This window comes from Mucilaginibacter sp. McL0603 (assembly GCF_049992945.1).
GTDB lineage: Bacteria > Bacteroidota > Bacteroidia > Sphingobacteriales > Sphingobacteriaceae > Mucilaginibacter.
In genome coordinates, this window is sequence record NZ_CP188251.1 from 3,629,111 (window position 1) to 3,686,781 (window position 57,671).

Here is a 57,671-nt window from a genome sequence, read left to right on the forward strand (position 1 = left end):
CTGCAAAATACACTTCGCCACATGATGGGTGAAGATTTGATCACTCATCTTGGCTTAGATTATTACCAGGATTTGGTTGAATCGTTATAATGCTTTTTCATAAACTGATTTCCACCAGCCTTGGCATAGGCTATATTGGTAAAGGAGCAGGCACGGTTGCAGCCGTTGCCTGCTCTATTTGTTGGTACCTAGCCTGGCAAAACGGTTATCAGCTAGTCCCCTCTCTTATAGCTACTGCAGTAATCACACTACTTGGTATATGGTCGTCTGGAGTTGTTTCAACAATATGGGGTAAGGATCCAGCCCGGGTGGTAATTGATGAAGTCTCCGGTATGTGTATCAGCCTGCTTTTTGTGCCAGTATCCATAAAATACGTTGTATGTGCACTTATCCTGTTCCGCTTTTTTGATATTGTAAAGCCTCTTTATATCCGGAAACTGGAAAAATTCCCCGGCGGTTGGGGAATTATGCTTGATGACGTTCTGGCCGGTTTATATGCTAATATATTGCTACAAATTATCTTGTGGTTTAAACTTTTTTAAGCCAGAACAAAATAAAGATATTTATTAATCGTTTGATTAATTTTGACTTTTTGACCACAATAGTCTGACTGGAATTTTTCTATTTTTGCGCAGTATAACAAGCTTGTTAAACTTCTGCTATAATTTCAATCGGACAGTAAAAATTCGGGCAGAAAAGGAAGTAATTGTTGGAACTAAAATAATAACACTGTTATTTAAATATTAAAACATTATTACAACAACTAATTGAAATTGTATAACGTAAATTTTTAAAGGAGTTGTATCAATATTACATAGTTACGTTTTACAGCTAATCCGAAAATTTGAGTTTTGTTTGCGTAACCGCATTAGGCACATGAATTTTAAAAATACTTATTTAAAAATATTTATTCTAACACTGTTTCTTATACCGTCATTAATAACACTTGCTCAAGAAACCAAGGTAAGTGGTGTAGTGACGGATACTAAAACCAAACAAACACTTCCTTTTGTAAATATATTTGCAGCCGATAGCTCAGTACATGTAACTGCGGACAATGATGGCAAGTACGTTCTGGAATCTAAAAAACCTTTTAGCCAGATAAAAGTATCTTACGTAGGCTATAAGCCCATTACCCTAAATGTGGTTCCGGGTCAGGAACAGGTTATTAATATACACCTTGTACCGTCAACGCAACAACTTAGCGGGGTTGTTATCAGCTCAGGTAAAAAAACAAGATACCGAAATAAAGATAATCCGGCTGTGGAGTTGATCCGGCAGGTAATAGCGCACAGAGAACAAAATCGACCGGAAAGCTATGATTATGTGCAGAATAAAGAATATGATAAAATGATGTTCTCGCTGCTTAATGTTTCCCCGACTATAGCAGACAAAAAGTTTTTCAAAAAATATAAATTCCTGCTGGAGAATCGTGATAGTACTACTATTCCAGGCAAAAATTTATTACCCATCTATCTCGATGAAAAATTAAGTCAAAATTATTACCGTAAATCACCTGAAAAAAAGAAATCAATTTTATTGGGCGAAAAGAGCGTGAATTTTGGAAGTTATATCGATAATGAGGGTCTTGGACAATACTTTAAACACATGTACTATGAGGTTGATATTTATAAAAACAATATCTTCCTGATGACCAATGAGTTTCTGAGCCCTATATGTAATTCTGCCCCTACTTTTTATAAATTTTTCATCACAGATACCATAGTGGTCAATAATGCGAAAGTTGTTGAGTTAAGCTTTACACCACGCAATACCACCGATATGCTTTTTGAGGGGAAGATATATGTTACACTGGATGGTCATTACGCGGTGCAACATGTGGAGCTTACTGTAAATAAAAATATCAACCTGAATTTTGTAAAATCATTGCATGTTGATCAGGATTTTGAACAAAACCCAGACCAGAGATACCATTTAAGTAAAAGCAATACAATTGTTGATTTTGGGTTTAATAAAAATGGCAAAGGTGGCTTGTTAGGTATACGGACTATTACATACAAAGATTACATTGTAAACAAAGCCTTGCCGGACACTACTTTTGACGGCCCGGCCCAGGTAATAACTGATGATGCTACCAGAAGAAGTAAAGATTTCTGGTCAAAAAATCGCCTGGATACACTTACTACTGCTGAATCAAAGGTATACCATAATATAGATACGCTACAATCCATGCCGTCTTATAAACGTACTATGGATATATTAACGCTTTTACTGGCTGGCTACAAGGGATTTGGCTGGTTTGAGGTTGGTCCTTCAAATACTTTTTACAGCTTTAACCCAGTTGAAGGTTTAAAACTAAGGCTTGGAGGACGGACTACTCCTGAATTAAGTAAACGTTATTACTTTGAAACATATTTAGCGTATGGATTTAAAGACGAAAAGTGGAAAGGCTTTTTAAGCGCTACCTATTCTCTTAATGATAAATCTGTATATAAATTCCCTCAGGACTACATAAGGGTAAGTTACCAGAATGATACTAAGATACCGGGGCTGGCATTGCAATTCGTGGAGGAAGATAATTTTTTACTGTCGTTTAAGCGAGGTGAAAATGACAAATACTTATATAATATTTTTTATAAGGCAGATTATGTTCATGAATATGAGAGCCATTTTTCATATAGTTTAGGATTAAGAAGATGGACACAATCACCTGCCGGTTCATTATCCTTTACTAACGAGGTAAACGGAGAACCTAATAATGTAAACAGCTTAACTACTGCTGAAGTTACTGCCCAGTTAAGATATGCCCCTAATGAGCAATTTTACCAGGGGAAGATTTATCGTACTGATATCCCAAATAAATACCCGATTTTTACTTTGGATTTCACTCAGGGTCTAAAAAATGTATTTGATGGAGAATATAATTATCAAAATCTTCATTTCGAGATCGATAAACGCTTTTATTTTTCACAGTTAGGTTATGCTGATGTTACAGGCGAAGTTGGGCATGTTTTCGGGCAAGTTCCATATCCTTTACTTTCAATACCACGAGCCAACCAAACATACGCTTATGATCTTTACTCATACAACCTGATGAACTTTCTGGAATTTGTTAATGACCACTATGAAAGCATCTTTATCGATCAGCATTTTAATGGTTTTTTCTTCAATAAAGTTCCCTTATTAAAGAAATTAAAATGGCGTGAGACATTTTCATTTAAGGCATTATGGGGTGGGCTTAGTAATGAGAATAATCCATCATTACATCCATCATTATATCAATTACCAACTGATGAAAACGGTAAACCTACTACTTTTGCAATGAGTAAAACCCCTTATATTGAAGGCAGTGTTGGTATTGAAAACATTTTTAAATTTGTAAGGGTTGATTTAGTTAGGCGCTTTGATTATTTAGATCAACCTGAGGTAGCTAAATGGGGTATCCGGGCAAGAGTTCTCTTTACCTTTTAATCAGTATTTATTTAAAGTTATTGCAGCTATGGCACACCAAACATCATTACGTACCAATCTTCAATTAGGAATATACAGAGTTATAGACCCTTTTGTTAAGATACTGATAAAATTAGGCCTCACTCCCAATATAGTCACTTCAATTGGATTTGTGCTGAACGTTGGGGTTGCTGTAATATTCATTATCGGTGCCGAAGAAGGTAACCGTGGCGATCTTACATATGTTGGATGGGCTGGGGCGTTAATTCTTTTCGCCGGTTTATTTGATATGCTCGACGGACAAGTGGCAAGACTTGGAAATATGAAATCAACATTCGGTGCTCTATATGATTCGGTACTTGACCGCTATAGTGAATTGATTATGTTTTTGGGCATTTGCTATTACCTGGTTGCACATCACTATTTTTTAAGTTCGATATTTGCCTTTATTGCGCTGATCGGCTCCATGATGGTTAGTTATGTGCGCGCCCGTGCCGAAGGGCTTGGCGTGGAGCTTAGAGGTGGTTTAATGCAGCGCCCTGAAAGGGTGATTACACTCGGACTATTTGCTATGCTATGCGGCGTTACCTCGTTATATATTGGTGGTAATTACAAATTGTATATACCTGGTATCAGATTCCATATATTCGAAACCATGTCCATATTTACTTTTCCAATAGTAGCACTTGCAATTTTAACTAATGCAACAGCTTTCAGGCGCCTAATGGATGCAAAAAAGGCTCTTGAAAAGAAAGATCAATAACAATACAATACTCAATTTTTAATGCGAATACTTTTTTTACTATTTTTTTCTTTGACAACATTAGCATACGGTGCTGATAAAACTATAGGTTCTGGTGCTGATTTGGTTTATCCTGTTCCCCCTTTAAATAGCCAAAGACTATTTTATTTACAGCGTACTCCCAATGTCAATACTATAGTATATGATCTTAACCTGACTAATGACGGCAAGTTAAATGTTGATGAACCCGTAAAAGCTTACTGGATAAGATATGCTGAAAATGGACAGAAACAGGATTTAAACTATATTCAACGTAAATTTGCATATGGTTTAACTTCTAAAGCGCTTGATAACGGTAATTATGATATCAGATTTGTGTCATACAAAAAATTTCCTCTTACGTTAATGAAGGCAGGAGACGGAAAATATCATATATTCGCATTAATAGCGCAAAAACAGGTTATGCTTAACCGTATCTTTGTAAAAATTGACGGTGGTTCCTTCTGGCTTCCGAATGTTACTTATGTGGAAGTTAAAGGTTCTGATCCGGTAACAGGCAGAGAAATTGTTGAACGTTTTAAACCCTGAAGTGATGAAAAAGAAATATGTTTCAAATTCACAGGAATCTGTGAGAATGTTTAAAAATGACTTGCTAGAAAAATTATCAAAGGTTCATTTTTTAGTTCCGGTATTTATTTTTATGCCGGTTATAGCGTATTGCATTTACAGGACCTTTTTCGTAGTAGAAATGCAGGTTCTTACTTTTATAGGATTATTTATTGCCGCACTATTTGTGTGGTCATTTGTTGAATACATTATGCATCGTTTTGTATTCCACTACGCTCCGCCAGATAAACCATGGGCACAAAGGCTGCATTTTATATTCCACGGCGTTCATCATGATTATCCGAGTGATGCAAAGCGTTTAGTATTACCTCCTTCTGTAAGTATTCCACTGGCAACAGGTTTTTTCTTTTTGTTTAATGCAATTTTGCCTGTTAATTATATATGGGGATTCTTTCCCGGATTTATTTTGGGTTACCTGTTTTATGATGAATCGCATTATGCCATACATCATTTCAACTTTAAGGGCAACATCTGGAAGAAAATAAAACAGCATCATATGCTGCATCACTATCAGGACCCCGATAAAGGATATGGCGTAAGCTCACCATTTTGGGATAAGATATTCCGTTCAGATTTCATCAAAAAATAGCATGGGTAATGATGAGGTTCATGGCAGTACAGTTACTTTCCGTTCTGTAGCTGTTGTTTCAATTATCTCATTTGCTTATTTGCTTTTTTCCGCATTCCTGGTAGACTTTAAGATCGACCAGGTGATATTGGTATTGATCTTTAATTGCGCATTTTACCTATCAGCTATCACCCGCAAATTCATACTTGGGTTTTCCATCTTCATTGTTTACTGGGTTATTTTTGATTACATGAAGGCTTTTCCTAATTATAATTATAACACAGTACACATTGAAGATCTCTATAATTTTGAAAAGCACCTTTTTGGTATCCATATTCAAAATAAATTGCTTACTCCTAATGAATATTGGCGAATAAATGGTTTTACTTTCCTGGATATCATGACCGGCATTTTTTATTTGTGCTGGATACCTGTACCCCTCGCCTTTGCAGCTTATCTATTCTTCAAAAACAGAAGACAGTTTCTGTTATTTTCTATGACGTTTGTTTTGGTGAACTTTATAGGCTTTGTTATATATTATCTTTACCCTGCGGCACCACCCTGGTATGTGCAATATCATGGTTTTGTTTTTCAGCCTTTAAAAACAGGCAATACTGCCGGCTTGGTAAAATTTGATAATTATTTTCACACTGGCATCTTTAAATCAATCTATGCTAAAGGTTCCAATGTATTTGCAGCCATGCCATCGTTGCATTCTTCCTACCCTGTTATCGTTGTATATTATGCGATAAAGAACAGACTCGGCCTGATGAATATATTTTTCTTTACTGTAATGTTTGGAATATGGTTCTCAGCAGTTTATTTGAGCCATCATTATGTGTTAGATGTACTCGCTGGAATAATATGTGCTACCATTGGTATTACTTTATTCAACCTGCTTTTAAAAACCGGGTGGCTTAGTCGGTTTATTAATAACTACGAAGCCCTTGTAAGGTAGAACCTTGAGAAATCCATTGTACTAATTACAGTACTTTGTACCCTATTAGTTACAGTATTACTTGTCAAAAAGCACCTTTACAACATCCTTAAAGCTATAAATTCAGAAATATGCTAATACAGGCATAGGATTTGATAATACTTATTGTCAATCTTATTTGCATGTTTACATTTTTCACAAAAAGACTTCTTTTACTCATTTTTTTCCTGCTATGTTTTCGTGCGTCTTTTGCGATGATAAATAAGATCGATACTTTAGAATTAAAGGAACAGCAAAAAGCCAGAATATCAACAGTAGATAGCCTTAAGCAGGAACTTGATGCAATCGTTGATGATTCTCTTAAAGCTCCCATCTACACACAAATAGCATCCGAATATATAAAATACGATACTGTTCGTAATAAAAAGCAGCGGCATGTTTATCAGAACCTGGCTATAAGTAATACAATGTCTGCTATACATTACTATTCAAAATATGACGATACAACGGGTTTACGTGTAAGTTTTGATATGTTAACTAAAGTATATCATGCCCAGCATAAATACACTCAGGCAAAATGGTTCATTTTACAATCTAATACACTTTCACGGGCAAAGAATGATAATCCAAATATTATCTCCTCATTGATTGAATTATCATCTATCAAGTCTGATATTAAAGACTATAAACTTGCTATCCGCGATCTGAATGAGGCGTTAACGATCTCCACTAAAAATCACTATCCCAAACAGGAATCACAAGTACAGCTACATTATGCTTTGTTATATAATGTAATGAAGGATTACACAAAGGCTACCATCGCCCTAAAAAGGCATAATGCTATTGATGATAGTATAAAAAGAGACGAGGAAGCCAAGATGATGGCAAAACTTAATATGAAAGACTCGTTGCAGTTGATGAAAAAAAAACTTTATATAATAGGCAACAAGAAATCTTACAAAATCAGCTCTTCAAAAAGAATAGCGTCATTATAGTTCTTATTCTGGCGCTTGCCTTAATTACCACCAGTATATTTTTTCTTTACAAGCGCAAACGACGTGATTTTTGGCGATTGAGAGTGAAACATAAGCACCAGATTGATTAGCAATAATTTTATAGCAGGATATACAATAATTTAAACCTAGTGGTTGTTTATATGTCTATTGATTATGAATAGCTTGTTTTTTAGAGGGGTAATAACATTGATTTTTTTGACATGCATCTCTGCTACACCTCATCCTATCAATAATGGCCATTTCAAACAGGAGTTTCTAACCCGTATTAATCAGATACGCCAAAAAGGATGCAATTGTGGTCACACGTTTATGCCTCCTGCCCCTCCTATTACCTGGAACGATCAATTAGAAGATGCAGCACGCGGACATGCATTGGATATGTCTGAACGAAAATACTTTAGTCATACCAGCAAGAATGGCCAGAGTATGTCAGATCGTGTTATTGATGCAGGCTATTATTTTAAAGGCTATAAAAGCTTTACTGTAGGAGAAAATATCGCGCTAGGACAAATGAGTATTGCCGAAGTAATGAATGGCTGGCTACACAGCGAAGGACATTGCCATAACTTAATGAATCCGGCATTTAAGGAAGTTGGTATCGCTGAAATAGATCACTACTGGGTACAGGATTTTGGTGGCAGGGAAGCATTTTCACCAAAAGAACAGGAAATGATAAAAAGTGGCAGGTATAAGTTGATACAAAAGAAGGCTACTTCGGGACACTAATTCATCCATCCCATTAATTTCATAACCCTAACAAACTCGTCCTGAATAGATGCTTCGAGAACAATTTTATTTGAGGTTACGGGATGAATAAATGTTAACGATTGAGCATGCAACAGCATTGTATCCATTTCCCATTTTTCTTTAAACAACTTGTTTTGTTTGTTACAGCCATGCGTCCTGTCGCCAATGATAGGATGAAAAATATGTGCAAAATGTTTTCTTAATTGATGCATTCTTCCGGTAGCCGGTGTGGCTTCAATCAAAGAATATCGCGATGTGGGGTGCTTTCCAAAAGGAACATCTAACTCGGCTCGGTTCAAAGTTTTATAAGTGGTAAACGCATCCTGTAATGTGCCATTTTCCTTTCTTAAGGGATAATCAATATTGCCATTCTCTTCCGTGTGTCCGCGCACAATTGCTAAATAGGTCTTTTTTACTTTATTTTCAGCAAACTGTTTTTGCATTTCTATTTCAGTACTTTTATCAAATGCAAACAGCAATACACCACTTGTTTTTCTATCCAGCCGGTGTACGGGGTTTACCTTCTGCCCTATTTGATCGCGCAATAACTGTAAAGCAAACTCTTCAACATCAGCTGCAATGGCCGACCGATGTACCAGCAAACCATGCGGCTTATTTATAGCGATCAAATACTCATCCCTGAATAAAATGTCCAGCATTTATTGATCCTGCTTTTTTTGAACCGGCTTTTTCTCCATCGGTCCGCGTTTGTAAATGATCAAACCGTTTAAAAAATTGCGTAATAACTGATCACCGCAAGGTTTAAAATTCGGATGCTCTTTATCGCGAAAAATAGCGCCCAATTCTGTTTTAGTCGTATTGAAATTAACCAGGCTACAAATGTGAACAATATCATCATCCCGCAGCTGTAGTGCCACACGCAGCTTTTTCATTATATCGTTATTGCTCATAAGCTTATATTTTATCGTGCAATTTCTATTTTCACTTTTTTGTTTTTGATCTTTTCATTCCTGATAAGATCAACTGCTTTTACTATTTTTTTCTTGTCAACAGCTACATAGGATGAATAGTCTAACACCTCTATCAACCCTAATTCATCCTTATTTAGTTTGCCTTTTTGGAGCAACAGGCCAACAATATCTACTTTATTGACCTTATCCTTTTTACCGGCAGCAATATACAAAGTGGCCCACTTAGTTGGCTTTGGAAGTACCAATTTTTCAGGTAGCTTTTCAATTTCTGGCATCTTGTCCAAAAAATCTGGATGCTGGTCTGGGTTAAGCAATAAATAAGCCGTTCCATCAGCGTGCATGCGAGCGGTACGGCCATTCCGGTGCAAAAAAGCTTCTTTAGTATGAGGCAACTGATAGTGAATAATATATTCTATTTCCGGTATATCCAGCCCACGCGAAGCGAGGTCGGTAGTGACTAGTATCTGACTACTCCCATTCCTGAATTTTATTAAGGCCTTTTCCCTATCAGGTTGCTCCATTCCGCCATGAAAAACATCATGTATCACCCCCTCTTTCAAATAGCAGGTCACTGATACGTTCCACAGCCTCGCGGTGATTACAGAATACCAGTGTCGCTTTATTCCCGATTTTACAGATAAGCGCAAATAAGGCATCCAGCCGGTCTGCAGCCTCTGATACTACCGCCTTAAGTTTTAATCCCGAAGCACTGGTATCTTTTCGCAAAAAATTAAGTTCAGCCGGATTATTTAACCCTGTAAAATCCGGAATCACATCCATTTTTGTGGCCGATGTTAATATCCGCTTTTTTAAACCAGGTAATTGTCCGATAATATAATCCATATCTTCCCGGAAACCAAACTCCAGCGCTTTGTCAAACTCATCAAGCACCAGGGTGTGTATTTTATCCGTTTTAAAAGTTTCTCTTCGCAAATGCCAGGCTATCCGGCCAGGAGTTCCTATTAAAACAGCAGGGGGTTGAGACAAGTTATTCTTTTCCACTTTCGTATCATGTCCGCCATAGCAGCAATTTACTTTAAACCCACTACCTATTGCTCTGAACACCTGTTCAATTTGCAAAGCAAGTTCACGGGACGGAACCAATATAAGTGCTTGTACGCCTTGTGTTTCTTCATTTAAAAGTCTTAACACAGGAAGTAAAAAACCTAACGTTTTGCCTGAGCCTGTTGGCGAAAGCAGTATCATATCCTTTTCCTCAACCACGTTAAGGGACGCATGCTGCATTTCGTTCAGTTCATGGATCTTTAGATTTTCAAGCGCTTTTTTAATCATTAGTTATTTTGTATGCTGCAAAGGTAGTTTTAAAAGTCAGAAGTCTTAAGTTATGAGTTTCAAGTCCCCAATAAGTCTAATTATAAACGATTTTCTCTCATACTGCCGACCTAAATTTCAAGACCTAAAAAAAGCCTACCTTTGCACGCAATTAATACATAAGCTTGTGTGGGCAGATAAATTAAAATTAAATAAACAATTGGTGCGTTCGGTAACCGAAGCCGGATATTTTACTCCTAAAGAGGTACAGTTAAAAACATTAACAAGGATCATCGGTGGCCAGGATATTATAGCTGTTTCACCAGAAGGCAGTGGCAAAACCACTGCATATTTACTTGGCGTATTAATGCGCTTAAAATATGGATTTGAAGAGGCTCCCAGAGCATTAATACTGGTTCCCAATAAAGATAAGGTGTTGGAAGTTATTGCCCAATTTGAGCTATTAAATAAAAATGCGAGCATTCGCGTGGTTGGTTTATACACTGAACCGTCCATACAGCCGCAAATGGACGCTTTAGCAGATGGTGCGGACATCGTAGTAGCTACTCCAGACAGAGCCCGTGCGATCTATTTAAAACTCGGCTTAAATTTGAATAAGATCATCATGTTTATAGTTGATGATGCGGCAGAAATAGTTAAGCAAGGCGCACAATTGCCTGTTGTCGAACTCGCTAATAGCATTATTAAATGCCAGCACCTGGTATTTACCGAAGTAATGCACGGCAAATTACAGCAAATGATAGATCCTTTTATGAATATGCCGGCTTTAATTGAAGTAGAAGAATTAGGCGAAGCTAAAGCAGAAATACATGAACAGGAATTATATCTTGTCCCAAATTTTAAGACCAAGCTAAATTTACTGGCTTTATTATTAAATAATACTGACCCTGATGCCAAAATTGCTGTATTTGTAAGCACGCGTTTAAATGCCGAAAAGGTATACAACCATCTTCGTTTGAGTTTCAAAAATGAGGTTGCCATATTAAGCCCCATGATGTTTGAATCAAAAGGTTTTGCATCAATAAACGAATTTATGGAGCAAGAGGAGGCGAGGATTTTAATCATCGCTAATGAATTAACTGGATCACATGATCTTACAGACATATCATCTCTTATTCATTTTGAAATACCAGAAGACACAGAAAAATTTGTACAGCGAATGATCAGGGATAAAGTTAATACAGAGAAAGTATCCTCTGTAATCCTTGCGACCGATTTGGAACTGATTTTGGTGAAGAAAATTGAACAAACTGTTGGTCAAAAGGTCGAACAAAATAACCTGCCTGATAGCTTGAATATAATTACCGAACAAAAGGATAAAAAGAAAGTTAAATCAGAAAAGGCAGCAAAAAATGATGTTCCTGAACGTGGTGAAGCTTTTCATGAAAAAAAGGCAAGCAATAAAAAGGATTATAATTACAGTGCCGGTACTAAGGCTAAAATGAATAACAAGAAAAAGCACTAAAATATGACTGAACCATTTGACCTTGAAATAAATGGCATTACTTATTCTGTATTCCCTGAAGGAGAAGAAATCTATGCCATCTTTAAAGAGGGTGTGGAATATGTTAAGATCCAAAAAGATACGGAAACACATTGGCTTAAACTGGATCAAGAAACCGAAATGCCACTTTTTGATAATGATGAAGAAGTGAATTTGATAGGCAGGGAAATTGAAAACTACAAAGAGTAATAAAATTGATACATAAATAGCAGTGTAACTATTCGGATTAATTGTTCGAAATGCTTAGTTTTATTATTAATAACCCTAACTAATCATCTCACAATTAAAACTATGACTGCTATAACCCAGGCTGACGATTCCCCGAAGATCCCTACCCGACTTTACTCCTTAGATGCCCTTCGTGGCTTTGACATGTTTTGGATAATGGGCGCCGAGGAAATATTCCACGCCTTAGCCGATGCAACCAAGTGGGGGCCTTTTATTGCCATATCCAACCAATTGACCCACCCCGCATGGAACGGTTTTCATTTATATGATCTTATATTTCCATTATTCCTGTTTATGGCTGGGGTATCAACTCCATTCTCAGTTGGACGCGAGCTGGAGAAAGGTAAGTCCCGGAACCAGTTAGTGCTGCGAGTAATAAAAAGGGCTCTCATTCTTGTCTTGTTAGGTCTTGTTATTAACAATGGTCTGAATATTAAACCAATTCACGAGATACGATTCGCTTCCGTTTTAGGACGTATCGGTATTGCTTATATGTTTGCCAATATCATTTATCTGTATTCAACTGAAAAGTTCCAGATATTCTGGTTCTGGTTTTTTATCATAGGCTATTGGTTACTACTGAAATTCACTTCAGCGCCAGGTTTTCCAGCAGGAGATTTGACTATGCAGGGCAACTTCGCTTCTTATATGGACAGAACCATTTTGCCTGGTAGGCTGTACCTCGGTGTGCATGATCCGGAGGGCTTGTTCTCTACTATCCCTGCTATAAGCACCGGTTTGTTAGGAATTCTTACAGGTATAACCCTAAAAAAGACCACACTTAGCCAGGGAACTAAAGTATTGAGATTGGCGATTGTTGGTGTTATCTTCCTAGTACTGGCTCAGATATGGAACGTGGATTTCCCGATCAATAAAAATCTCTGGACAAGCTCATTCGTACTAAATGTTGGTGGCCTGAGTCTTTTATTAATGGCTTGGTTTTATTACGTGATCGATGTACTTGGTTACCAAAAATGGGCCTTCTTCTTTAAGGTGATCGGCATGAACTCCATTTTGATATATATATCCGGGAAATTCATCAATTGGGAATATACCACCAAGGGATTTTTCAATTGGTTATTATACTTTTTTAACGACCCCTATAAATTAGTTGTTGGCGCTATTTGTTATGTAATGATCAAATGGCTGTTCTTATATTTTATGTACAAAAAGAAAGTATTTTTACGGGTATGATCATTTAAAACAGGTTTATGCAAAGGAGAACTTTCATTCATTTGTCGGCTTATACTGCCATCGCGCTCACTCTGCCTATAATAGATGGATGTGGCTTAAACTCGACTGACAAAATATTGTCACAGCCATTGTTTTTCTCACGTTTGGTTGATTTTAAAACGATCACTGAAACGGGCTTGGCCTATCGTAAATTATTCCCGGTTGAGGATAATCAAGCGGCTCTTAACCAATTGCTTTTGGGAAATAATGCATCAAACGATAAGAAAATGATCCAAAAGCAGTTGGATGAGCAGGTTGAGCAGGATTTTAAAGCTGGGAAAACAGTAACGGCCAAAGGTTGGGTACTATCAGTAACAGAGGCTCGTCAATGTGCCTTATATTCCATTATAAACACCTAATATTATGCATATTGATGCGAGAACCCTGCCCGATCAAACTTTAATAGAAGGAGATATTTGTATTGTAGGTGCCGGTGCGGCAGGCATTAGCATGGCACTGGAGTGGATAAATACACCTTATAAAGTGATATTACTTGAAGGAGGAGGCTTTGAGTATGAATCTCAAATGCAGGACCTGTATAAAGGAAAAACCACAGGGCAACGGTATTATCCGCTGGAGTCGGCAAGGCTGCATTATTTTGGCGGAACAACGGGCCATTGGGCAGGCTTTTGCTCTCCTCTCGATCCTATAGATTTTGAAAAAAGAGATTGGGTACCCCACAGCGGCTGGCCCATCAAACGTGAAGACCTTAATCCGTTTTATGCAAGGGCTCATAAAAACCTGGATCTCGGACCATATGAGTATAATGACACTTACTGGCAGGAAAAAGATCCGACCCTCGATTCACTTCCATTTGACAAAGCTGCAGTATTTAATAAAATGTGGCAGTTTAGTCCACCTTCGCGCTTCGGTACTAAGTATAAGGATACAATAATCAAGGCATCCAATATTCATTTGTATACTTATGCCAATGTAACCAACATTACGTCCAATGAGCATATATCAGCAATAAAAGAAGTTACGGTTAAAAATTTTGCAGGTAAAACGCATACTGTAAGAGCTAAAAACTTTGTGATGGCATGTTGTGCCGTACAAAATGCCCGGATGTTATTAGCATCCAATAAACAATCATCAAAAGGGCTGGGTAATAACAATGACTTGGTTGGCCGTTATTTTATGGAACACCTGGAAATTAAGTCGGCTGAGTTATGGCTTGAACAATCAGAGTTGTTAAAATTATACGCCTGGGAGTTTGGTAAAACCAAAGCCCGGGCAGAATTAGCTATTAGTGCAGAAAAACAACGTGAATTTAAAATACTTAATGGAACCGCATCACTGACACCATTAGACATCGCCAGGAAACAACCAGCTTTTATTGATATCTGGTCGGCAGATACAGCCAAAACGAAAAAGGAAATGGCCAAATTTGATAAAGCCGAGAAAAAAGGCTATTCAGCAAAAGGGCATAGTTCTTATCAGCTTTTCACGCGTATAGAACAAGCCCCTAATCCCGATAGTCGCATTACATTAGATACAGAAACGGATGCATTGGGTGTACCTCGTGCTATGTTGCATTGGGAACTCACTCCTCTTGAAAAAAGAAGTATACGTACTATTTATGAATTAATCGGACAGCAATTAGGCATCGCTTCCAAAGGAAGGGTTCGTTTAATGGAATACCTGCAGGATGAACATGATAATACATGGCCCGAATTTACAGGCGGAGGCTGGCACCATATGGGTACTACACGGATGAGCGATGATCCTAAACAAGGGGTCGTTGATGCCAATTGCAAGGTTCATGGCATCAGCAATTTGTTTATTGCAGGATCAGCTTGCTACCCTACTGCAGGGGCACCAAATCCGACGCTAACTCTTGTTGCACTAACTTTAAGATTATCTGATCATATAAAAAAGATCGTTTAAGCATCTGCAATATCGTACACGACTACCTTTTCCCATAGGTGGCTGCAATTTTTGATAAATTCTAAGTGTACAGGGTGATTTTGATAAGCAGCCTGATCAGCGAGATTGCTAAAAAACATCAGTTCTGATACTGCCCAGCTTTTATCAACCACATCACGTTTCTCAGTATCAGCAACTACGCCTACACGTAGTTCACGTATCATTTCTATTTTCGATAATGTTTTTACACCTGCTACCAATTGGTCGCGGTCTTCTTTTGATCCCGGGTTTTTAAGCCAGAAAAATACATGATGAATTACTGGGTATTTGTTTTCCATAATATTTAATGGCATCGCTGCGGCAGCGGCTGTACCAACTGCCAGTGATGCTGTTGTTGCAATAAATTTTCTCCTGTTTGATGTATTCATAGCGGAAGTAATGAGGTCTTAAAATTAATGAAAACTGATATCAATTAATTAACAATTTGATCACAATATCTGTTTGTACGATAAATGTAACCTATTCTTTAAAAATTTGTAATTTTAAGCCATCTTATCAACACGCATTGGCAACAATAAATAATCAATAAAAGGTATATGAATACCATTCACAATACAAACATCGGAACAAAACAAAAAGCACTTGCCATTAACCTCGATCCAAAAATTTATGGCTCGTTCGCCGAAATTGGTGCTGGTCAGGATGTAGCTGCCAATTTCTTTAAGGCAGGTGCTTCATCTGGTACTATTGCCAAAACCATGTCGGCTTATGATATGGTTGTTTCTGATGCTATCTATGGCGCTCTTAAGGTTCGTCGATATGTAAGCGAACCCCGATTGATGGCAATGCTCGATCATGAGTATAGCCTGTTGATCGAACGTCTGGCTGTACAACGCGGTGATACAACAACTTTCTTTGCTTTTTCCGATACAGTCTCTGCTCTCAATTATCATAAAACCAACGAAGCACATGGCTGGATGGGGCTGCGTTTTCAGTTAGAGCCAAATGGAGAATTTAACGATGTAGTGCTTCATGTAAAGTTGCTGGATAATGATAATAATCTCCAGCAACAAGCAGTTGGAGTTTTAGGAGTAAACTTAATGTACGCTTGCTTCTATTATAGTGAACAGCCAACCGTTTTTTTGCTGTCGTTGATGGATGAATTGTCGAATGATCGTATTCAAATAGACATGATTCGTTTTGAAGGACCTGGTTTTAGTAAAGTGGATAACCGGCTAATGAGTTTACACCTTGTAAAATATGGTTTTTCAGACGCAGCTGTCTTCGGTCCGGATGGTGAAAATCTGCAGCCTTCTGAAGTTTTGTATAAAAAGCACATTGTGGTAATACGCGGGCGTTTTAGACCTATTATTAATGTGCATTTAGACATGCTCAACACAGGCGTTAAGCAATTTATGCAGGAACCTGATGTTGACAAAGAAAATGTTGTAGTTATTAGCGAACTTACGTTGCAATCCTTGAAAGAACGTAACGCCGACGAAACTGCAGAAATTGATGAGAAGGATTTTCTTGACCGTGTAGATATTCTTTGTTCGCTGGGGCAAACAGTGCTGATATCTAACTTTCATGAATATTATAAATTAGTAGCCTATTTGTCGAAGATAACCAGCTTGAAAATGGGTGTTGTCTTAGGGTATCCTAACCTGGAATATATTTTTGCCGAAGAACATTACAAGGACCTTCCGGGTGGGATTTTGGAGTCTTTTGCTACATTATTCAGCCGAAAGGTAAAATTGTTTATCTATCCTACTTTGCGCGATGGGGTGATTTGGAACTGTCTTAGGTTTCATCCGCCTTCTCACCTTATAGATCTATACCGTTACCTGATAGCCAATAACAAAATTGAGGACATCAGCCATTACAACGAAAACAACCTGCATGTGCAAACTGATAAGGTATTGGAACTTATAAAGCAAGGCGCAGATGGATGGGAAGAATATGTACCACCTGAAGTAGCTGCGATGATAAAAGACAGGTGTCTATTCGGTTTTCCGTGTGAAAATAATCCTGCTGAAAAAGATATAACCGCAACTGAAGCTATCCCGGAAACTGTGTTAGAAAGCGTTAAGAATTCAAAAACGCCCAAAATATAAAAGTCAAATCCGTATTTTATATTTCAATACAAATCTATTTTTAATTACGAAAAATAACAGCAAAAAACGTTATTGATTTTATCTTATTTACTATAGATATTACTTACACAAATAACTGACCTACAATACTATAAAATACAAAGAATAACACATATCTTAGGATATGAAAAAGAGAAAACTCATTGTAGAATGGGCAGTTCTATATTTTCTGCTTTTCCCGGTTAACCTTTTTGCGCAACAACAAAGCGATTCCCACAAAGAACGCGCTAATAAGGACACGCTTATTACGATCATCCATCGCCAGGATTCTATAATCCACACTTTCAAGGATATTCAGGATGAAATGCTCGCAGAGAAAGTATTCGAATCTTCCAAATCACGACTTATAGGTTGGATCACTTTTGGTGGAATTGCGGGCTTGAGTCTTATCCTGTTTGGCTTCTTCCAGGTAAAAACATATTTTAAAGACCTAAAAACGAATGCGCAACAAAAAATAAATGAAACCTCTCAGCAGTTACTGGACGAATTGAGGATCCAAATGAGTAAAACAATTACGGAACAGCTGAAAGTTGAACAAATTGCTGAACAAATAACTGAAAAAGGAAGTTCAGCCCTCGAGAAAATATTAACCGAAAATAAGACACATTTCGATTCTTTTGTGAATACCAAAAAAAAGGAAGTTGACAAATTGATCGAAGATCTCATCAGGCGTAAAAAAGAATCAGATGAAGTGTTGAGTCAGCCTTTGAGCGTTAATCAAAATTTGGGTGAAAAGAAAAAGGCAACCAAAATTCAGTCAGCATCCAGAGATTATAGTAGCCAGATGCTGCAAGTATTAAACCAGGGAGATGAAGGGAGTTCGGTAGGATTTGCTGTAGCTGCTTGCATTGAATACCAAATAGTCAAACATCTGGACAAAAAGATCAGGATCAGTCCCCGTTATATCTACAACTATTCGCGAAAGCTGAATAACATGTTAAAAACTGATTCTGGTACTTCCGTTAAAAGTGCCATTGACATCGCAACAAAATATGGAGCTGTTACAGAACAAGATTGGCCTTATAAAGCCGGAGAATATAACGTGGATCTACCTGAAAAATTGGAAAACGCAGATCATTATCAAATAAATAACTCATATCAGGCAAAAAGTGTTACTAAGATCACGGAAGTGATGGATGCCCATGGACCGGTCGTTATCGGAATAACCGTGTATGGGTCCTTTATGTCCAGCAAACCAGCCGAAACTGGAATTATACCTATGCCTACGGAAAAAGAATCAGTAGTGGGCGGCCATGCGGTATGCCTGGTAGGATATAACGGTCCCGAAAAAACCTTCAAATTCCGCAACTCCTGGGGAACAGGTTGGGGAGATAAAGGATATGGCCATTTATCATTTGAGTATATTGATAAGTTCAGCGCTGATGCCTGGGCATTCGAAGGAGTCAGCATTAAGAAACCTATCTGAATTGCCAATTGCCTCAAGATATCTTTATTCTTAACAATATCCCATGCAATTGCTGCATAAAGCTAACATTCAACCGCATTTCATCCATGTTTTGCTTTGAGGTTAATTCCTTCATTGGTGATTATACCAAGTCGAATGGCCTGGCCGACAGCGTCAGATAGCGCCTGTTTCATTTCCTCCGTGACCCTGACAAAACCAAATTGTTTGGCGACTAGCGGGACAGCTTCTTCCTCTGTAATAGAGATGGAGCCAGTGACCAATTGCCTGATGGCTTCATAAATCTCTTCGGGTGCAATAAGTGACAGTTTCCTATAGGCAGCAGGCAGCCTGCTGCGGTCTCGTACCACCGGCATTTGCATTTCTGGATCCCACAGAAATTCGCCCATTAGCTTCACATGCCCGGCTTGTTCAGTAGCATGGAGGGCCTGAGTCAATGTATAAGTAATGCGGGAACCGGCTTTCGAGAAACCAGCGGCCTCAACAATGCGCTTGACCATTTCGTCAAAATGAATCGGGCCTTCAACTTTCACAATCTCGGTGATCCATTCGCCTATCTGGTGAAAAGTGTACAAATGCAGCTCGGGATTCGTCCCGTCAATATGAATGTCGGCCAACTGGTATTCGGCGTTTTGAATACTGATCGGCTGCAGTTCCAGTCGAGTGATTTCCTTTTGGTAAAGTTCAGTTTCCCGGTCACTTGTTTCGGTAATGGTTTTGGCATATTCTATCGCGGCTACGAGTTTCTGAAGCTCCCGTTCGGGATTGCGGTACCAATCCGTGCTCCACAGGCGGTAGATATTCCAACCGAAGAGTTCCAGTATTTGGGTGCGCAGACGATCGCGATCCGTGGCGGAACGGGCGCTGGCGTATGCCTGTCCATCGCATTCAATACCAATGATATATCTCCCGGGGTTTTCCGGATCAACGACGGTCAGGTCCAAATAAAAACCGGCTGAACCGATCTTATTGCGGACAATGTAGCCTTTGGCGGTTAGCTGTGCTGTTACTTCTTCTTCAAATGGCCTGATCGCGTCAGGAATGAGGGCGTCAGGCTTTTCAAATCTGGAAAATTGTGCAAAATATAAAAAACTTTTCAGTGCCCGGATGCCAAACCTGGAAGCTTCTGTCACTTTAATATCTTCGGAGGTGATGTTTGTAAATACTTCGCATCGCATTTTTGCGCGGGTAATCAACACGTTTAAACGACGCTCACCGCCTTCGTTGTTCAGTGGACCGAAGCTCATTGGCACCTTACCGTCTACTACACGACCATAACCTATACTGATCATGATCACATCACGTTCGTCTCCCTGCACGTTTTCGAGATTCTTAATAAAAAATGGCTCGTGACTATGCCCGTTAAAAAAAGTTTCTGTTGCAGGATTAATCCGGCGTTGTGTTTCAAGCGCAACTTGTATGGCTTGCATCTGGGCGGAGCTGAAAGCAACCACACCTAAGGTTAAGCCTGGATTTTTGGTGGCATGTTCAATCACTGCTTTCGCAACGGCTTCAGCTTCCAAAGGATTGGTACGCGTTTTACCACGATCATAAATGGCCTCTGGCAGGTGATGGAAACGAAGACCGAGACTTTGACGTGAGCCTGGACTGGGGAAGATCACCAGCTTGTCTTCATAAAATTCATGATTAGACAAACTGATCAGCGATTCGTGGCGACTGCGGTAATGCCATTTGAGCATCCGGTTCGGGGCGCCCTGCCCATCGCACATGCCTAAAATACTTTGCATGTCGGCCGTGACGTTCTCTTCATCCTCGATCTCAGTGTTCAGCTTATCAAAGAAACTCGTAGGTGGTAACTGCCGGGTATCCCCTACTACTACCAATTGTTTACCGCGCGCAATGGCACCAATAGCGTCTACAGGTCTTACCTGACTGGCTTCATCAAAAATAACAATGTCAAAATCGATCACCCCGGGCGGCATAAAATTGGCGATGGACATAGGGCTCATCATCCATACTGGCTTAATTGCCTGCATCGCTTTTCCGGCTTCCTCTACCAACTTTCGTATAGGCATGTGCCGTCCTTTCTTATTGAACTCAGTTTTCAGAATATTTACTTGTCCACCGGCGTTTAGTCTTGGAAGGCCCTCCCAGTGTTTTAACGCAACCCTTGCACGGTTATAATGCAGGTTTAACTGGTCGAGTTTCTTAAATTTTTCGACCACTTCTTCATGGCTGGCGCGTTCGAATCGCGAGAGCGCCGGATTTAGAGCGAATGCTTGTTCTATCAGGCACTCATACCAGGTTTTCTGAAGGCTGACTTTGAGGAGTTCCGCTGCTTCGTCCCAATCCTCCGCGGCTTTGATCAAAAAAGCCAGGCCAGCATTTTCCGTCTGTGCAGCCAGATTGTTCCAATCGATAACACGCTGGAGTTCCGGGAAAGTATCGATCCAATTTTTCCATCGCGAGATCTGTTGCTCAAGCGACCCTCCATTTGTTTCAATCAACAATGCTTTTAAGCCCAGATCGGTTTGCAAACCAGCGTCTTTTGATTTTTGATTAAGCTCGTCTAACAACTTTCCGGCAACACTGGGGTTTTCATGTTTATCCAGGTAATTTAGAAGTATAGGATCATTAATTGTTGAAAGGTAGGCTACTGCCTGTGCTAAGGCATTCCAATTTGAACGTTGTTTAAGCCAACGTTTACCGAATAATCCAGACGCAAACAAATCTGATTGACTAAGTATCTTTTCTAGTCTTCGCGCTTCTGATATAGTATCTATTAATCTTAGTTTCCCTGCCGCATCGGCGGGCAACGTGATTTTCAAAAAAGAAGCAAGTTGCTGTTTGCTTTTGCGATAACCACCAATAGTACCGCGGTACCATTTATCTCCATAGGTAACAATGTTGCGCCGGATTTCCAGAATGTCCTGGGTCCAGGCCTCATCAATAAAAATATCTTTGTAATTGCGGTAAAGTTCTTCAAGTTCCTGACCGGCATCCAAAAGTTCTTTTATATCATTGGCTTTAGATTGCCAGGCAGGGTCTTTAACATTTAGTTCACTGAGGTCAGGTGCCTGTGAAGCTTTTGATAATCGCCCAGTTAAACTTTCTTTAAATCCGGTTTGGGCTTCTATGAAGTTTATATGCGTTTGTAAATCAACAGTCGAGTCATAGGCTGCGCCTAATTGCTGTAAAATCGCCTCACGCTCATGTGGCAGTAAGATCAATAGCTTGCTGCCCCAAAAAGATAAATCTGCGGGTCGACCTATATCTTTTAAACGAGCCTGTATACGGTCAGCCATCTCTTCGGCCAGTTTCATCTTTTCAGCATTCCATTCCTTGATATCTTCAATTACCAATTTCACCAATCGACGATTCTGCGTGGCTTTATCAATCTTTAAAAGAAAACCAATTACCTGCTGTGCACTTCGTCCGCTACCCGCGATCACTGAATTGACCGCGTTGCAGTACGCATTCAGTTCATCACGATACGGGGCCAGAAGCTGCATTTCAAGCTGTAGTTGTGCAAAAGCAGGCTTGCCTAATTCCAGTACGCGTTTGAGTTCAGCATGGAGATCCTTTTTATTAGATTTATGGCTGTGCAACTCCAGGCATGCCTCCCCCAACTGGATATTATCCAATCGGCGTTTTACTACTTCAAGCGCAGCCATTTTTTCCGCTACAAACAGTACTTTTTTGCCTTGCCCAATAGCATTGGCAATAATGTTGGTGATTGTCTGTGACTTACCGGTACCAGGGGGGCCCTGTATAACCAGGTTTCCGCCATCGTTCACTGCAAGCATAGCCATTACCTGCGAGCTATCGGCATCAACAACCCGCAAAAGTTCATTCGCTTTAGTATCGGCATCCAGATCATCCTCTTCTGCCATCACATCTTCATGAAAACCTGTTTCGAACAGAGAAACCAGGTTCGGGTGATCTTTCGGCCAATTGCTGGTTTCCAGATCATTGTATATCAAGAATTTACCAAAAGAAAAAAATCCAAGTTCAATCGCGTCTGCCTCTACTGACCAATTGCTGCTAATATGCGAACCAAGTTCTTTAAAGTAAGCAGGCATGTCAAATACTTCCGCTTCGGGTATATCAGGAATGTTGATATTGAAATCAGTTTTCATTTTAGCCTGCAGTGACAGGTTGGCGCCAATCTCACTGCCGGTATATCTTAACCTGAAACGCTCCTGAGCGCTGGATCTTTCCAAATTTACGGGGACCAATAATATTGGTGCCAGACGATCCTCTTCCCCATCGTTCCAGCGCAGCATTCCTAGTGCCAGGTACAAAATGTTGACACCCTGTTCCTCAATACTGGTACGAGCAAAGTAATAAGTATTCAGAAGGCGGCTTTGCAGCTTTTCTTCTTCTTCCCCGGTTTGCAATCGGGTGTCAGTGAAATTTTCAACGGTATCCTTATTGGCCAAAAAGGTCATAGCCTTACCCTGTCTGACTAAAATATCATAGATCGCTTCCGATTTTTCCCGAATGATGGTTAGTCCTTTCCCTTTTGGGCTTTTATAATTGAGTAAAGGGTTTCGTAGGCCCAGGTCCAGCAGTTCCTTTCGCGATGCCTCTAATTTGGCTTGTATTGATTCCTGCATAAAGAACCAAAGCTAATGATTATGTCTGCTTTTCAAAAGTGGTCAGGGCAATTTGTGGCCTTATTCCGATACAGATTTCAAACCGAAAAGTCAAAAGCTGCTTCCCATAAATAAAAAATCAATTTTCGACTTTATAAAACAATATTAAGTTGTATTGATTCAAAAATATAAAATAAGCAAGATTACCTTTTGCGAAAACTTATCAGTTAAAGCTTCAGCTAAATTTCCCAATTGATACTTGTTACAAGACACATGAATATAATATATAAGACAAACGCTGGTATATTAAATTTATATCTAAAATTGGATAATTTAAAGGTTTTTTTAACCGTCAGATAAGATTATCATTACGAATAAATATGACCTATAAAATAATATTTTTTTAAAACCATTATTTTATATTGCTTTGGAAAAATTTATCTGAAAACGAATCTGAATGAATAAAAGTGGAATTACCGTAGCATTATTAATTTCGACTTACAATTGGCCCGAAGCTCTTGAATTAGTATTTCAAAGTATCTTAAATCAAACAACATTGCCTGATGAAATATTGATCGCGGATGATGGCTCTACAGAGTCAACCAGAAAGCTGATAGAAAAGTATAGTAAGATAGTCAATATACCATTACATCATGCCTGGCAGGAGGATCTTGGGTTCAGAAAGGCGCGGGTATTAAATATGGCGGTCAAGCGATCTTCTGCCGATTACATAATAGAAATTGACGGCGATATACTATTACATCCAAAGTTTGTCGAGGACCATATTAGAAATGCCGAAGCAGGTATGTTTGTACAGGGAGCCAGAGCTGCAATTGGCTATGAGAAAACAACTAAAATTCTTAACGGCAGATCTAACATATTAAAGATAAATGCGTTTTCAAATGACATTAACAGCAGATTTAATGCCATCAGATTGCCTTTTTTATCGTTTTTAGTCACAGATAAAAAAAGCGGACACAGTAACATTAAGGCCTGCAACTTAGCATATTGGAGACGGGACTATATTGCTGTAAACGGTTATGACAATCAGTTTCAAGGCTGGGGATGGGAAGATAACGAATTTGCTGCGCGATTGATCAATGCAGGTATAAAGAAAAAACGTTTAAAACTGGCAGCTGTATGCTATCATCTTTATCATGAACATAATGCAAACTGGCAGGCAAAAGATAATGAAAAGAGGCACGAGAACACTGTGAAAAACAAAGTTATTTTTTGCGTTAATGGATTTGATCAACTATAATTCCTGATAAGAATATACACAAGAATAGAATACAATACCCATTTAGTTATTTTATAACTATTGAGGCGGTAAAAATGACTTTTCTTGAAACTTCCGTCATCATTAAAACGCATGCCCAGTGCATTAAATCGGCCCATTAATAAGTTATTAAGCAACAAGCCCCATTGGTATGAAAGCCTTAATAACACTAAATAAAATACAACTACTAGATTTAACCCGGCTTTTCTTTTTAGCGATTGTACAATGTTTGCTATAAATTCTATTACCAATATGCCGGCAAGAAATAATAGCAGGAAATACAGCGAAAGCTTTGACACAAAGACACTTACCAACAAGGCTATTAGTACAATAAATATAGTTTCGGTTGTATTTAAAAAGTCATAGTAAGTATAGTCGGTATCTTTTCTGAAAAGGAAACTGCTTCCCTTGCCATATCTGAATGACCGTTTAAAATTTGGTTTGCCGGCGTTCCACCAGGGATGCTCAACTTCTGCAAGTGGCAAACTGCGATAGTTTTTGAATTGGTTGCGTTCTCTTACTTTGAGGAAAAAATCTATATCTTCTGCGCCACCACTCTTCGGGAAAACTTTGTCAAACCTGATCTCACGAATGGCAGCCCTGTTAACGATTATATTAGCGGTTGCGCCCCATGCAAAAGATGATTTTCTTTCAGCAATGTTAAAAATATCAACAGAGCCGCTTGCTTTAATAGCTTTATCAAATAAGGCAGATGGATCTGTAAACTTTACTAAACCTATAAATCCTATTTCATCCGGGTAATTAGCAATCGCATCAACATACGTATTAAGCAGATCAGGTTTAACAGCTATGTCATCATCCAGAAATAAAATCCAATCCCCCTTTCCCTGGTCAATACCTGTGTTTCGGGTTAATGCAGCACCCATATTCTCCTGATTGATGGTCAGGAATATTTTTTTATTATCAACCAAGGCTAAGATCAATGGAGATATTTCGAGTTTTGGATTATCTGCAACTAAATAAAACTTTATGATAGCCGAGTCCGGAACGTTTAATTGCAATATGGGCAATATATATTTTTCTTCAAGGCGGAATGACGGAATAACAACATCTATACTTGTCGGCATTACTAATATTAATTTTTGCAACAAATTTGCACCATAATGTGCAATCCCGGAAAATTAAATAATATTTTTGGATTTCTATGAAGGCAATATTTACTGTTTGTTCTAATAACTACCTGGCAAAAGCTCATGTACTGAGTATCTCCCTACGCAAACATGAACCGGAAAGTCGTTTTTTTATATTCTTGTGTGATGAAAAGGATGAGCGGATAGACTATTCGGCCCTTGCCGATGAAGTAATCACTATCGGTAGCATAGAGCCCGGATTTTTACAACTGGTATTAAAATACAATATAGTCGAACTAAACACTAGTGTTAAGCCGCGGGTTTTTGAATATTTGATGCATGACCGTGGGTTTGATAAAGTAATCTATTTAGACCCGGATATTAAATCATACCATCCATTAACTGAGGTATTTAATGAACTAGAATCGCATTCTATAGTGCTAACCCCGCATATTTGTACCCCTATTGCACTTGACGGGAAAACACCCGGAGAAAACATGTTCAATAATTTTGGCATTTATAATTTGGGGTTTATTGGCTTGTCGTTAAAGCCCGAGGTGCGGGATTTTATTGCCTGGTGGAAAAATCATACCTACAAACAGTGCTATGTTGACATATACAATGGCATTTTTGTAGATCAGCTGCCTATTAATCACGCACCGATATTCTTTAAAAATGTTAAGGTTCTTACCAATATGGGGTTAAATATGGGGCCATGGAATCTGCACGAAAGATCGCTTGAGTATAAAAACGGAGAATACCTTGTAAATAAAAACCAACCATTGATCTTTTATCATTTCAGCTCCTTCAAGCCTGACAATATGGAATTGCCTTTACACTACTATAACCGTTACAAATTCTCAGACCGCCCCGATCTGCACCAGATCTATAATGAATATAACGAGGATCTGAAAAAGGCAAATGATGAATATTATAAAGAATTTCCATTCTATTACGCAAATGAGAAGGATGCTCATAAACGCGAAAAGAGAAAAGATAAATGGGCAAATAAAGCTAAAAAGTTCTTTGGCAAAAGCTAATCAAAGTCTGTTTCGCCCCTTCTTCTTTTCTTTAATTTCTTAAGCATAAACCTTATATAAACAATCCAGCCAAGATTCTTTTGGATAAGCGCTGCCTTCTCTTGTTTAAAGATAATATCTTCATTTAATGAAGAAAAGCCGGTCATGTCATAGCTCACGATTGTAAGCTCATGGTGCTCTCTTTTAAAGTCACTATCGCCCCATAATGCTAAATTCAAGGCGTAATCGGCAAAGACCTTATATTTAGTATCATAACTATATTTTTCGAAGGCTTTTGCCGGATAGATTATAGCCTGATGGTTAATGCAATATTTTGCCAGCCTGTATTTACTAAACTCACCGGTTAATATGGTAAATGATGGCTTATTTTCCGGATCATAATTTTCATGGGTGTTGCCGTAATATATCGTATTTGGGTCTTCTAATTTTGAAGCCAGCACGCTAAAATCTGGCAACAACCTATCATCAGATCCCATAAAATATAGCCAATCGCCCTTGGCCAATTTTATTCCTTTGTTTAATGCATCGTAAATGCCCTTGTCTTTTTCACTTACACAGGTAATGCTTCTGCCATTAAAGTTTTTTAATATTTCTAAGGTGTTATCTGTACTCACTCCATCGATGATTAAAATCTCAATGTTGTCATACGTCTGCTGATCAATTGAAGCAAGACACTCCCGTAATTGCTCACCTGCATTATAGGTTGCTATGATGATACTGATAAGCGTATTTCCCCTTTTTGGCCCTAAATTCATATAATTGCGGCTAATTTACAAAATGATACTATAAGATGACCTATATTGTACGATCTCCAATCCTGCTTTTAAATTTCAACCGCCCTGATCTCACGGCCCAGTTATTATAAAAAAGTATGAAAATCTAAGATTGCCCGGTTTTGATGACTGCCGGTTACTTCTTTAGGCGATCCCATCAATTAGTCAAGGCCAAGGCTTTAAAGAAGGAATCAGGCCCTTCAATGGTACAAAAAGCGCCCCGTATCTCACCCCGGGACGCATTTTCATCACCAATAAATTTTGATAATGATCAACTAAACCAGATCAATCCCAATTGATCTTTCTTATGTGCATGCACGATAAGGTCTTTGATGTTCTATTCAAAAATCTTTTTGAGATTTTATAAATGACATGATCTTTTTTGATTCTTCAGGGTAAACAGCAATGCGATGTGTTCTGACCATATAGGGTATCGCCATTTTCCCGTCAACGGATTCAACTCTTATCACATTGGATGGTTTTGCAGGCATGTGGCAGTCAATGCAGTTATTTTTTAGGATCGCTCCTGATTGTGTCGGCATTTTACAAAAATTATGATTGGCCTCATTGTGGCATTGCATGCATTTCTGCGAATAAACCGCGAGGTTCAAACTCTCTTTTTCATGTGGGTTATGACAAGTACTGCAATCCATATTGCTCATCAAAAAGCATTTGCTGGATGCAAGCAATCCATTTTGGTTGCCATGTACATCCATTGTTGCCGGATTTGGGTTTTGTGGTGAAAAATCCGGCTCCCTGAATTTTGCTAAGGTATCTCCCTGTTTAAATACAAAAGCAGATATTTGAAACGCTCCTTTATTGCCCGAATGGCATACTGCACAGGCATCCAGTTTTTGTGACCGTGTTAAAGAGCTATAAGTGGTGATATATTTTGCCTTCTTCTCATCCGGGAACTGCGTATGAAAATTAACATGGTTTGCAGCAGGGCCATGGCAGCGTTCGCAATCAATGCCATAGATTAACGACGTGCTGTCAAGCTCGACCGTTTTGTGCGCCATGTTTATACCCGGCTGTGGTATTTCCTTGATGTATGAGCTATGACATTCAAGACAACGCCGTAGTATAGGCCTGTTAAAGTTCATTCGGCCTGAATCATATCCCGGACTGTTTGTCCAGCCGTGCAAAGCTTTAAAATAGGAAATAGGCATCTCAAATAACTGCTTCCCTTTCCAGTACAAATAAGTCTCGGCCTTTACTCCGCCAATAGTAATGTCAAATTTTTCAGCTTCAGTCTTTTTGCCGTTGACATAGGCTACCTGGTACAAATTCCCGTTGTGGTTTTCCATCCTGATCCATTTGTCTTTACTAAAATGGAAAATGTTGGAATTTTGAAGGAAGCTGCCGTGTACGGAATGTATCGATGCCGGCCGCGATGTTTGAAAATGTGCAGTGGTTAAATAAGAATCATAGATATCCTTATGGCACTTAACACAGCTGGCAGAGCCCGCAAACACCGGGTCCCTTGGATCGTTACTTTTCTTATTGCGTAAACAAGCAGTCACAATAAGACTTATTGGGATAAAAAAGATCAGAGTCAAAAAAACAAGCCTCTTAGTACTCATCATTTAAAATATCTTCTGCTTTTCCGGTGCATAGCCCCACTTTCCTAGTTCCAGGTATAAGTAGCAACAGCTCCTGCATTTAATGAACTGGTCACGATTTTATTGTTAAAACTAATATTAAATGTTTGGGTGTTGCCGCCGGTGTTTAATACGATCAACACTTTTGACCCGTCTGTGTTTTTAAAGGCCACATTAGGTAAGGTACTCTGATTATCAGAGGCAATCCTGACTGCACCCGGCCTGACAAATTTTGAGGCATGCGCAATAATATAGTAGGAAACGTTCCTGGTAACGTCAGCGCCGATTGTTAAAGCGCCCTGGCAGGTAGTGCACCCTCCATTGGTATGGGGGCCAAAAGAAGGATCGGAGGCCAGGTTCCATTCGATCACATTTTTGCACCAGTTGCGTGTCGCACCAATGATCACATTGTTGATATGCCAGGACAGATCAGCGCTGAAATTGCCCGTTGATGCTGTGTATATTTCCGTAAAATAGAGATTCTTCGCCGGGAACGTAGTATGAACAGGTGTCAAAGCACTAATGTCACCCGCATAAAGATGAAATGCGGAACCATCGACATATGGATTTGCCGCCGCATCCTGTAAAATAGTCAGCGGATAGTCAGGTCTGTCGGCGTTGTGGTCATACACAATTATTTTGGTGTTTAATCCTGCCACGCTAAACTGGGGCCCAAGGTTGTTTTTCACAAAGCTCTCCTCTTCGCTCGCTTGCATTACCAGGCTTGGATTATTATTAGGATTCAGTGGCTCGTTCTGCGGTGTGACGGCTGTAATCGTGATCCCTTGTGCCTGCATCGCCTGGATGTATTTTACAAAATACCGGGCGTACGCATCGTAGTAAATGGTATTAAGACTACCTGCTGTAAAGCCATTATTTCCGGTAGTATTTACTTTCATCCAGACAGGCGCTGTCCAGGGCGCAGCGACAATCTTTATGGACGGATTAATGGCGATTATTCTTTTTAACACCGGTACCAGGTCCGTCATTTCCTGATCAATGCTGAAATGCGTAAGACCATTATCAATCTGCCCGGCAGGCATATCATCATACGTAAAGTCTGCCGCACTCAAATCGGAAGCTCCGATGCTAATGCGCAGGTAACTTATGCCGATGTGGGTACTATCTGTGGCAAATAATTCTTTTAATAACGCATCGCTTTGTGAAGCGTTTAAATGGTTGAGCAATGTTGCACTACCCCCTGTTAATGCAAATCCGAAACCATCGATCGACTGATAAACCGTGCCCGTATCTACGCCTATGGTCGTATTCTGATTGGTTGTATTATTAAATAATAAACTCAGATTTTGTTTTTGCAGCAACATGGTTTTATCTGGTGTAGTGAGCCACATAGCAACATCAGTTTTAAGTGGTTGAGAAGGGGACGCCGGTGAAGGCTTTGCATTCTCAACTACTTTTTTGCTGCAACTGATTAAAGCTGGCAGAAAGATGGACAATAAACAAATTACCGGTAAAAATAGGGAAGGCTTGCGCGTTGTTAGATTCACTGTTGAGCAAAAAATGATTTGAAAAAGGGGATACCTTTTTAAGTATCCCCCGTGTATTGCATTATTAATAGCCTGGATTTTGTTTCACTTTTGAACCGTTGGTGGTTTCATTTAACGGAATAGGCAAAATCTCGTTAACACCAGCTTTGAAGCCCTTAAAGCTTAAAACACTAGGGGCCATGCCCCACCTAACCAGGTCAAACCAGCGGTGCCCTTCCGTTGCCAGTTCCAAACGTCTTTCGTTGTAGATATTTGGCAAAGTTGCCGGTACTGATGCCAGGGCAACACGTGCGCGCACAGCATCCAAAAGCGCTTGCGCACGGCCCATATTGGTGCCTGCATTTATCAGTGCTTCAGCCTCCATCAGGTAGGTATCCGCCAACCGGATCTCGATATAATCGTTAGGCCAGTTAAGATCTATTATCCCCGTAGTTTGGACATTTTTCATTATCGGAGCATATTTTTGGATAAAATAGCCAGTGTTCTGATAGCTTGGTGAGTAGCTTGTTCCAGTTGCTTTAGTTAAACTATCAATATTGGCAATTGTGTAAGGGTATCTTGGGTCGCCTTTCATTGCTGCGGCTAATTGAGTACTTACCGGATTAAAACCATAGCCTCCACTATAATAGATAGGCCCGGAATAACTTCTTGGACCGATCATTTGGGTATAAATATTCGATTTAAACTGATCCCAATTGCTCCAGGAGTAGTTTTGCTGACCTGAGTGAACCAACTCAAAAATAGACTCGCTGTTGAACTTATTGGATGGACTAAAAATGTCACCATAGTTAGCCAACAACTTATATCCGTAGGTACTTACACCTCCCGGGGTTCCATTTACATCAGCAAATATAGTGGCAGCCTGGGCCCACTTTTTCTCATATAAATATACTTTCCCTAATAATGCTTTAGCAGCACCCTGTGTAACGCGGCCATCTTCTGCTGGAGCAACCGTAACTGGTAGATCTGCAACCGCTGTAGTTAAATCGGCTTCAACCTGTGCATACACAGCTTCAGGAGTGGCTTGTGTAACGTCATAAACTTGTTCCGTAGTTAAAGGAGTTAAAATCAACGGCACATTTTTGAATAACCTAACCAGGTCAAAGTAATAGTGAGCACGTAAAAAGCTAGCTTCGCCTGTGTATCTTTTTAAAAGATCGGCACTTAACCCCGGAACCTTGGGTAACACTTGTAATAATACATCGGTGCGGTTAACTCCCTGGAAATTTATTGCCCAAAACTGGTCTTGCGGACCAACAGCCGGCGTTAACGTATAGTTATTAAACACCTGCCATTGATTTACATCTGATGAGCTGCCCCCCCCTGCAACACAATCATCAGAGCCAGCATTCAGCGCACCGAGCGGATCTGAATAGGTATTATCAATGCCTCCTGTTTCGGTAACAAGCGGGTCGTATGCAGCAACTACACCTGTAAGCGCTTGTGCTGGAGTTGAATAATAATTTGAACCCAGAAACTCGCCTTTGGGTTGCAACTCAAGGAAAGATTTCTTACATGAAGCAACAACTCCTAGTATCCCTACCAAGGGAATGGCTACATATTTTAAATATTTTCTGTTCATTTTCTTTAGGTCTTAAAAATTTACAATGTTATATCAAGGCCAGCCATAAATGTGCGTGCCTGAGGATAGATACCCATATCTACACCGAATTGATTATTATTACCGACACCAATCTCTGGATCGTAACCTTTATAACCTGTAATAGTTACCAGGTTATTACTGCCAATGAATACTCTAACCCGTTGTACATCTGCAGCCTTAAGCCATGTAGCAGGTAAAGTATAACCTATTTGCAAAGTTTTAATGCGGAAGTAGGCACCATTTTGCAAGTAGAAATTGGACGGATTTGTAAAATCACCGCTGCCCGTTGGGTCAGTCATTGTTAAAGCCGGATAATTGCTGTTTGGATTTGACGGCGTCCAGGCATTTAATGCTGCTATAGGATAGTTGGCAGTAGGTATATCTAAGCGACGGTATGCCTGGAAAATTTTGTTACCCCAAACACCCTGGCCGAATAGTTTCAAATCAAACTCATGATAACTAGCACTAAAGTTTACCCCATACGTAAACGTTGGCAGCGGGTTTCCCAAAAAGGTACGGTCATTGGGATCAATTTTACCGTCACCGTTTACATCGGCCCATTTAAAGTCACCCGGTTTTGCATTTGGTTGTATCAATTGCCCACTCGCATTTTTGTAGCTGTTTATTTCAGCCTGTGAGTGGAATACGCCCAGCTCTTCAAAACCATAGAATTCTCCATATGGCTGGCCAGCCGCTACGCGGCCAATTTCATAACTATTGTCTCCCTGCAGAGAACCTGTTTTTTGAAATTGTATCTGGTTACCCAGTGAAGTAACTTCATTATGATTATAAGAAATATTACCGCCAACATTGTACTTGAAGTCGCCAATATGGTTGTTATAGGAGAGAGTCAATTCGATACCTTTATTTTCCATATTCCCGATGTTGGCAAACGGAGAATTAGGGAAACCTGCATATGAAGGAAGCTGAACCGGTTCAAGCATGCCCTGGGTCAGTTTCTTATAAACATCAACCGATACAGTTAAATTGTTTAACAAGGTTGCATCAAATCCTATATTTGCAGTTTTGGTTTCTTCCCATTTTAAGTTGGGATTGGCAGGTGCATTCGGGCTGTAACCGATATTTAAAACTTCGCCGTTTCCAAATACGTAATCATGGCCACTACCGATTGTAGCCGTATACATAAATGGATCCAAAGACATTTCATTACCTACGATACCGTATGAACCGCGTATTTTTAAGAAATCAACGAACGTATCTTTAGGGAACCAGTCTTCTTTAGATAAAACATAACCTAATTCAGCAGAAGGGAATGTTCCATAGACATTAGCACTTCCAAATTTAGATGATCCGTCATGGCGGATGATACCCGTGAATAAATACTTTCCATCATAATCATAAGTTAACCTGCCAAATGTCGAAGCAAGGTGATAGGGCTGGCTGTCGCTGCCGTTTGCAATTGTATTAGCTGCCGGTAATGAAAAATTTGGTGAGGCCTGGTTAAAAGAATCAACCGGTTCGCCTATAAAGGTTCCGCCCAAGGTGCTGCCACTTTCTACCTGCATACTCTGCCCGATCAATACAGTAAAATTATTTTTCCCAAATGATCGTGTATAGGTTACAGTATTATCTATATTAAAAGTGAAGTTTCTGTTGTTGGCTATATACTGCGATGTATTTGACTGGTTGCTTGTACTCGAATTAAGGTAATAAAGAGGAGTAAAGGAATCACTGCCATAAAAAGCTTGCTTACCACTGGCCTGCGACCTGATCTTTAAACCCTTAATTGGGGAAATTTCAACATACACGTTACCCAACAGGTTGTTTGCATAATTGTAATTGCCCAATTGGGTTTGTAAATAAGCTAAAGGGTTTGTTATCTCTTGCCCAACATAATTGGATATTCCATACAATTGACCCTGGCTGTTTCGGACCGCGTATTGATTATTATAATCAGTCGGGTTAGGAGACCCGGCAGGATCATTCTGTATCACCGGAGTTAAAGGGTCAAGGTTTAAAGCCGAACTTAGAGGCCCCCCGAATACACTATTGGTATTTAAACTACTTTGACTGTGGGTATAAGTATATGTGAGATTTTCACCAATTGTCAACCATTTTTTTGCTTTATAGCTTGTATTGATCGTAAAAGTAGCTTTCTTGTAGTTAGATATAGACGGATCAATTATACCCTGCTGGTCAAGATAACCAAACGAGGTGTAATAATTTACATCATCCGTTGCTCCGCTAACACTTAAATTATGATTTTGAATAAGTGCATTGGTAAAAATCTCGTTCTGCCAGTTAGTTCCTGTTCCGAACAACGCCGGATTGGCAAAAGCGGGTGTGTAAGGCGCTCCCTGGTTCCTTGCGTCATTGGCGGCAGCTTCATTTCTTAACGTAGCATACTGTGTTGCATTGGTTAATTGTGGTTTGCTTACCGGGTTTTGGTAACCTACATAGCCATTATAACTTACTTTAGCCGCCCCCTTTCTGCCTTTTTTAGTGGTAACTAAAATTACACCATTGGATGCACGCGACCCATATATTGCCGCAGAAGCATCTTTTAATACGTCTATACTTTCGATATCGTTTGGATTGATGTTGTCAATCCCGCCATTGTCAACTACAACCCCATCGATAACATATAAGGGGTCGCTTTTATTTATTGAAGTAATACCCCTTATTCGGATCGTTGGAGCAGAACCTGGCGCACCTGAGGTTTGCACTACATTAACACCGGATGCACGGCCCTGCAAAGCGTCGTCTATGCGCGTTACCTGCTGATCCTGCAGGTCGCTGGCTTTAACGCTGCTGATTGCTCCTGTTACTGCACTTCTTTTTTGCGTGCCGTAACCAACCACAACCACCTCATTCAGGCCTTTAACATTTTCTACCAGTGTTATAGTGATATTGTTCTGGCTTCCAACGGTTATTTCTTGTGTAGTGTAACCTACAGAGGCAACTACCAGGACCGAACCTGGACCGGCAACATTTATTTTAAAACTTCCATTCAGATCTGCCGCCACGCCGTTAGTTGTGCCTTTTTCCAGGATCGTTGCCCCAATCACCGGCTGGCCGGTTTGATCAAGCACCTTGCCGACAACAGACAGGTCCATCGTGCTTGTATTAACGGTTGCCGAGGCCGGCGCAGATGGCGCAGATGGCGCTGCCGCCGGCGCCTGTGCATTCTTCATTTTGCCAAGAATGATGCTATTTTCAATAATCTGGTAATCAATACCATTATTTTTGAAAACCTGATCAAGCACCTCTTTCATAGGCGCGTTCTGAAAATCTACAGTTATTTTTTGATTGACATCGATTGCGTTTTTGCTGTAAATAAACTTAACATCGTTATTATTCTGCAGATCTGTCAATACATCCAATAAGGTTGTATTCTTAACTGATATACTTACCTTTTTATTCAATACATCCTGGGCCTTTAAAGGGCTGCAATAAGCAACGCCGCTTATCATCAAGGCTATCAGGATCTGGCTAAACGTAATCTTCATGATTTTACCCCAGGGTATAGGCTTTCGTAAATGAAATTTCATTATATTTGATATGTTTCTATTGTTAAAAAAATGAGACAATTACGCCCCGTCACAATCTGATTGTGATGTTATTACGCAGGGCCGATTTAAGCTTAGGAGTGCTCGCAACACTTCTAAGTTTTTTTATTTTTATTTATGCTGATGTTTATGTGGGTGCCTTCTCGTTCATATTGTAAATTATTAGGGTTGGATTAATTGGTTGATATAAGTTCGATTTTATTATTATTGATTCGGTAATTTATATTCAGGGAAGTTTTAAGTGATTCCAGTATTTCAGGCAGGTTAAATCGTTCAAAGTCCCCGTGAAGTATATAATGATTAAGTTTATCATCGGCAAACGACAGATGGACATGAAATTTATCATTCAATACAGGAATTATCTCCCTCAAAGGTCTGTTGTCAAATGACAAACTAACCCGGTTCCATAACTGGAGCGAGGGTTCGTTTACTGTACTTTCCTTCTTCAATATTTGTTGCGATACAGCGTATACCGCTTTCTGATGCGGATAAAGCATTACCCCTTTTTGTAAATTCAACGAATCATTATTGTTCTTATTTTTCGATTTAATATTGACCGATACTTTACCTGTAATGACAGATACTTCCGCTGAATCGCGCTCGTTTCTGTCGTCCACCACGAAACTGGTCCCCCATACTTTGGTTATGATCGAACGGCTGCTGATTACAAAAGGTTGTTTGGGGTTTTTTGTAACCTCAAAAAAACATTCCCCGGACATAGAGATCAGCCTGAGCCTGGTATCGAAAACTTTTGGATACCTGATATAAGCATGCGGGCTCAGCCATACCGTACTATTATCCGGTAAAACTGACTTCAATAATTTATTGGTATTGTTGGTAATATTAATAAACTGCGGAACTTTGGCCTCAACAATCCGGTTGCTTGAAGATTTGCTGCTTTTATGGAAAAACAAAGCTACAGCTATAAACACCGCAATGGCCGCTGCAGCCGAATACCATATACGTAGCGTGCGAACCTTTTTTGGATGGCCTGGCAAAATCTTAACGCTATCCGGTAAATCGATCGTGTTAAGGATCTTATAATATATCCGTTCTTCTAATTCCCTTTCTGCGTCCATATCCAGCCCGGCAATAAAATCAGGATCATTATCAAAGGATGCGTACCATTGTTTAACTAATTGTTTCTCAAATTCGGTACATTCTCCCTTGACATACTTTTCCAGTAAATCGGTGAATTCAGCTTCGTTCATGAAAATAAACTTTAGGCTTATTATTTCCATGACGTTTAAAGAAGGGCTATCCCCTACGTCCTTGTAAAAATTATTTTATTAGCAGAAAAATAAATGCCGGAAGATAGTTACTTAAGCCAAAACGAAGGCGCTTTAACGCTTTAGTAAGATGATTTTCAACGGTTTTTTCTGATATCCCAAGGTGCTGGGCTATTTCTTTATTTGTTTTATGCTGATTACGGCTTAGTTCATATACCGACCGGCATTTATCCGGCAACTGGCTGATCTCGTTCTCAACGGTGTTGGTAAGGTCTTTAAGCATAATCGTATGCTCGGTAGAATAATCAGCTTCGTTATGACCAATTTTGAAATCCTCTCTATATTTCATCCTTATCATCTCCTTCCGGTAATGATCGATAACGTAATGACTGACGCTTACGAAAAGATACCCGCCTACAGTAGTATTGATTTGAAGGTCATGTCTTTTGGCCCACAAATTAGCAAACAGTTCCTGGACAACTTCTTCTGATAGTTCGCGATTTTTTAATCGCTTATAGGCTTCGGAAAACAGTGCCTTCCAATGCCGGATATACAACTCTTTGAACGCGCCGAGCTCATCCGATTTTAATCGTCTGATGAGATCGTCGTCTGAAAGCTTTGTAAAATCCGTCATGCCCATCAACACAGGTCGTAAATGTATTTCCTGCAAAAAGTATTAATCAACAAAACTGTATAAAAACAAAACAAATTCGGTTGATACATTTGTAACCTTTTTGTTAGAAAAGCAGCAAAAGGCCTTTTTTTTCGAAAGTTTTAAAATATTGTGACATTTGACATGGTGCCAAAACCCGCGTTACGTAATTGTATGCAGCAGGCTATTTAACTTCATATTATCATACTAAGAGCTTGTTTAAATTTTGTTCAATAATAATTTTATAGCGGCGGGTTTGACCCTATTTTCAGAAGATTCGGGGCAGGAATTCATAGTTTCTGCAATCATGTCGTTTCATAAATATTTTATAATCAGCCATTTATTACCACTTGCATTTTCTCCGCGTCCGTTTATCCGATATTTTCGGTTCCAATGCCTGCCGCGAGGTCTTCATTTTTTGGCGTTGGGCACGTTATTACGTTTAAGGTCTTTCAACGAAAAAGATTACTGATCTGAAATTTGTCTTCGTTTCCTTTTTAAGTGAGTAACAGCGAATATAGTCACTATAGCGATAAGCGCCCATACCCAGGTATCAAGCGGACAATTATCGGGACCGCCATCTACACCATCACATAAACCCGTGCCGGGGTCTGCTAAAACAACCGTTGTTGACATTAACAGCATTAATGTCAACAATACACTCTTACTCTTATTCCTCATCGTTTTAATCTGTCGCGGGTATATCTTTATCATTGTTTAAAGAACTTACCGTATCCTATCTTTTTCCCTGTTGATTTATCTATAGCGTTTACAAAATAAAAGCCTGGTGGCAGGTTACTTACTTCCTGCTGTATTTTTTGTGTTGATGAAACGGTGAAGTTTTGCATTATCATTCCAATACTATTGGTCACGGTTATATTAATATTATTGCTATATAATTTGCCCAGATCTACCTGTATATACTGGGTTGTAACAGAAGGGTAAACCATAAATAATGTCGACAGGTCGTTGTTGCCCGTATAATTTACCGTAACTCTTTGTGACAATGCACTTATATTATTGGGGTCCGTTTGTACCAGTTGATAGATATTTTGGCCCACAACCGGTGATGTATCTGTAAAGTTGTAATTGGCCGAATAGTTTGACTGGATGTTGCCTATTGCCTTAAATGTCTTGCCGTTATCCGTACTGCGTTGCACAGTAAACTGGGTATAATCAGCTTCAAACGCTGTTTGCCAGTTTACCTGTACTCCTGTGTTAACTTTTTGGGCCGTAAAGCTTAGTAACCGGTAATTATAGCCCGGCACCTTTTGTACACTTAAATAAAAACGGTTATGCGCATAGCTGGCCGGGGTAGTTGTTACGTTAAAACTATATTTAGGGTTATTGACCACATCCAGCGAATCGTTCAGAAACCGGTCCTTCAGATAAATGGTATAGCCATCCTGGCCAAGCCCGGTTTTTATAGGGAACGTAAGGGTATAAACGCCGTAAGCACCAAACTCTGTATATAGCGCAATCTGTTTAATTTGAGGCAGGTCTGGCATATAATTTACGGCAGATCCTAAACTATCTGACGAAAACGAATACAGTATGTTCGCCTGGCCAGAGCTGGACAGGTAATGAGCATCTTCTGCCGGGTCAAAGGTGCTTTTGGCATTTTTGGCAAACATAATATCTGCAGTATTGAAAACCACACTGTCCTCCACCATTTCAATTCTAAGCATAGGCGGCTCTGGCGCTGTTTCTGCAAGGGCAGTTGTCAGGAATGCCGCATTGCTTATCGGTGAAGCGACTTGGGGTGAACTTACACTGAACACAGCTGGCATATTTGCCGTACCAGGATACGGCGCTTTCATAGTTTCTTTAAAAATAACGGTTTGATTGTTGTTTGATGCCTGAATAAAAAAGCCTTCTCCGCTAAGTGCATAACGACTGGCCCCCGTTGGCGGTGTAGCAGCACTTGCGGCATTATATACAACGTATTTAGTAGATGAGCTATTAGTACCGGTTGGTGCATTTTTTACCAGCTGCCAGTAAAACTGATATTTACTGCCATTACCGGAATAAAATAGATTAAGATCTAAGGCTGAAGCAAACGGATTGCCAATCAGGTTAAGGCCTTTTTTTGTGGCATCTGTACTTTTAAAAGATAAAGATGTAGCGGTGCCAGCGGTAGTTCCGGCGCTTGGAGACTGCGCTGTGACTCCTGAATTATAATAAGTTACCGGCGGATTGTTAAATACAGGAATATTGATAGCCGTGCCGGTAGCTTTATAAACAGCGCCAAAAAAATTCAGCGTTGTATTTTCTGCCGCAGGAAAGGGGCTGCTGAAAGCACTGGTACCACCTTTGATAACATTCTGGTTCCCCCTGAAATAAAACATAATGCCTGTTGCTATTGGTACCGGTTGGCTTAAGCTGGCAAATGGCTTAAATTCGTTTCCGGTTATAAGATTGGCATTTACCGTGAGTGGGGCATTTTCATCATACACAAAAACCGATGGACTATTGCCTGTTGATGGCGCATCATTAAATCCATTGGTAGAACCACCCGGACCCGTAATCAGGGTATTTACCTTTAAAGGGTTTAGGTCATAGGTTGTAGCTGATGTATTGGCCACCGGTGAACTCAATAGCATATATCTGCGTGCCCCTCCAGGTATGTAACGCTGTACATTGATACTTCCCGTAACAACTGCGTTTCCTAAATTGCCTATTGAGCCATCACCTATAGAATTGGATAAAATAGTAAGTGTATTTGCGGTTCCGACATTTCCTGCGTTTAGTGTAGCAGATGTAGTAAAATTTATGGTACCTAATGCTGCAATATTATTATTTCCTAATAATTGTACAACAGGAGAATTTGTAGTTTCTATGGTTAAATTATAAAAAACGGTGCCTGTTGGATTATTAGTGTATAGGGTATTTACGGTGCTGCCACCAGATATAGTTTGCGTTCCGGTACCTACCAAATCTAAATTGGTAGCATTAGTTACAAAATCAGCAATAGCACCCGCAGAATTATCAAAATTTCCGGTAAGTGTTAAGTCTCCGCCGTCAACTAACTTTGTGCCTCCTGTAAAGGCTAAATTATAATAATTACCTCCTGATCTACCCACATAAGTATCATTAGAAGTAAAAACTTGTTGTGAGTTTGCTGTAGCGCTATAAATTACAGCTGCGGCTGTTGATCCTGAATTGTTAAAGTCTACCCCCTGATCTGCTGAAAAGGGTAAACTTATAGGATTTACATTATTTAAAATTAATGTATTTGGATGATTAGAATTATTTGCATTAAATCTTCCGCGTGTTGGAAACCCCCAGGCGCCGTTATTTCTGAAAGCTGTGGTTACTGCATTTGTAGACGAAGAAACAATCTGGCCACTTATCGTTACGGTGTTCGCATCTAAATCAAATGCAGGAAAATATGCTACGTTTCCATTAGCACTTGCATTAGAGATAAGATTGACATCTCCTAATATATTGAAATTATTAACCAAAGAACTAATAATAATGCTGTCCTGGGCTAATGTGGCTGAATTTGCCGGGATAAAACTATTCCCAATAGTGACGTTCCGGCAAGTTAAAGTACCGCTTCCGGTTATTTCTGTCCTATACTTAGTGTTATTATTGGTGTTGTTTTGTGTAATATCACCGCCTACCGTTAACGTGTTGTTAATAGTTAATATAACCGTTTTTGCGGTGCCCAATATAATTGCAGCACATAATTGTGGATTACTTACAGTAGGTTGTGAGGTAAATGTTGAAATGCCTATCTGCACTAAATCTGTAGATGCCGGAAGGGTATTAGGAGTCCAGTTAGCAGGGTCCTCCCATGCTGTGCTTGTAGCTCCTGTCCAATCATGAGTAATACTTGCCTGAGCATCAGTGATTTTCGGAACTTGAACTAAAGTTAAAAATAAAACAAGTAATTTAAAAATACGTATTTCCAAAACGAAGCAATAGGCTCCCTTTATACGGTAAAATAATGTTTATGTTTCGATTAAATTAAAAAAAACTTTTCGCATTGATTAAATTATGGAATATCTAAAAGATCAGTTTGAAAAACTTCCCGTTACTATTTTTGCAACCGGCTTTCTTACCGGTCACCAGAGTTAGGCGATTATTTGGTTTTATTTGAAGAGACTTAAAATCAAAAACGCTTTAAATTAATTATTAAAGGCGCTTTTGATTTGTTTTGAAATATAACTTGCGGAGAGGGAGGGAACAACTGGAGATCAGTTGTATCCTATAAATCAACATTTTATATTTTTAATTTTGTTAGGTCACCAAATAAGTCACTCTCAAAACAGACCAAAAATTGCTATTGATTATTGAGTAATAAATAGAAAATTTGCTTTTAAATTTAAGAGTCTGTTTTGAACAAAATAATTTAACAGATTCCAGGCTATGACAAGTTGGAGGGACCATGAACCAATCGATATCTTCTGTCGTATAGTTTTTCAGATCGGCAATTCAATAATCTCTAACGATTTCTTATTTATGCGTGGCCTGACTTTGACTATTTAATGCCCAGCCGATACCAGAGCCAAGTTAATGTATTATTGTTAAAATGAATTTAACAAATTCAAGTCCGGCCGGCATATGTATGCTATTTCTTACCAACCCGGTAAAGCTTGCCGCCATCAGTCACCGCATACAGTGCACCGTCTTTACCCTGAGTTAAGGCCCTGAAGCGTTCGTTCTTATCTGCCAATAACCGTTCCTCTCCTATTATTTTATGACCGCTGATCATCAGCCTGCAGATATGCTGTCCGCTTAAGGCGCCCAGGAAAAGGTTGCCTTTCCATTCGCTAATCACATCGCTGTTATAAAAAGTTATGCCACAAGGTGAGATCACGGGGTCCCAATAGTAAAGCGGCTGTTCCATCCCTTCCTTTTGTTGTATACCGTCGCCCACTTTAGCACCACTGTATTCAATGCCATAGGTGATCACCGGCCATCCGTAATTTTTCCCGGCCTGTATCAAGTTAACTTCGTCACCACCGCGCGGGCCGAACTCCGCTTCCCACAATTCACCGGTCTGGGGATTCCAGGCCAGGCCATCCGGATTACGAAGACCATAGGCGTAAATTTCCGGCAGACTATTGGCTTGCCCTGCAAAGGGGCCGCCTGCGACAGCATTGCCATCTTTGGTCAGGTGAAGTATTTTGCCTATAGCTGCGCTCAGATCCTGCGCTTTCATTCGTATATCGGTGCCGCTGCGTTCGCCGGTGCTTACAAACAAATTGCCCTGCTGGTCGAAAAGGATACGTGACCCATATTGCAAGGTGCCGCTATAAGCAGGCTGCGCTCGATAGATCACCTGCACATTTTCCACTTTAGTTTCGTCGGCAGACAATTTACCTTTGGCGACAGCGAGTAAATAGCCCCCTTGTGCCTGTTGTTCCGCATAATCCCAGTAGATCATTCTGCTGATGCCAAAATCGGGATCGATATTTACGTCGAGCAATCCCCCTTGCCCTGCATTTACAACAGAGGGCAAACCTGTAATTTCTTTCGATAATGATCCGTCCGTATTCAGGATTACTAATTTTCCGCTTTTTTCGCTTATAAGGAAACGGCCATCGGGCAAGTTGCATATTCCCCAGGGCTGGTCAAGTGCTGTATTGATCACCGTCACTAATAAAGCTGTCCTTGTGTGCACACCAGGAGCGCGAGTCTGCCCGGCAAACGACGGTTTGTAGTTGCTGTTGGGCGCTTTTGTTTCTACCGGAGCTGTCGAGCTGGTATCCGGAGTCATAGGCGACACAGTTGCTCTCTTATTATTTTTACATGCACCAAGCATTATAGCTAAGGTTACCATTACCGGCAACACCCTCATATTTAATTGTTTCATTCTTTTAGATCTGCGGTATTAAATAATACTACTATAAATCAGCAAATATGTTTTAAAGGCGGAGATATTAAGACTATTTTATTGATTCGCCCCCCGTTTCGGTTTTATCATCGCACGATTGAATGTGATTAAAAAACTAACACGCACAAAAACGCCCAGCATGTCTGCGGGGCGTTGCTCCCAGGCTGGACTTATCATTAGTACAAATTGTCTTTCCGATAATTGAGCGCGTACGTTTTTCTTGTAAGTTACCTCCTTGCGGATTTCGGACAAATTTCACCTATTGATCTTGGTCCACATTGACATTTGCCGGGTCAAAGGCATTAATATCATTCAAACTGCGCCCAGGCTTGGTTTGGTGATATCTATTTGGTGGTTTTAGTTATCTTTGACGAATCGAATGGAGATTTGGTCTTGCGGCACTGAAACACAAGCACTTGTCATTTTTTATCCCTTCTTTTCAAGCACCAATACCACCTTATTAAAATCCGATGAGGCATTTATGATCTTTCTGAACTGGTCAAATTGGCTGAGCGGGTAAAATGTCTTACGGTACTCTTCCATAATATGTATCGAAAGAACGTTGCCTTTGATTTCGTAACTGGAAACAAAACCCATTGTCAGTTCGCCGTTTTCCTGAAAGGTTTGATCGATCTTCAGATCATCAGGATTAGTGATCTTATATCCGTCTGGTATTACAAAGTCGATCTTTCGTTCCTCAATTTGAGCGTATTCAATGTTCATGGGTTCCTGTCTTGGCTTTTCCTGGTACATTTCTACCTGGGGTCCTATTGCCATACCCATCTTTAAAAGCAGCTTGTTGCCTGCCTTTTCAACCAATTCGCTCGATTTTGTTTTGGTATGCAGTATCAAAGGCTGATTAGTGTTTGCTTTGTCAAACTCCGGGTTTAAAATCTCGGAGAAAAGAATATGATCGGTACTGGCATAAGATTTGGCCAGTTCCTTAATAATATTCGTTTTTTGCTCTTCGTTAGAATAGTTAAAGGCGTCCCTGAAGCTTGTTGCTGCATACCCGGTAAAGATCTGCCTGTCATCAATCGTTAACGAATCAAGTCCCGGACTAAGTTCCAATCGGGCTTCAATATTATCAGTGGTTTTGGCGTAATCTTCCAGTGTTACATTCTTTATTTCGGCAATAGCTGTCGAAAAATTACCCAATGTGGTGTGCTTACAAAATAACCCGTTGGTGCCTCCCCATGAAGGGAATATCCAGGGATAACGATAATCGGGTCTTGTAGGTGCTATGAATTTACCTTCAGCCGGGAAATAGAATAAAGGGTTATCACAATTATTCCAATTCTCAAATCCTTTGTCAATAATAAACTTATCCCTGTTTCCTGTTAAAACAAACTGAAAGTTAATACCCAGGTTTTGAAAAATAGCGCTGTATAAGCGAAGTGTACCTATAGTGCCGGCAACTTTATTCTGGATGACACCTGTCAGGTTATTTCCGTCTTCACTGGTTAGTTCTTCGTTGTAGGAGAATTTCTTTTTTACATAACTTTCAACCGCAGTTATTTTTGATACCTCATCGTCAAGTTTGTCCCAGCCATTTCCTGCGACCATATCCGCTATCTTTTTAGTATCCTTATCGGTATAATAAGTATAAACCCCAAATATCCGTTTGGCCATTTCATTCCAGGTAAACAGGCGTTCTCCTTTGCGGGTAACATCGTTATAGGAAAGCCTGAATTCTATCCGCCGGAGGTTCGTCTGGTAAGCGGCGTATTTTTCCTCGTCAGCACCGGCTGTTTCTTTAAAAGTGCACTGCGTTATACGTCTGCTACTAATCACGGTGTCAGTCGGTGTTACAGTGAAGTTATAAGGCTTTATTTCGAACCTCAAACGATCAGGTGTGATTACCTGGAACATAGTCTCCAATTCGGGCACATTTCCTTGTACCACTTCACGTCCGAAATAAGAAACCGGCCTTTTATAGGTATAGTAATATTCTATTTCACAGCCTTTTTCCAGGCCTTCCATGGCGAATATTTTATACACATTGCCGTCCTGCTCTTTAATATCTTTAATATTGCTTTTATCCAGTTCGACAATTTTACCGCCCGGTAGTATCGTACGGCCCTTAATTTCGACAATATCAGCGTTCTCTGTAATGCCAAGGTATATTTTGTTATAATACTCTATTCCCCGGTCGTCATTGATGTGGACGATCTTATGAAGCGTATAGTACTCGGCTATTTCATCTTTCGGTTCGTCAACAAATTCTACTTTTCTTTTATCAAACAATACGACTGCCGATTCTTTGCTGTACTTGTTGTCTAACTTGCTGACAACCGGTTTATCTGCCCATTTTTCAGGCTCAATACGGGGCGCCTGTGCATATAGATACGGCGCTGATGATAAAGCTACTGCAAGTAGCGATAAGGCTTGTTTTTTCATGCGGGGATTAAATTTTTGTGAGGCTTAGGGTTTCTTTATATAATGGGAACAAGTTTTCGAGCACTTTATTCCAGGCTTCAAACTGATCGCTGGCAAGCAGCAGGTTATCATTGTCAAATTCCTGGGTCAGCACGATCCATTCACCTTTCTGTTCGTATTTGAAATCAAATCCCCAAACTTTGTTATGAAAGGATTTACCCTGTGGCAGGTAGCTCAGTTTATAGCCCTTGGGGATTTTTAATAAGGTAACGTACTTTTTTGTGTATTTAAAACTGTATTCGATCGGTATCTTACGGCGGGGGTAATCTATTTCCTCATGTTCAAAAAACCTGAACAGGTTGAGGTTCAGATAATACTCATTCCCTATTTTCTTGGCATAATCAGGCAGGCTAAAACCGGCAGATATTGATATTTGATCGGTTGTAGGCGCCTTGTCGACATGGAAGGTATCAAGCTTAAACTTGTTGGAGCCACGTTCAAATTCGTCCTTCATATCCTCATTGATATTTCTACTATTCCAATACATAAGCTTGCCATACATATTCATGGATTGATAGCCGGTCAGGTCTTTTTTTACCTTGCCTTTTAAGCCATCCGGTGTCAGCTCCAACCAGGTGGTATCTACTTCAGTATTCTTGTTTTTTTCTATTATGGGGACTTTCAGGATCTTGTACTCCTTTTCGCTGATGCCGACCATTGCTTCTTTGTCCTGTATGGCTGATGGCGGCATTCCAAAAACACAGGTTGGGTCGGTACCATCCAGGAAGATAAACTTACCGTCGAGTTTAATAGCGCATATCATGTGGTTGCTTACCAATGGCAATGGCTCGCTGCTAAATTCGTAAGGAAGATCGCGTGTACCTATCCAGGTAAAATATGCCGGCACGCCTGCGGCGTTTAGCATTTCAGTTAATATACTGGCCATATCTTTACAATCTCCAAAACGCCTGCTGCATACCAGGCCTGCGTCGCGGGGCACAAAGCCTCCCATGCCGTCTTCAAAAGCTACATATTTGATATGATGCTGCACCCATGAATAAATGCTCCTGGCTTTGCTTTCCTGAGTGGTCAGGTTGGCGGTCAAAGTATCTACGATGTGTTTCAGCTCAGGGTTAATGGCAGTATTGATGGATTTAACAAAACTGTAATTGAGTTTGTACAGATCGTCCGCGTTAGACAGATAGGAAACAGTAGCCCCATTATCGTCCTTGTAATTTTCGATATAAAAAATAACGTGCGGCGAGTACCAGGCAAAGTTTGGCGCATCGGGATACCTTTTATCGGCAGGGCAATTTTTATACAGGAAGGTATAAATATTATTACGGTGTTTGCTCTCCACAGTAACCGCAATATTGCTGGTGTCAAGCCCCATCAACCTATATTTCAGGGAGATATCTTTTGAAACGGTTATTTTCAATTGGCTATTCACAACGGGCATATATCCAGTAAAATAATATGCCGATAGCAAATGTGGATCAGTATTGCGCCACGATACCTGCAGGTTACCCACAGCCCCTGGCTCCACGGCAGGGAAATTGAATGTCGTTTGTTTCACGTCATCATAAAAAACGAAGCTTTCCTTATCGGTGCTCGTTTTAAATTCATTCACTTTTAACTTTTTATCATCCGGCGTTCGGGTATAGGCCTCATAGGCTATCAGTTGCTGAAAACTACTGTGATAAAAGCTATATCCACCCATGTAGGCCGTCGCGCTGCCAAGCAGGTATTCTATTTGCTGTACTTCGTGACTTTCCACATAAGGTTTACCCTCTTTGAGGTCGATATTATACTCCAGGGTCCGGTTCAAAAGCACTGCTTTTTCATCAGGAAACTGTTTGCGTATAGATTCAAAAGTTTGTCCGTTTGCACTATTGCCAGTTAAGGATAAGCTGACGCATCCAAAAAGGAAAAAACAGGTTATTTTATTTCTCATTCTTCACGGCTGTTAGCGTACCGAAAAGGTACCACATTGTTTTAACCAGTTTGCCCCCGGCATCAAAATATTTAACCGGGCCCTGGTACGATCCATTGTCATACGGTTCTTCCTTTTTCAATGTTCCGTTTGGATTAAATTCCCTGCAAATACCGTCCACGTTATCGGCTGTATAAGGATAGTCAAACTTTAATTTCCCGTCCGGATAATATTCCTTATAACTACCCTCTGAAATACTGTATGCGGAAGTATCTACCGTCCAAACCTGGCCATTGGCATAATACATGATATCCATCCCGTTTTTTACTCCGCCGCTGTAAGCGCACTCCCTAGCAAGCTTTCCATTCGGGAAATGGGCATTTAGCCTATCATTTGCAGGTGAAATAGGTATAGGTATTACAAGCTGACCATCCTTGCCCGGATAAGTATATGCTTTGGCCTTACCTTCTTCAAAATTAACCTGGTAGGCCAATGTGCCGTCGGCGTTATTCTTGATATAGGTTCCGTCCAGTTGGTCATTTTTGTAGATAGATACCTGATCTTTAGTTCCTTCTGTAAAAAAACGCACCTGCGCACCATTCTTCTGATCATTTACATAGTTTGTCGTCGTGTGTAATTTTCCGTCCTCATCATAAAATTTCCATTCACCGGTTTTACTGCCTGCTTTATAAAGCCCAACAGTGTTCTTTGCTCCCCCATAATAAAAGCTGAGATAGGTGCTGTCCTGGATCCCTTTCTTATAAAAAGCGCTGGTTGACAGGCTACCGTCAAAAAAGTAGGTCTTATAAAATCCGTCAAATTCTCCCTTTACGTAATTGCATTCGGTCATTACCTTCATGTTTGGATGATAAAGGACAAATTTGCCGGTTGCCTTAGGAAACGAATCCACTATCAGTACTTTTCCGTCATTATCATACTGGGTCATCTTTTCCAGCCAGCCATTATAATATTTTTGTTCAAGATATTTTTGGCCATTGGCCCGGTATTCCTCCTTATAACCATTCAACTCACCATCCAGGTGATAAGTCTTGATCGATAGCCTGCCCTTTTCGTCGTAATAATCCCATTCACCCTGATCCTTTCCGTCTATTATCCAGCCTTCAAGCTCTATTTTCCCATTTGTATAATACTGTGTAGAGTACCCGTTTTCTTTGCCATCTGTATAACTTATCTCTGATTTCTTTTTGCCATTAAGGTAATAAGTGATCAACGGGCCATTCAATTCCCCTTTACTGTATTGAGCTATCTGGTTAATCTTTCCTGATGAATAAAATAGCGTATCGGGCCCGGTCAAATCTCCTTTACTATCAGAGCTGAATCGAGCTTTTTTTAGCCCGTCGGTATCATAAGATGTTACGTCGATCAGATTATTTTTCATCTCCGAGGCCGCTAGCTGTGCCCCTGTTTTATCAAAATATTTCGCCGACCTGATCACGCCATTATCATAAACATATTTAGAAAGCACCTTGCCATCCTTGTAAAAAAAGGTGGCATCGCCATTTATCTTTCCTTTTTTTACAGCATAAGTAGCCGATACCTGTCCGTTTTCAAAATACTCTTCGTGCAAGCCTTCCTCTGTGTCGTTTAGATAATTACGTTTTTCTTTCAATTTCCCGCTGTCGTAATAGTATTTCCATTCGCCATAGCCTTTGTCTTTCGTGTTCTGCCCGGTTACCGACAGGCTGCCCCCCTCATGATACGATTTGAAGCTCCCTTCGGCCTTGCCATTCACATTTTCCTGTATCTCTTTTATACTACCGCTTTTATAGTATTCTTTTGAGGTGCCCGTAAGCATATCCGCTACATAATTACCTACTGTATACAGATTTCCGTTTGAGTAATATTCCCTTGATTCGCCTTCCTTTTTGCCTTGCTTGTAGTTACCAGTTAATTTGATGTTTCCCCCATAATAGTAAGTAGTCGCCGGTCCTTCCAGTTTATCATCCACATAGGGTTCCTGGGAGGATATGTTACCGTTCTCAAAATAATGATCGACCTCGCCTTCCAGCTTGCCATTTTTGTGGCGCTCCTTCGACTTTAAATTCCCTGATGCATAATAAAACGTCCATTCCCCCTCCCTTTGACCCTGGGCATTATATTCACCCAGGCCCTTCATATCGCCTGCAGGATAATAGAATTCCCAATGGCCTGTCAGCGTTTTGCCGTTGTTGGTCAATACACCCTTACCCACCAGTTTACCGTTCTCAAAATAATATCTATCATCTATAAGATCTCTCTTTTTATAAGATAATTCGCGGGTTGCACGCAACAGATTAAAATAATCTCCCGCTTCATTAACGAAAACATCCAATGCTTTTTTATTCTTCTTAAGGTAATCCTGGATGATGGGAACCGTGGCGCTGGTGAAGATATGATTGATAAAAAGCTCAAACTTGCCTTCGGCAAATACCTTTTTATAGTAAGGAAAATAGTATTGGATGTAAAAATCATTATTACTGTCACTGTATTCCAGTTTTTCGAAGATGGCCTGTATCTGCCTTGATATCTGGTCGTCGAGCGCTATGATTGGTTTATAGCCTTTATCAAGGGCGATTTTTGAGAGCACAATGTCCTCTACCGCCTGGTAGTTGTCGTCAGGGTTAACTGTTCTTTTATTTTTATAGTCAAGTATCTCATCCGTACCCTTTGATATCTGGCTGAGTGCATTGATGGATTTTGACCAATATTTGCCTGACGGATTCACCAGCAGGTAACCAGTGAAACAAAGGTAAGCGGGGATGGTCTTTCCCTGTCTTAACGCGGCAAGGCCCAGCTGATAATGGGCGCTGTATAGATAAGGATTTATAAGCAAGGTCTTCTGGAACAAAGTCTCTGCTTCAGCATACCGTTTTAATGCCAGCTGCACCACGCCTTTATTAAAATAGAACAAGGCATAAGATGGGTATTTGGCTATAGCTGCATCAAAAACTATCAGGGCCTTTTCGGCCTGGCCATCCTCGTGCAGGGTATTACCATATACATTGTACAGATCGGGTACATAATCTCTTTGTTCATGCAATGAAAAGGCTTCTTCACAGTATTTTATAGCCTGTTTATACTGGCTGTCGGCTTCACAGGTCATAGCCCGTTCATAAAGCGACCTCACATAGCTGGTGTCATTGCGGCTTATTTTATTGTAGATCGACAAGGCTTTTTTGTATTGCCCGGAATCATGGACCATCGCTCCCCTTTTGAGCAGCTCGCCCGAATTAATAAGCTCGATCTTTTGTGCGCAAGAAATTTCAGGCAGCGTGATAGTTGCAAATATCAGTAATATAAGATATTTCATGTGGTCAGGTTTAAGGTCAGGGGTGAAATTAAAAAGTTTTTTAATAAAAGAAAAATGCAAACAAGTTTAATACGAATATTTTCTTGTGAGGTTAGGCGAATGGAATAATTAATTTAGTCCAAGCTCAGGTCGCATCCATTCTCGTTTTGCGGATACAACTATTCCAGAAATCATAAAATAAGCCATTAGATTTCCACATTCCCGTGAAGTCCCTTCTTTGGGAAATTGCGTTTTATATATTTGCCCGATCAGAACTACATGACGCAAGAGTCGAATATTCAAACCATCCAATCGAAAGCTAATCTTATAAAGATAGTAACTGCCTACATGCCATTGACCGAAAGTCGGCTGGTGATGAAGGGGAATTGCCCGTTCCATGCGGACAGCACCCATTCCTTTATGGTTTCCCCTGCTAAAAACATTTTTAAGTGCTTTGGTTGCGGCAAAGAAGGCGGGCCGGTCGAGTTTATTATGGCCATACAAAACAAAAAATTTGACGAAGCCGCCGAGATTGCGGCAATGACCATAGAACTTTAACCATGGCATTCCGCAAGGTCATTTTAATTAACGACATTAAGTAATGGCTGCGTAATGATTTTAAAAAAGTGCAGAAACATAGCGGGGCAAGCCTAGTTTTGTGATATGGAACTACTTCAATTGCCGGCGTCCGGATTTGCGTTTTTGAGCGAACTGAAAAACAACAATAACCGCGAATGGTTTGACCAGCATAAAAGTAATTGTTTACAGGAGATGGAATATGTCGGAAGCTTTGCCGAGGCTGTTATCGAAGCGTTGAACACCCACGACGTGATCGAAACAAAATCCGGTAAAAAGAGCCTTTGGCGGATCTACCGTGACACGCGTTTTTCCAAAGATAAAACACCTTATAAAACTCATTGGGGCGGCCATTTTACGCGGGCGGGGCATTCGCGCCGGGGCGGCTACTATTATCACCTGGAGCCGGGCAATAGCTATGTGCTGGGTGGCTTCAATGCGCCGAATGCACAGGACCTGAAACGCATCCGTGAGGATATCGCCTATGATGACCGGGCGCTGAGGGAAATATTGAACAGCGAGGCCTTTCGTGCCTCGTTCGGATCACTCAGGGGCGGGCAGCTAAAGACCAGTCCTAAGGGTTTTGACCCTGAACATCCGGCGAACGACCTGTTACGCTACAAGCAATTTTTGCTTATCCAACAGTTTTCGACCGATGAGGTGATGAGTAAAGGTTTCGTGCAGCAGGTGAGCCAGGCTTACAAAAACATGCGCCCGTTTTTTGATTACATGAGCGAGGTATTAACGGCTGACGTCAACGGACTTGCAATTTAACATGCCGAAATCAATTGAATGTAAAAAAATGAAACGAAATATCTAATCAGTAAAACCCTTTTTTAACTATACTGTTCCCCACCATATGGAAACCAAAAAAACTCCCACCTGGTTCATCACCGGTTGCTCTACCGGCTTCGGCCGTGAACTTGTCAAACTTATTTTGGAAAACGGCTGGAATGTCATTATTACGGCGCGTGACCCTGACAAGGTTAAGGACCTTGCCACCGGGTTCGAAAGCCAGTCACTCGTCCTTCCGCTGGATGTCACCAACAAAGAACAGATAGGCCACGCCGTTGCTGCCGCCACTGACAAATTTGGAGCCATCGACGTATTGGTTAATAACGCCGGTTACGGCTATTTCAGCAGCGTGGAAGAAGCAGAAGCAGAAAAGATCCGTGCACAATTTGAGACCAACTTTTTTGGGTTGGTCGATATGATACAGGCGGTGTTGCCAGGTATGCGGAAACGGCGTAGCGGCCATATTGTGAATTTCTCTTCCATTGGTGGTTTGCGCGCCTTTACGGCAACAGGTTATTATCATGCGACCAAGTTCGCGGTCGAAGCGATCTCCGAATCCCTGTCACAGGAAGTAGCGCCCCTGGGCATCAAAGTATTGATCGTCGAGCCTGGTCCTTTCAGAACCGATTGGGCGGGCCGATCTACCTCCCGCACAGAAACCAACCTGGAAGATTACAGGGAAACGGTTGGTAAGCGGATGGAAGCCAGCCTGCATGGCAGTGGAAAACAGCAAGGCGATCCAATCAGAGGCTGCAAGGCTATTATTGATGCGGTACAATCTGAAAAACCTTATTTACGCCTGCTCCTCGGTGAGCCTGCCTATAAACTGGCAATCGAAAAACTGGATGCCCTTAAGGACAACTTTGAAGGCTGGAAAGATTTGACACTCGGCGCAGATTTTCCTGAAAATGAACGATAGTCCGGACTTTGTTTTGACACCCTTTGTGGAAAAATGGAAGCTTAAAGATAAAAACAAACAGCTTAAATTGTAATCCCATATTACCATTTGTAGAAGTGCCCTATAAAATACCCAATGATCAGCGCCAGTAAGATCAGCGCCCACCGGATATATTGCCGGATTTGTAGTGTACTAACGGTTTTTTGAAGATCGGAAATTTGGGATTCGTTTTCCAGCTTTATATTTTGCAGTTTCATATTCTGCTGTTGCAGCTTAAACAGCGTGCCGCCGACTTCTGCAGGTTTTTGCTGCCCGGTCCGGTAGCGGCTGCTGAAGCCGCCCTCTTTCAGGAATTTTTCGCCCTTGGGTTTGAGCACTAGTTTTTCAGGCAGTTCATAATCGCCGTGCTTGCCGGCTTCTGCTACGAGGCCTTCCTGTGCCAGGATCTGAACCATAGCGAATGCTGTTGCCTCATCCTGGTCAAAGAGGTTCATCAACTGGATGCGGGTCAGGCTGTCCGGGATACCGAAGGCTTCCAGCATCGCGTCGAGCATTTCGCACTCATATTCATTCAGTTCCGTCATCAAAGCAAATCTCGCAATATTTTGTCATTTCCAGTTAAAAGTTTCCTTTACCTACCACAAAATAGCTTTATGCTGTTTATTTTTGCCCTACAAGGCAGCCAAACCTGGCTGCATGTGATAAGGTTTAGGTTTAGAGTCGCCGGCGGCGAGCGTTTTGGGGACTTTATATTTTCAGCCTTACACCACTTTGATCACGACCTTGCCGCGGGTATGATGCTTGCTGCTGAGTTCTTCGGCTTTGCGCGCGTCTTCCAGGCTTAACACGGCTGAGACTACGGGGCTGACAAAACCGTTATCGATCAGGCCGGCAATTTGTTCAAGGTCCGCCGTGTAGGACTGCGCAGTAAAGCCTTCGAGCTGGATATGCTTTTCTTTAGCCTGATCTTTGAATGCGGGCATAACGGTGGTGACGAGACGACCGCCGGGTTTGATCACCGCCAGCGAACGCTGCTGGGTCTCCCCGCCGATGAGATCAAATACCAGGTCTACATCCTGAACCATGTCTTCGAACCGTTCGTTATCATGATCTATAGCTTGGTTCGCGCCAATTTGTTTGATAAAATCCAGGTTATCCCCCGAAGCGGTACCAATTACATCGGCGCCCTTCCATTGCGCGAATTGAAGCGCGAAGGTACCTACGCCACCGGAGGCGCCATGGATCAATACTTTCTGCCCCTTTTCCAGCTTGCCAAATTTGAACAGGCCCTGCCAGGCGGTGAGCCCGGCCAGCGGCACGGCTGCGGTCTGGATATGATCGATGCTGCGGGGCTTTAGCGCGATCTCGCTGGCTTTGATGACCAGGTATTCGGCGAATGCGCCGTTTTGCTTGGGGAACGGGCGGCCATAAACCGCATCGCCGATGCTGAAATTACGAACTTGGTTACCTGCCTGCTCAATGACGCCCGAAACATCCCAGCCGATGGTCAGCGGGAACCTGGTCGGGAACTTTTCTTCTCTTTCACCGGCCACAATCTTCCGGTCCACCGGGTTGACGCTGCTAGCGTATACTTTGATCAGTACCTCGTCCGCCTTTGGTTGCGGCACCTCGATGTCTTCGAGCTGGAGGACATCCGGTCCGCCAAACTCATGTATCCTGATTGCTTTCATTGGTATTTTTTTAAAAAGGTTTTTTATAAGGCATCGGCTCCTGCTGAAGCCACTGCATGGTCCTGGTCTACCGAACCACCTGATACCCCGATCGCACCGACGATCTTATCGCTGCTATCTTTCAGTACCACCCCGCCGGGAAAAGTGATCAAACCACCATTGGAATGCTCGATGTTGTACAGGGGCCCGCCAGGCTGCGAAAGTTTACCGATCTCCCCCGAGTTCATATCAAAGAACCGGGCGGTCTTTGCCTTTTTGATAGCGATGTCGACTGAACCCAGCCAGGCATTGTCCATACGATGGAAGGAAACCAGGTTAGCGCCTTCGTCTACAATGGCAATATTCATCGGTACGCCGATTGACGCGGCTTTTTCTTTGGCAGCTGTTGACAGCTTTTCTGCTTGTTCTAATGTAACACTCATAATATGTCTTTAAAAAGAAAACGTCTTTTGGCCGCCTCGGTTTTTAAAATAAAAAATTGTCAAACAAGACGCTGTTCAAGCCGTTGCATCAATATGAAGACAGCACTGGAACAATTGCCGCCGCAAGAAACGGGTAGGCAGACGGATTTTACCCACGAGAAAAGATTTGATGATCTGAATGATGCGCACCGTGCCTTCCAGGCGGCAGCGGGAAGACTGCTTTCGGTCAGCAACTGGCATGAATATGCCGGTGCGGGCTCGGCAAAATTTACGCTTTGTAATAACCAGGGTGAGGAAGTGGACGTAATGGCCGAGGAAGGCTTTTTCTTTAGCATCGACTTGCCCGGCCCGGGTCCGGATGCAGGTGACGGTCTTGAATGGGTCATGATCGAAAGGTTGGTTTCGGAAGGCGGAGCGCGTACTGCGGAAGAATATGTACTGATGACCGTACGGCCGGTGCCTGACCCGCGTAAAGCGGATGCGGATATCGCGCATTTTTATACAGACGTTTCGACCAGCACCTTTATCGTGCGCCGTGATGGTTTAGTGCTGAGTGCGGGCGCACATGGGCGAAATGAAACGCCTAACAATGAGGACGTAGACCTCTATGATAAAATACGCAATACGGCCATCGCGCTCATGGCCAGAATCGGTCTATCCGGGGCGCAATGGCAAAAATTAGTAAATGGTGTAATTGAGTATAAAGAAACAAAAGATGGGAAAACAACATGATATCTTAGATCAATTTAAGAAAAACGGGGCAAATTTTCACCAAATACAAATGACTTGTCGTTGATCGACGTCTTTAGGCGTTATTTAGGGTATTTATTTTCCGATACAAAACTTCGAGAAAATATTATCCAGCAAATCATCTGTTGTTACTGTACCTGTGATCTCTCCGAGATAATGTAGTGCCTGTTTGATGTCCATCGCCAGGAAATCGGATGTTACCCGAGTATTGATACCTTCCAAAAGGCGAATTAATGCCGATTCAGTTTTTTGAAGCGCTTCCAGATGGCGTACATTAGTGACCAATGTTTCGTCGCTGGTCAATTCATGCTTAACAGCGGCATGATAGATTTTATTTTTAAGTTCATCGATATGCTGCTTTTGCTTTGCAGATATCACTATAGCGCTTTGGATATGCGGCAGTGATAATAATTGTTCTTCACTAAGCAAATCAGCCTTATTGGCAACTATCAGCATGGTAATGCCTGGTTTTTGCAGATTTTCAATATCAGTATTCAACTCTTCAATTGTAATCTCTGCGGCATCGAACACGTAAATTAGCAAAGCTGATTGGCTGATCTTTTCCATAGTACGCTGTACCCCTATCTGCTCAATGGTATCTGTCGCTTCACGTATTCCGGCTGTGTCTATCAATCTAAAGTTAATGCCGTTAATGTTCAATATCTCCTCTATCGTATCTCGTGTAGTACCAGGTATGTGGCTTACGATTGCGCGTTCTTCATTGAGCAACGCATTCAACAAAGTAGATTTACCGGCATTGGGCCGCCCGGCAATCACCGTATTTACCCCGTTTTTTATCACATTACCTAACTCAAATGATTGTATCAGCTGACCGACGATCTTTGTAATGTTATGAATCAATTGTTTCAATTGATCCCGATTTGCAAACTCTACATCTTCTTCTGAAAAATCCAATTCCAGTTCAACCAATGAGGCAAAATTGACTAGCTGCTCACGTAATGCCTGAAGCTGGGTGCTAAATCCTCCTCGCAATTGTTGCATAGCCACTTGCTGCGAAGCCTTTGAATTTGCAGCTATTAGGTCTGCCACAGCTTCAGCCTGCGAAAGGTCCAATTGGCCATTAAGAAACGCCCTTAAAGTAAACTCACCTGGTTTGGCGGAGCGTGCGCCATTTTTGATTAACAACTTTATAATAGATTCAATAATATAATTAGATCCATGGCAGGATATCTCTACTACATTTTCGCGGGTATAAGAACGCGGAGCGATAAATAAAGAAACTAACACCTCATCCAATACCAGCTCGCCATCAACTATCTGTCCGAAATGGATGGTATGTGACGCTTGTTGAGTCAAATCCTTGCCTTTAAAAACATCATTGGCAATATTAATCGCATCTGGGCCAGACAACCGTATCACACCGATAGCGCCAATTCCGTTTGGTGTTGCCAGGGCAACTATAGTTTCTTCGTTATTTATCATATTTTGAAGTGCAAAAGTCGCTATTTGTGAACTGATTTTTATTCAATCAGTGTAAAATATTAAACTGTAATTTTGGGGTAAATGGCTAATCCTGTTCCATACGAA

At 40.7% G+C, this 57,671-nt stretch carries 47 protein-coding genes (2 of these 47 running past the window's edge); 23 read left to right on the plus strand and 24 right to left on the minus strand.

What is annotated here, in order from left to right; translation table 11 throughout:
• The 9 genes from ACPPVU_RS16635 to ACPPVU_RS16675 all read left to right on the plus strand — a co-directional run.
• Positions 1-90, plus strand: partial view of an inositol-3-phosphate synthase gene (locus tag ACPPVU_RS16635; protein ID WP_426667651.1) — the final stretch only. 1,233 nt of this gene lie to the left of the window's left edge; the window shows 90 of its 1,323 coding nt (coding positions 1,234-1,323); the start codon falls outside the window, past its left edge; the stop codon is at positions 88-90.
• Entirely contained in the window at positions 90-542 is a 453-nt protein-coding gene (locus ACPPVU_RS16640; RefSeq protein WP_426667652.1) for a phosphatidylglycerophosphatase A family protein, read from the plus strand. Before ACPPVU_RS16635 ends, ACPPVU_RS16640 begins: the two co-directional genes overlap by 1 nt.
• Before the next feature lie 334 nt (positions 543-876).
• The gene (locus ACPPVU_RS16645; RefSeq protein WP_426667653.1) at positions 877-3,432 is read left to right on the plus strand and encodes a DUF5686 family protein; all 2,556 of its coding nucleotides are present in this window, start codon (positions 877-879) and stop codon (positions 3,430-3,432) included.
• 28 nt (positions 3,433-3,460) lie between these two features.
• Positions 3,461-4,174: a CDP-alcohol phosphatidyltransferase family protein gene (locus ACPPVU_RS16650; RefSeq protein WP_426667654.1), complete on the plus strand. Its 714-nt coding sequence runs from the start codon at positions 3,461-3,463 to the stop codon at positions 4,172-4,174.
• A gap of 51 nt (positions 4,175-4,225) precedes the next feature.
• Positions 4,226-4,741, plus strand: a complete 516-nt coding sequence (locus tag ACPPVU_RS16655; RefSeq protein WP_426667655.1) for a DUF4833 domain-containing protein — start codon at positions 4,226-4,228, stop codon at positions 4,739-4,741.
• Between the two features lie 4 nt (positions 4,742-4,745).
• Complete coding sequence (locus ACPPVU_RS16660) at positions 4,746-5,369, plus strand: sterol desaturase family protein (RefSeq protein WP_426667656.1); 624 nt, start codon at positions 4,746-4,748, stop codon at positions 5,367-5,369.
• A gap of 1 nt (position 5,370) precedes the next feature.
• Positions 5,371-6,306 carry a phosphatase PAP2 family protein gene (locus ACPPVU_RS16665; protein WP_426667657.1) on the plus strand — a complete coding sequence of 312 codons (936 nt, stop codon included), beginning with the start codon at positions 5,371-5,373 and terminating at the stop codon, positions 6,304-6,306.
• 161 nt (positions 6,307-6,467) lie between these two features.
• A complete protein-coding gene (locus ACPPVU_RS16670; protein WP_426667658.1) occupies positions 6,468-7,280 on the plus strand; it encodes a hypothetical protein in 813 nt (270 codons plus the stop codon).
• A gap of 216 nt (positions 7,281-7,496) precedes the next feature.
• Positions 7,497-8,027, plus strand: a complete 531-nt coding sequence (locus ACPPVU_RS16675; protein ID WP_426667659.1) for a CAP domain-containing protein — start codon at positions 7,497-7,499, stop codon at positions 8,025-8,027.
• On the opposite strand, the gene ACPPVU_RS16680 is transcribed toward ACPPVU_RS16675, so the two are convergent.
• From ACPPVU_RS16680 to ACPPVU_RS16695, 4 genes are read right to left on the minus strand one after another with little or no spacing between them, the layout of a single operon-like run.
• Positions 8,024-8,707, minus strand: coding sequence for a pseudouridine synthase (locus tag ACPPVU_RS16680; protein WP_426667660.1), 684 nt, complete (start codon positions 8,705-8,707; stop codon positions 8,024-8,026). The two genes, ACPPVU_RS16675 and ACPPVU_RS16680, sit on opposite strands and share 4 nt — an antisense overlap.
• A complete protein-coding gene (locus ACPPVU_RS16685) occupies positions 8,708-8,959 on the minus strand; it encodes a DUF1456 family protein (protein ID WP_426667661.1) in 252 nt (83 codons plus the stop codon). It lies immediately after the preceding gene.
• 11 nt (positions 8,960-8,970) lie between these two features.
• Entirely contained in the window at positions 8,971-9,501 is a 531-nt protein-coding gene (locus ACPPVU_RS16690; protein ID WP_426667662.1) for a DbpA RNA binding domain-containing protein, read from the minus strand.
• 16 nt (positions 9,502-9,517) lie between these two features.
• On the minus strand, positions 9,518-10,273 hold the full coding sequence (locus ACPPVU_RS16695) for a DEAD/DEAH box helicase (protein WP_426667663.1): 756 nt from the start codon (positions 10,271-10,273) through the stop codon (positions 9,518-9,520).
• 166 nt (positions 10,274-10,439) lie between these two features.
• Here ACPPVU_RS16695 and ACPPVU_RS16700 point away from each other — a divergent pair, with 166 nt between their 5' ends.
• The 5 genes from ACPPVU_RS16700 (at position 10,440) to ACPPVU_RS16720 (ending at position 15,125) form a co-directional block, all read left to right on the plus strand.
• Positions 10,440-11,738 carry a DEAD/DEAH box helicase gene (locus tag ACPPVU_RS16700; RefSeq protein WP_426667664.1) on the plus strand — a complete coding sequence of 433 codons (1,299 nt, stop codon included), beginning with the start codon at positions 10,440-10,442 and terminating at the stop codon, positions 11,736-11,738.
• A 3-nt stretch (positions 11,739-11,741) separates the two neighbouring features.
• A complete protein-coding gene (locus ACPPVU_RS16705; protein ID WP_426667665.1) occupies positions 11,742-11,966 on the plus strand; it encodes a hypothetical protein in 225 nt (74 codons plus the stop codon).
• A 102-nt stretch (positions 11,967-12,068) separates the two neighbouring features.
• Positions 12,069-13,199, plus strand: a complete 1,131-nt coding sequence (locus ACPPVU_RS16710; RefSeq protein ID WP_426667666.1) for an acyltransferase family protein — start codon at positions 12,069-12,071, stop codon at positions 13,197-13,199.
• A 17-nt stretch (positions 13,200-13,216) separates the two neighbouring features.
• Positions 13,217-13,597, plus strand: a complete 381-nt coding sequence (locus ACPPVU_RS16715) for a hypothetical protein (RefSeq protein ID WP_426667667.1) — start codon at positions 13,217-13,219, stop codon at positions 13,595-13,597.
• Positions 13,598-13,601: 4 nt separating this feature from the next.
• Entirely contained in the window at positions 13,602-15,125 is a 1,524-nt protein-coding gene (locus ACPPVU_RS16720) for an FAD-dependent oxidoreductase (protein ID WP_426667668.1), read from the plus strand.
• On the opposite strand, the gene ACPPVU_RS16725 is transcribed toward ACPPVU_RS16720, so the two are convergent.
• Positions 15,122-15,532, minus strand: a complete 411-nt coding sequence (locus ACPPVU_RS16725) for a Dabb family protein (protein WP_426667669.1) — start codon at positions 15,530-15,532, stop codon at positions 15,122-15,124. The genes ACPPVU_RS16720 and ACPPVU_RS16725 overlap by 4 nt on opposite strands.
• Positions 15,533-15,700: 168 nt before the next feature.
• Between ACPPVU_RS16725 and ACPPVU_RS16730 the strand changes: the two genes are divergently transcribed.
• Together ACPPVU_RS16730 and ACPPVU_RS16735 are read left to right on the plus strand one after the other, a co-directional pair.
• Positions 15,701-17,218 carry a TonB-dependent receptor gene (locus ACPPVU_RS16730; protein WP_426667670.1) on the plus strand — a complete coding sequence of 506 codons (1,518 nt, stop codon included), beginning with the start codon at positions 15,701-15,703 and terminating at the stop codon, positions 17,216-17,218.
• 163 nt (positions 17,219-17,381) lie between these two features.
• Complete coding sequence (locus ACPPVU_RS16735) at positions 17,382-18,683, plus strand: C1 family peptidase (RefSeq protein WP_426667671.1); 1,302 nt, start codon at positions 17,382-17,384, stop codon at positions 18,681-18,683.
• An 80-nt stretch (positions 18,684-18,763) separates the two neighbouring features.
• On the opposite strand, the gene ACPPVU_RS16740 is transcribed toward ACPPVU_RS16735, so the two are convergent.
• Complete coding sequence (locus ACPPVU_RS16740) at positions 18,764-23,260, minus strand: DUF3320 domain-containing protein (RefSeq protein ID WP_426667672.1); 4,497 nt, start codon at positions 23,258-23,260, stop codon at positions 18,764-18,766.
• Between the two features lie 436 nt (positions 23,261-23,696).
• On the opposite strand from ACPPVU_RS16740, the gene ACPPVU_RS16745 reads away from it, so the two are divergent.
• Positions 23,697-24,500, plus strand: coding sequence for a glycosyltransferase family 2 protein (locus ACPPVU_RS16745; RefSeq protein WP_426667673.1), 804 nt, complete (start codon positions 23,697-23,699; stop codon positions 24,498-24,500).
• On the opposite strand, the gene ACPPVU_RS16750 is transcribed toward ACPPVU_RS16745, so the two are convergent.
• Entirely contained in the window at positions 24,491-25,606 is a 1,116-nt protein-coding gene (locus tag ACPPVU_RS16750) for a glycosyltransferase family 2 protein (protein ID WP_426667674.1), read from the minus strand. The two genes, ACPPVU_RS16745 and ACPPVU_RS16750, sit on opposite strands and share 10 nt — an antisense overlap.
• A gap of 77 nt (positions 25,607-25,683) precedes the next feature.
• Between ACPPVU_RS16750 and ACPPVU_RS16755 the strand changes: the two genes are divergently transcribed.
• Positions 25,684-26,649: a hypothetical protein gene (locus tag ACPPVU_RS16755; RefSeq protein ID WP_426667675.1), complete on the plus strand. Its 966-nt coding sequence runs from the start codon at positions 25,684-25,686 to the stop codon at positions 26,647-26,649.
• Here ACPPVU_RS16755 and ACPPVU_RS16760 read toward each other — a convergent pair.
• From ACPPVU_RS16760 to ACPPVU_RS16820, 13 genes are all read right to left on the minus strand, one after another.
• Complete coding sequence (locus tag ACPPVU_RS16760) at positions 26,646-27,404, minus strand: glycosyltransferase family 2 protein (protein ID WP_426667676.1); 759 nt, start codon at positions 27,402-27,404, stop codon at positions 26,646-26,648. The two genes, ACPPVU_RS16755 and ACPPVU_RS16760, sit on opposite strands and share 4 nt — an antisense overlap.
• Positions 27,405-27,763: 359 nt before the next feature.
• Positions 27,764-28,945, minus strand: coding sequence for a cytochrome c3 family protein (locus tag ACPPVU_RS16765; RefSeq protein ID WP_426667677.1), 1,182 nt, complete (start codon positions 28,943-28,945; stop codon positions 27,764-27,766).
• 104 nt (positions 28,946-29,049) lie between these two features.
• Positions 29,050-30,375, minus strand: a complete 1,326-nt coding sequence (locus ACPPVU_RS16770) for a glycoside hydrolase family 30 protein (protein ID WP_426667678.1) — start codon at positions 30,373-30,375, stop codon at positions 29,050-29,052.
• 220 nt (positions 30,376-30,595) lie between these two features.
• Entirely contained in the window at positions 30,596-32,113 is a 1,518-nt protein-coding gene (locus ACPPVU_RS16775) for a RagB/SusD family nutrient uptake outer membrane protein (protein ID WP_426667679.1), read from the minus strand.
• Positions 32,114-32,133: 20 nt separating this feature from the next.
• Positions 32,134-35,604 carry a TonB-dependent receptor gene (locus ACPPVU_RS16780; RefSeq protein ID WP_426667680.1) on the minus strand — a complete coding sequence of 1,157 codons (3,471 nt, stop codon included), beginning with the start codon at positions 35,602-35,604 and terminating at the stop codon, positions 32,134-32,136.
• Between the two features lie 233 nt (positions 35,605-35,837).
• Positions 35,838-36,905 (minus strand): FecR family protein, encoded by a 1,068-nt coding sequence (locus ACPPVU_RS16785; RefSeq protein ID WP_426667681.1) that lies wholly within the window; start codon positions 36,903-36,905, stop codon positions 35,838-35,840.
• Positions 36,906-36,945: 40 nt separating this feature from the next.
• Positions 36,946-37,527: an RNA polymerase sigma factor gene (locus tag ACPPVU_RS16790; RefSeq protein WP_426667682.1), complete on the minus strand. Its 582-nt coding sequence runs from the start codon at positions 37,525-37,527 to the stop codon at positions 36,946-36,948.
• 483 nt (positions 37,528-38,010) lie between these two features.
• A complete protein-coding gene (locus ACPPVU_RS16795) occupies positions 38,011-38,259 on the minus strand; it encodes a hypothetical protein (RefSeq protein ID WP_426667683.1) in 249 nt (82 codons plus the stop codon).
• A complete protein-coding gene (locus tag ACPPVU_RS16800; protein WP_426667684.1) occupies positions 38,256-41,462 on the minus strand; it encodes a hypothetical protein in 3,207 nt (1,068 codons plus the stop codon). Before ACPPVU_RS16800 ends, ACPPVU_RS16795 begins: the two co-directional genes overlap by 4 nt.
• Before the next feature lie 659 nt (positions 41,463-42,121).
• The gene (locus ACPPVU_RS16805) at positions 42,122-43,369 is read right to left on the minus strand and encodes a PQQ-dependent sugar dehydrogenase (protein ID WP_426667685.1); all 1,248 of its coding nucleotides are present in this window, start codon (positions 43,367-43,369) and stop codon (positions 42,122-42,124) included.
• A 447-nt stretch (positions 43,370-43,816) separates the two neighbouring features.
• Positions 43,817-45,790, minus strand: coding sequence for a DUF3857 domain-containing protein (locus tag ACPPVU_RS16810; protein WP_426667686.1), 1,974 nt, complete (start codon positions 45,788-45,790; stop codon positions 43,817-43,819).
• Between the two features lie 7 nt (positions 45,791-45,797).
• Positions 45,798-47,723, minus strand: coding sequence for a DUF3857 domain-containing protein (locus tag ACPPVU_RS16815; RefSeq protein ID WP_426667687.1), 1,926 nt, complete (start codon positions 47,721-47,723; stop codon positions 45,798-45,800).
• A complete protein-coding gene (locus ACPPVU_RS16820) occupies positions 47,713-51,012 on the minus strand; it encodes a tetratricopeptide repeat protein (RefSeq protein ID WP_426667688.1) in 3,300 nt (1,099 codons plus the stop codon). Before ACPPVU_RS16820 ends, ACPPVU_RS16815 begins: the two co-directional genes overlap by 11 nt.
• A 240-nt stretch (positions 51,013-51,252) precedes the next feature.
• Here ACPPVU_RS16820 and ACPPVU_RS16825 point away from each other — a divergent pair, with 240 nt between their 5' ends.
• The 3 genes from ACPPVU_RS16825 (at position 51,253) to ACPPVU_RS16835 (ending at position 53,281) form a co-directional block, all read left to right on the plus strand.
• Complete coding sequence (locus tag ACPPVU_RS16825; protein WP_426667689.1) at positions 51,253-51,549, plus strand: CHC2 zinc finger domain-containing protein; 297 nt, start codon at positions 51,253-51,255, stop codon at positions 51,547-51,549.
• A 120-nt stretch (positions 51,550-51,669) separates the two neighbouring features.
• Entirely contained in the window at positions 51,670-52,341 is a 672-nt protein-coding gene (locus tag ACPPVU_RS16830; RefSeq protein WP_426667690.1) for a DUF2461 domain-containing protein, read from the plus strand.
• Between the two features lie 85 nt (positions 52,342-52,426).
• The gene (locus ACPPVU_RS16835; RefSeq protein ID WP_426667691.1) at positions 52,427-53,281 is read left to right on the plus strand and encodes an oxidoreductase; all 855 of its coding nucleotides are present in this window, start codon (positions 52,427-52,429) and stop codon (positions 53,279-53,281) included.
• Between the two features lie 80 nt (positions 53,282-53,361).
• Here the strand turns inward: ACPPVU_RS16835 and ACPPVU_RS16840 are convergent, their stop codons facing one another.
• The 3 genes from ACPPVU_RS16840 to ACPPVU_RS16850 all read right to left on the minus strand — a co-directional run bounded on the left by ACPPVU_RS16840 (position 53,362) and on the right by ACPPVU_RS16850 (position 55,373).
• Positions 53,362-53,844, minus strand: coding sequence for a hypothetical protein (locus ACPPVU_RS16840; RefSeq protein WP_426667692.1), 483 nt, complete (start codon positions 53,842-53,844; stop codon positions 53,362-53,364).
• Between the two features lie 177 nt (positions 53,845-54,021).
• Positions 54,022-54,951: an NADP-dependent oxidoreductase gene (locus ACPPVU_RS16845; protein ID WP_426667693.1), complete on the minus strand. Its 930-nt coding sequence runs from the start codon at positions 54,949-54,951 to the stop codon at positions 54,022-54,024.
• A gap of 23 nt (positions 54,952-54,974) precedes the next feature.
• Positions 54,975-55,373 carry a GlcG/HbpS family heme-binding protein gene (locus tag ACPPVU_RS16850; protein WP_426667694.1) on the minus strand — a complete coding sequence of 133 codons (399 nt, stop codon included), beginning with the start codon at positions 55,371-55,373 and terminating at the stop codon, positions 54,975-54,977.
• Between the two features lie 93 nt (positions 55,374-55,466).
• Here ACPPVU_RS16850 and ACPPVU_RS16855 point away from each other — a divergent pair, with 93 nt between their 5' ends.
• Positions 55,467-56,105, plus strand: a complete 639-nt coding sequence (locus tag ACPPVU_RS16855; RefSeq protein WP_426667695.1) for a hypothetical protein — start codon at positions 55,467-55,469, stop codon at positions 56,103-56,105.
• A gap of 93 nt (positions 56,106-56,198) precedes the next feature.
• Here ACPPVU_RS16855 and mnmE read toward each other — a convergent pair whose 3' ends face one another.
• A complete protein-coding gene (gene mnmE, locus ACPPVU_RS16860; protein ID WP_426667696.1) occupies positions 56,199-57,566 on the minus strand; it encodes a tRNA uridine-5-carboxymethylaminomethyl(34) synthesis GTPase MnmE in 1,368 nt (455 codons plus the stop codon).
• An 81-nt stretch (positions 57,567-57,647) separates the two neighbouring features.
• Here mnmE and ACPPVU_RS16865 point away from each other — a divergent pair, with 81 nt between their 5' ends.
• A protein-coding gene (locus tag ACPPVU_RS16865) for a hypothetical protein (RefSeq protein WP_426667697.1) crosses the window boundary here: on the plus strand, positions 57,648-57,671 show its beginning. The gene runs 342 nt beyond the window's last position; only the first 24 of its 366 coding nucleotides appear in the window; it begins with the start codon at positions 57,648-57,650; its stop codon lies beyond the right edge, outside the window.

Coding starts and splice junctions, on each gene's coding strand:
- ACPPVU_RS16640 (WP_426667652.1), top strand. CDS start 90: ATGCTTTTTCATAAACTGATTTCCACCAGCCTTGGCATAGGCTATATT.
- ACPPVU_RS16645 (WP_426667653.1), top strand. CDS start 877: ATGAATTTTAAAAATACTTATTTAAAAATATTTATTCTAACACTGTTT.
- ACPPVU_RS16650 (WP_426667654.1), top strand. CDS start 3,461: ATGGCACACCAAACATCATTACGTACCAATCTTCAATTAGGAATATAC.
- ACPPVU_RS16660 (WP_426667656.1), top strand. CDS start 4,746: ATGAAAAAGAAATATGTTTCAAATTCACAGGAATCTGTGAGAATGTTT.
- ACPPVU_RS16665 (WP_426667657.1), top strand. CDS start 5,371: ATGGGTAATGATGAGGTTCATGGCAGTACAGTTACTTTCCGTTCTGTA.
- ACPPVU_RS16670 (WP_426667658.1), top strand. CDS start 6,468: ATGTTTACATTTTTCACAAAAAGACTTCTTTTACTCATTTTTTTCCTG.
- ACPPVU_RS16680 (WP_426667660.1), bottom strand. CDS start 8,707: ATGCTGGACATTTTATTCAGGGATGAGTATTTGATCGCTATAAATAAG.
- ACPPVU_RS16685 (WP_426667661.1), bottom strand. CDS start 8,959: ATGAGCAATAACGATATAATGAAAAAGCTGCGTGTGGCACTACAGCTG.
- ACPPVU_RS16690 (WP_426667662.1), bottom strand. CDS start 9,501: ATGGAGCAACCTGATAGGGAAAAGGCCTTAATAAAATTCAGGAATGGG.
- ACPPVU_RS16695 (WP_426667663.1), bottom strand. CDS start 10,273: ATGATTAAAAAAGCGCTTGAAAATCTAAAGATCCATGAACTGAACGAA.
- ACPPVU_RS16705 (WP_426667665.1), top strand. CDS start 11,742: ATGACTGAACCATTTGACCTTGAAATAAATGGCATTACTTATTCTGTA.
- ACPPVU_RS16710 (WP_426667666.1), top strand. CDS start 12,069: ATGACTGCTATAACCCAGGCTGACGATTCCCCGAAGATCCCTACCCGA.
- ACPPVU_RS16715 (WP_426667667.1), top strand. CDS start 13,217: ATGCAAAGGAGAACTTTCATTCATTTGTCGGCTTATACTGCCATCGCG.
- ACPPVU_RS16720 (WP_426667668.1), top strand. CDS start 13,602: ATGCATATTGATGCGAGAACCCTGCCCGATCAAACTTTAATAGAAGGA.
- ACPPVU_RS16725 (WP_426667669.1), bottom strand. CDS start 15,532: ATGAATACATCAAACAGGAGAAAATTTATTGCAACAACAGCATCACTG.
- ACPPVU_RS16730 (WP_426667670.1), top strand. CDS start 15,701: ATGAATACCATTCACAATACAAACATCGGAACAAAACAAAAAGCACTT.
- ACPPVU_RS16735 (WP_426667671.1), top strand. CDS start 17,382: ATGAAAAAGAGAAAACTCATTGTAGAATGGGCAGTTCTATATTTTCTG.
- ACPPVU_RS16740 (WP_426667672.1), bottom strand. CDS start 23,260: ATGCAGGAATCAATACAAGCCAAATTAGAGGCATCGCGAAAGGAACTG.
- ACPPVU_RS16745 (WP_426667673.1), top strand. CDS start 23,697: ATGAATAAAAGTGGAATTACCGTAGCATTATTAATTTCGACTTACAAT.
- ACPPVU_RS16750 (WP_426667674.1), bottom strand. CDS start 25,606: ATGCCGACAAGTATAGATGTTGTTATTCCGTCATTCCGCCTTGAAGAA.
- ACPPVU_RS16755 (WP_426667675.1), top strand. CDS start 25,684: ATGAAGGCAATATTTACTGTTTGTTCTAATAACTACCTGGCAAAAGCT.
- ACPPVU_RS16760 (WP_426667676.1), bottom strand. CDS start 27,404: ATGAATTTAGGGCCAAAAAGGGGAAATACGCTTATCAGTATCATCATA.
- ACPPVU_RS16770 (WP_426667678.1), bottom strand. CDS start 30,375: ATGTGGCTCACTACACCAGATAAAACCATGTTGCTGCAAAAACAAAAT.
- ACPPVU_RS16775 (WP_426667679.1), bottom strand. CDS start 32,113: ATGAACAGAAAATATTTAAAATATGTAGCCATTCCCTTGGTAGGGATA.
- ACPPVU_RS16780 (WP_426667680.1), bottom strand. CDS start 35,604: ATGAAGATTACGTTTAGCCAGATCCTGATAGCCTTGATGATAAGCGGC.
- ACPPVU_RS16785 (WP_426667681.1), bottom strand. CDS start 36,905: ATGGAAATAATAAGCCTAAAGTTTATTTTCATGAACGAAGCTGAATTC.
- ACPPVU_RS16790 (WP_426667682.1), bottom strand. CDS start 37,527: ATGACGGATTTTACAAAGCTTTCAGACGACGATCTCATCAGACGATTA.
- ACPPVU_RS16795 (WP_426667683.1), bottom strand. CDS start 38,259: ATGATAAAGATATACCCGCGACAGATTAAAACGATGAGGAATAAGAGT.
- ACPPVU_RS16805 (WP_426667685.1), bottom strand. CDS start 43,369: ATGAAACAATTAAATATGAGGGTGTTGCCGGTAATGGTAACCTTAGCT.
- ACPPVU_RS16810 (WP_426667686.1), bottom strand. CDS start 45,790: ATGAAAAAACAAGCCTTATCGCTACTTGCAGTAGCTTTATCATCAGCG.
- ACPPVU_RS16815 (WP_426667687.1), bottom strand. CDS start 47,723: ATGAGAAATAAAATAACCTGTTTTTTCCTTTTTGGATGCGTCAGCTTA.
- ACPPVU_RS16820 (WP_426667688.1), bottom strand. CDS start 51,012: ATGAAATATCTTATATTACTGATATTTGCAACTATCACGCTGCCTGAA.
- ACPPVU_RS16835 (WP_426667691.1), top strand. CDS start 52,427: ATGGAAACCAAAAAAACTCCCACCTGGTTCATCACCGGTTGCTCTACC.
- ACPPVU_RS16840 (WP_426667692.1), bottom strand. CDS start 53,844: ATGACGGAACTGAATGAATATGAGTGCGAAATGCTCGACGCGATGCTG.
- ACPPVU_RS16845 (WP_426667693.1), bottom strand. CDS start 54,951: ATGAAAGCAATCAGGATACATGAGTTTGGCGGACCGGATGTCCTCCAG.
- ACPPVU_RS16850 (WP_426667694.1), bottom strand. CDS start 55,373: ATGAGTGTTACATTAGAACAAGCAGAAAAGCTGTCAACAGCTGCCAAA.
- ACPPVU_RS16855 (WP_426667695.1), top strand. CDS start 55,467: ATGAAGACAGCACTGGAACAATTGCCGCCGCAAGAAACGGGTAGGCAG.
- mnmE (WP_426667696.1), bottom strand. CDS start 57,566: ATGATAAATAACGAAGAAACTATAGTTGCCCTGGCAACACCAAACGGA.